Origin of the sequence: Shewanella aquimarina (assembly GCF_023349185.1) — a bacterium.
Taxonomy (GTDB): Bacteria; Pseudomonadota; Gammaproteobacteria; order Enterobacterales; family Shewanellaceae; genus Shewanella; species Shewanella aquimarina.
Genome location: NZ_JAKIKY010000005.1, coordinates 173,015 through 230,685, shown reverse-complemented (window position 1 = coordinate 230,685; position 57,671 = coordinate 173,015). Strand labels below are relative to the sequence as shown.

The 57,671-nt window shown below is 54.0% G+C and carries 53 protein-coding genes (2 of these 53 running past the window's edge); 19 read left to right on the top strand and 34 right to left on the bottom strand.

Annotation, left to right across the window (positions count from 1 at the left end):
• A protein-coding gene (locus L2731_RS08420) for a copper resistance system multicopper oxidase (RefSeq protein WP_249252670.1) crosses the window boundary here: on the bottom strand, positions 1 to 1,657 show its 5' portion. Its footprint begins 170 nt before the window's first position; only the first 1,657 of its 1,827 coding nucleotides appear in the window; the start codon lies at positions 1,655 to 1,657; the stop codon falls past the left edge of the window.
• A gap of 158 nt (positions 1,658 to 1,815) precedes the next feature.
• Here L2731_RS08420 and L2731_RS08415 point away from each other — a divergent pair, with 158 nt between their 5' ends.
• The 3 genes from L2731_RS08415 to L2731_RS08405 all read left to right on the top strand — a co-directional run bounded on the left by L2731_RS08415 (position 1,816) and on the right by L2731_RS08405 (position 5,511).
• On the top strand, positions 1,816 to 2,493 hold the full coding sequence (locus L2731_RS08415; protein WP_249252669.1) for a heavy metal response regulator transcription factor: 678 nt from the start codon (positions 1,816 to 1,818) through the stop codon (positions 2,491 to 2,493).
• A 1-nt stretch (position 2,494) separates the two neighbouring features.
• Entirely contained in the window at positions 2,495 to 3,901 is a 1,407-nt protein-coding gene (locus L2731_RS08410) for a heavy metal sensor histidine kinase (RefSeq protein WP_249252668.1), read from the top strand.
• Between the two features lie 593 nt (positions 3,902 to 4,494).
• Entirely contained in the window at positions 4,495 to 5,511 is a 1,017-nt protein-coding gene (locus L2731_RS08405; protein ID WP_041510065.1) for a porin, read from the top strand.
• Positions 5,512 to 5,596: 85 nt separating this feature from the next.
• Here the strand turns inward: L2731_RS08405 and L2731_RS08400 are convergent, their stop codons facing one another.
• Positions 5,597 to 6,253 carry a thiopurine S-methyltransferase gene (locus L2731_RS08400; protein WP_249252667.1) on the bottom strand — a complete coding sequence of 219 codons (657 nt, stop codon included), beginning with the start codon at positions 6,251 to 6,253 and terminating at the stop codon, positions 5,597 to 5,599.
• A gap of 105 nt (positions 6,254 to 6,358) precedes the next feature.
• Complete coding sequence (locus tag L2731_RS08395) at positions 6,359 to 6,703, bottom strand: hypothetical protein (RefSeq protein WP_041509981.1); 345 nt, start codon at positions 6,701 to 6,703, stop codon at positions 6,359 to 6,361.
• A 211-nt stretch (positions 6,704 to 6,914) separates the two neighbouring features.
• On the opposite strand from L2731_RS08395, the gene L2731_RS08390 reads away from it, so the two are divergent.
• Positions 6,915 to 8,750: a protein kinase domain-containing protein gene (locus L2731_RS08390; protein WP_239849530.1), complete on the top strand. Its 1,836-nt coding sequence runs from the start codon at positions 6,915 to 6,917 to the stop codon at positions 8,748 to 8,750.
• A 33-nt stretch (positions 8,751 to 8,783) separates the two neighbouring features.
• Here the strand turns inward: L2731_RS08390 and L2731_RS08385 are convergent, their stop codons facing one another.
• Complete coding sequence (locus L2731_RS08385; protein ID WP_239849529.1) at positions 8,784 to 9,377, bottom strand: FxsA family protein; 594 nt, start codon at positions 9,375 to 9,377, stop codon at positions 8,784 to 8,786.
• 525 nt (positions 9,378 to 9,902) lie between these two features.
• Between L2731_RS08385 and cutA the strand changes: the two genes are divergently transcribed.
• The 8 genes from cutA to L2731_RS08340 all read left to right on the top strand — a co-directional run bounded on the left by cutA (position 9,903) and on the right by L2731_RS08340 (position 22,169).
• Positions 9,903 to 10,226, top strand: coding sequence for a divalent-cation tolerance protein CutA (cutA, locus tag L2731_RS08375; RefSeq protein WP_249252665.1), 324 nt, complete (start codon positions 9,903 to 9,905; stop codon positions 10,224 to 10,226).
• On the top strand, positions 10,223 to 12,031 hold the full coding sequence (locus L2731_RS08370) for a protein-disulfide reductase DsbD (protein WP_249252664.1): 1,809 nt from the start codon (positions 10,223 to 10,225) through the stop codon (positions 12,029 to 12,031). Before cutA ends, L2731_RS08370 begins: the two co-directional genes overlap by 4 nt.
• Positions 12,032 to 12,173: 142 nt before the next feature.
• The gene (locus L2731_RS08365; RefSeq protein WP_249252663.1) at positions 12,174 to 13,802 is read left to right on the top strand and encodes a cation:proton antiporter family protein; all 1,629 of its coding nucleotides are present in this window, start codon (positions 12,174 to 12,176) and stop codon (positions 13,800 to 13,802) included.
• Between the two features lie 94 nt (positions 13,803 to 13,896).
• Entirely contained in the window at positions 13,897 to 14,856 is a 960-nt protein-coding gene (locus L2731_RS08360) for a TolB family protein (protein ID WP_239849525.1), read from the top strand.
• Positions 14,853 to 18,092, top strand: a complete 3,240-nt coding sequence (locus L2731_RS08355; protein ID WP_249252662.1) for a glycoside hydrolase family 2 TIM barrel-domain containing protein — start codon at positions 14,853 to 14,855, stop codon at positions 18,090 to 18,092. Before L2731_RS08360 ends, L2731_RS08355 begins: the two co-directional genes overlap by 4 nt.
• A gap of 18 nt (positions 18,093 to 18,110) precedes the next feature.
• Entirely contained in the window at positions 18,111 to 19,535 is a 1,425-nt protein-coding gene (locus tag L2731_RS08350) for a solute:sodium symporter family transporter (RefSeq protein ID WP_249252661.1), read from the top strand.
• Between the two features lie 263 nt (positions 19,536 to 19,798).
• On the top strand, positions 19,799 to 20,965 hold the full coding sequence (galK, locus tag L2731_RS08345) for a galactokinase (protein ID WP_249252660.1): 1,167 nt from the start codon (positions 19,799 to 19,801) through the stop codon (positions 20,963 to 20,965).
• 163 nt (positions 20,966 to 21,128) lie between these two features.
• Positions 21,129 to 22,169, top strand: a complete 1,041-nt coding sequence (locus L2731_RS08340; protein ID WP_249252659.1) for an aldose epimerase family protein — start codon at positions 21,129 to 21,131, stop codon at positions 22,167 to 22,169.
• A gap of 105 nt (positions 22,170 to 22,274) precedes the next feature.
• Here L2731_RS08340 and L2731_RS08335 read toward each other — a convergent pair whose 3' ends face one another.
• Positions 22,275 to 22,709 carry a hypothetical protein gene (locus L2731_RS08335; RefSeq protein WP_239849520.1) on the bottom strand — a complete coding sequence of 145 codons (435 nt, stop codon included), beginning with the start codon at positions 22,707 to 22,709 and terminating at the stop codon, positions 22,275 to 22,277.
• Positions 22,710 to 23,011: 302 nt separating this feature from the next.
• Positions 23,012 to 24,043: an NAD(P)H-quinone oxidoreductase gene (locus L2731_RS08330; RefSeq protein ID WP_249252658.1), complete on the bottom strand. Its 1,032-nt coding sequence runs from the start codon at positions 24,041 to 24,043 to the stop codon at positions 23,012 to 23,014.
• Positions 24,044 to 24,324: 281 nt separating this feature from the next.
• Here L2731_RS08330 and L2731_RS08325 point away from each other — a divergent pair, with 281 nt between their 5' ends.
• Positions 24,325 to 24,789, top strand: a complete 465-nt coding sequence (locus tag L2731_RS08325) for a chemotaxis protein CheX (protein WP_239849518.1) — start codon at positions 24,325 to 24,327, stop codon at positions 24,787 to 24,789.
• Between the two features lie 15 nt (positions 24,790 to 24,804).
• Here the strand turns inward: L2731_RS08325 and L2731_RS08320 are convergent, their stop codons facing one another.
• The 3 genes from L2731_RS08320 to dnaB all read right to left on the bottom strand — a co-directional run bounded on the left by L2731_RS08320 (position 24,805) and on the right by dnaB (position 28,690).
• Positions 24,805 to 26,034, bottom strand: a complete 1,230-nt coding sequence (locus tag L2731_RS08320) for a BamA/TamA family outer membrane protein (protein ID WP_249252657.1) — start codon at positions 26,032 to 26,034, stop codon at positions 24,805 to 24,807.
• Positions 26,035 to 26,097: 63 nt separating this feature from the next.
• Positions 26,098 to 27,174, bottom strand: coding sequence for an alanine racemase (gene alr, locus L2731_RS08315; protein WP_249252656.1), 1,077 nt, complete (start codon positions 27,172 to 27,174; stop codon positions 26,098 to 26,100).
• A 109-nt stretch (positions 27,175 to 27,283) separates the two neighbouring features.
• Positions 27,284 to 28,690: a replicative DNA helicase gene (gene dnaB / locus L2731_RS08310; protein ID WP_239849515.1), complete on the bottom strand. Its 1,407-nt coding sequence runs from the start codon at positions 28,688 to 28,690 to the stop codon at positions 27,284 to 27,286.
• Between the two features lie 116 nt (positions 28,691 to 28,806).
• On the opposite strand from dnaB, the gene L2731_RS08305 reads away from it, so the two are divergent.
• On the top strand, positions 28,807 to 31,011 hold the full coding sequence (locus L2731_RS08305; RefSeq protein ID WP_249252654.1) for a S46 family peptidase: 2,205 nt from the start codon (positions 28,807 to 28,809) through the stop codon (positions 31,009 to 31,011).
• A 304-nt stretch (positions 31,012 to 31,315) separates the two neighbouring features.
• On the top strand, positions 31,316 to 31,708 hold the full coding sequence (locus tag L2731_RS08300) for a hypothetical protein (RefSeq protein ID WP_249252653.1): 393 nt from the start codon (positions 31,316 to 31,318) through the stop codon (positions 31,706 to 31,708).
• 107 nt (positions 31,709 to 31,815) lie between these two features.
• On the opposite strand, the gene rplI is transcribed toward L2731_RS08300, so the two are convergent.
• From rplI to rpsF, 4 genes are read right to left on the bottom strand one after another with little or no spacing between them, the layout of a single operon-like run.
• Entirely contained in the window at positions 31,816 to 32,268 is a 453-nt protein-coding gene (rplI, locus tag L2731_RS08295) for a 50S ribosomal protein L9 (RefSeq protein WP_041509966.1), read from the bottom strand.
• A 27-nt stretch (positions 32,269 to 32,295) separates the two neighbouring features.
• Positions 32,296 to 32,523, bottom strand: a complete 228-nt coding sequence (gene rpsR / locus L2731_RS08290; protein ID WP_011867078.1) for a 30S ribosomal protein S18 — start codon at positions 32,521 to 32,523, stop codon at positions 32,296 to 32,298.
• Positions 32,524 to 32,535: 12 nt separating this feature from the next.
• On the bottom strand, positions 32,536 to 32,841 hold the full coding sequence (gene priB / locus L2731_RS08285; protein ID WP_041509965.1) for a primosomal replication protein N: 306 nt from the start codon (positions 32,839 to 32,841) through the stop codon (positions 32,536 to 32,538).
• Between the two features lie 8 nt (positions 32,842 to 32,849).
• Positions 32,850 to 33,263 carry a 30S ribosomal protein S6 gene (rpsF, locus tag L2731_RS08280; RefSeq protein ID WP_239849512.1) on the bottom strand — a complete coding sequence of 138 codons (414 nt, stop codon included), beginning with the start codon at positions 33,261 to 33,263 and terminating at the stop codon, positions 32,850 to 32,852.
• 223 nt (positions 33,264 to 33,486) lie between these two features.
• Here rpsF and L2731_RS08275 point away from each other — a divergent pair, with 223 nt between their 5' ends.
• Positions 33,487 to 34,230, top strand: a complete 744-nt coding sequence (locus tag L2731_RS08275; RefSeq protein ID WP_239849511.1) for a DUF481 domain-containing protein — start codon at positions 33,487 to 33,489, stop codon at positions 34,228 to 34,230.
• A gap of 618 nt (positions 34,231 to 34,848) precedes the next feature.
• On the opposite strand, the gene L2731_RS08270 is transcribed toward L2731_RS08275, so the two are convergent.
• From L2731_RS08270 to zapE, 10 genes are all read right to left on the bottom strand, one after another.
• Positions 34,849 to 35,499, bottom strand: coding sequence for a hypothetical protein (locus L2731_RS08270; protein ID WP_249252652.1), 651 nt, complete (start codon positions 35,497 to 35,499; stop codon positions 34,849 to 34,851).
• A gap of 118 nt (positions 35,500 to 35,617) precedes the next feature.
• On the bottom strand, positions 35,618 to 36,331 hold the full coding sequence (locus L2731_RS08265) for a hypothetical protein (protein ID WP_249252651.1): 714 nt from the start codon (positions 36,329 to 36,331) through the stop codon (positions 35,618 to 35,620).
• A 476-nt stretch (positions 36,332 to 36,807) separates the two neighbouring features.
• Positions 36,808 to 37,548 (bottom strand): 23S rRNA (guanosine(2251)-2'-O)-methyltransferase RlmB, encoded by a 741-nt coding sequence (gene rlmB, locus L2731_RS08260; RefSeq protein WP_249252650.1) that lies wholly within the window; start codon positions 37,546 to 37,548, stop codon positions 36,808 to 36,810.
• Positions 37,549 to 37,562: 14 nt separating this feature from the next.
• Positions 37,563 to 40,037: a ribonuclease R gene (gene rnr / locus L2731_RS08255; RefSeq protein ID WP_249252649.1), complete on the bottom strand. Its 2,475-nt coding sequence runs from the start codon at positions 40,035 to 40,037 to the stop codon at positions 37,563 to 37,565.
• A gap of 57 nt (positions 40,038 to 40,094) precedes the next feature.
• Positions 40,095 to 40,769, bottom strand: coding sequence for a tetratricopeptide repeat protein (locus L2731_RS08250; protein ID WP_249252648.1), 675 nt, complete (start codon positions 40,767 to 40,769; stop codon positions 40,095 to 40,097).
• A gap of 247 nt (positions 40,770 to 41,016) precedes the next feature.
• Positions 41,017 to 42,312: an adenylosuccinate synthase gene (locus tag L2731_RS08245; RefSeq protein ID WP_041509957.1), complete on the bottom strand. Its 1,296-nt coding sequence runs from the start codon at positions 42,310 to 42,312 to the stop codon at positions 41,017 to 41,019.
• Positions 42,313 to 42,378: 66 nt separating this feature from the next.
• Complete coding sequence (locus L2731_RS08240; RefSeq protein ID WP_011867088.1) at positions 42,379 to 42,567, bottom strand: DUF2065 domain-containing protein; 189 nt, start codon at positions 42,565 to 42,567, stop codon at positions 42,379 to 42,381.
• Positions 42,568 to 42,673: 106 nt separating this feature from the next.
• On the bottom strand, positions 42,674 to 43,066 hold the full coding sequence (rpsI, locus tag L2731_RS08235) for a 30S ribosomal protein S9 (protein WP_011867089.1): 393 nt from the start codon (positions 43,064 to 43,066) through the stop codon (positions 42,674 to 42,676).
• Between the two features lie 15 nt (positions 43,067 to 43,081).
• Entirely contained in the window at positions 43,082 to 43,513 is a 432-nt protein-coding gene (rplM, locus tag L2731_RS08230; protein ID WP_011867090.1) for a 50S ribosomal protein L13, read from the bottom strand.
• A gap of 273 nt (positions 43,514 to 43,786) precedes the next feature.
• Entirely contained in the window at positions 43,787 to 44,893 is a 1,107-nt protein-coding gene (zapE, locus tag L2731_RS08225) for a cell division protein ZapE (RefSeq protein ID WP_249252647.1), read from the bottom strand.
• 308 nt (positions 44,894 to 45,201) lie between these two features.
• Between zapE and degQ the strand changes: the two genes are divergently transcribed.
• Positions 45,202 to 46,554: a Do family serine endopeptidase DegQ gene (degQ, locus tag L2731_RS08220; protein ID WP_249252646.1), complete on the top strand. Its 1,353-nt coding sequence runs from the start codon at positions 45,202 to 45,204 to the stop codon at positions 46,552 to 46,554.
• 138 nt (positions 46,555 to 46,692) lie between these two features.
• Entirely contained in the window at positions 46,693 to 47,772 is a 1,080-nt protein-coding gene (gene degS / locus L2731_RS08215; RefSeq protein ID WP_249252644.1) for an outer membrane-stress sensor serine endopeptidase DegS, read from the top strand.
• A 145-nt stretch (positions 47,773 to 47,917) separates the two neighbouring features.
• Here the strand turns inward: degS and L2731_RS08210 are convergent, their stop codons facing one another.
• From L2731_RS08210 to L2731_RS08160, 11 genes are all read right to left on the bottom strand, one after another.
• Entirely contained in the window at positions 47,918 to 48,076 is a 159-nt protein-coding gene (locus tag L2731_RS08210) for a hypothetical protein (protein ID WP_186300622.1), read from the bottom strand.
• 418 nt (positions 48,077 to 48,494) lie between these two features.
• Complete coding sequence (locus L2731_RS08205; RefSeq protein ID WP_249252642.1) at positions 48,495 to 50,162, bottom strand: Ig-like domain-containing protein; 1,668 nt, start codon at positions 50,160 to 50,162, stop codon at positions 48,495 to 48,497.
• 194 nt (positions 50,163 to 50,356) lie between these two features.
• The gene (locus tag L2731_RS08200; protein WP_041509952.1) at positions 50,357 to 50,989 is read right to left on the bottom strand and encodes a response regulator; all 633 of its coding nucleotides are present in this window, start codon (positions 50,987 to 50,989) and stop codon (positions 50,357 to 50,359) included.
• The gene (locus L2731_RS08195) at positions 50,989 to 52,377 is read right to left on the bottom strand and encodes a sensor histidine kinase (RefSeq protein WP_249252640.1); all 1,389 of its coding nucleotides are present in this window, start codon (positions 52,375 to 52,377) and stop codon (positions 50,989 to 50,991) included. Before L2731_RS08195 ends, L2731_RS08200 begins: the two co-directional genes overlap by 1 nt.
• A gap of 120 nt (positions 52,378 to 52,497) precedes the next feature.
• Positions 52,498 to 53,757, bottom strand: a complete 1,260-nt coding sequence (murA, locus tag L2731_RS08190) for a UDP-N-acetylglucosamine 1-carboxyvinyltransferase (RefSeq protein WP_249252638.1) — start codon at positions 53,755 to 53,757, stop codon at positions 52,498 to 52,500.
• Between the two features lie 9 nt (positions 53,758 to 53,766).
• Positions 53,767 to 54,024: a BolA family protein gene (locus L2731_RS08185; protein WP_041509949.1), complete on the bottom strand. Its 258-nt coding sequence runs from the start codon at positions 54,022 to 54,024 to the stop codon at positions 53,767 to 53,769.
• A 15-nt stretch (positions 54,025 to 54,039) separates the two neighbouring features.
• A complete protein-coding gene (locus L2731_RS08180; RefSeq protein ID WP_239849501.1) occupies positions 54,040 to 54,333 on the bottom strand; it encodes an STAS domain-containing protein in 294 nt (97 codons plus the stop codon).
• Positions 54,333 to 54,986 (bottom strand): MlaC/ttg2D family ABC transporter substrate-binding protein, encoded by a 654-nt coding sequence (locus L2731_RS08175; protein ID WP_249252636.1) that lies wholly within the window; start codon positions 54,984 to 54,986, stop codon positions 54,333 to 54,335. Before L2731_RS08175 ends, L2731_RS08180 begins: the two co-directional genes overlap by 1 nt.
• Positions 54,987 to 54,997: 11 nt before the next feature.
• A complete protein-coding gene (gene mlaD, locus L2731_RS08170) occupies positions 54,998 to 55,471 on the bottom strand; it encodes an outer membrane lipid asymmetry maintenance protein MlaD (RefSeq protein ID WP_041509946.1) in 474 nt (157 codons plus the stop codon).
• 71 nt (positions 55,472 to 55,542) lie between these two features.
• Positions 55,543 to 56,328: a lipid asymmetry maintenance ABC transporter permease subunit MlaE gene (gene mlaE, locus L2731_RS08165; protein WP_041509945.1), complete on the bottom strand. Its 786-nt coding sequence runs from the start codon at positions 56,326 to 56,328 to the stop codon at positions 55,543 to 55,545.
• Positions 56,315 to 57,124 carry an ATP-binding cassette domain-containing protein gene (locus L2731_RS08160; protein WP_415837065.1) on the bottom strand — a complete coding sequence of 270 codons (810 nt, stop codon included), beginning with the start codon at positions 57,122 to 57,124 and terminating at the stop codon, positions 56,315 to 56,317. The genes mlaE and L2731_RS08160 overlap by 14 nt, the downstream gene beginning before the upstream one ends.
• Before the next feature lie 234 nt (positions 57,125 to 57,358).
• Between L2731_RS08160 and L2731_RS08155 the strand changes: the two genes are divergently transcribed.
• Positions 57,359 to 57,671, top strand: partial view of a calcium/sodium antiporter gene (locus L2731_RS08155; protein WP_239849500.1) — the 5' end (the start) only. It continues 647 nt past the right edge of the window; 313 of the gene's 960 nt are visible here — the first part of the coding sequence; the start codon lies at positions 57,359 to 57,361; the stop codon falls past the right edge of the window.

Here is a 57,671-nt window from a genome sequence, read left to right as displayed (position 1 = left end):
GATCGCTCCACATGCCGTGCAGGTGCATGGGGTGGGTCATCATGGTGTCGTTTTGTAAGATGATACGAATACGTTCGTTTCGCTTGAGGGCGACCGGCGTACTCTTACCAAACTCCAGCCCGTCGAAGGACCAGGTGTAACGCTCCATATTGCCTGTGAGGTGAAGTTCCAGCTCCCGAACGGGCATGCCGGTGTCGGTCAACACACCTTCGACGGCGCACAGATCGTCTAGCGTCAACACCCTACGACCATTGTTTCTCAGTCCAGCGCCCGGGTCATCCAGGCTGGTTCTTGGCATATCGACGCGCATGTCCACCGACGGGCCATACTCGCTGGCGGCGTGACGCACCTGCTGTGACGGGGTCGCGAGCCCATGCATGCCTTGATGCTGGCTGTGATCCATCGCCATGCCATGGTTCATCGACATGTCATGGTTCATCGACATGCCATGGTTCATCGACATGCTATGCCCTTGATGTTGCATGCCACCATGTTGCATAGAAGATTGGTGGTCCATGGCCCCCATCATGTCGGCCATGGTCAACCATTGGATCTTATCGAGTGTGGGAACGGGAGCCGACAGGCCATCGCGCACCGCGAGCGTCCCCTTGGCATAGCCGCTTCTGTCCATCGACTGGGCAAAAATGGTATAGGCATCGTCCTTGGGATAGACAAGAACATCATAGGTTTCGCCGGGGCCGAAACGAAATTCATCCACAGATACCGGCTCGATATTTTGTCCATCGGCCTGAATAACCGTCATCACGAGTCCGGGAATACGAACATCGAAAAACGAGTTGCTCGCGCCGTTCACAAAGCGCAGACGGACGGTGTCGCCCGGCTTAAAGATGCCGGTCCAATTTCCATTAGGGGGCTGTCCGTTACATAGATAGGTGAGCGTGGACGCCGATAGGTCGGCCAAGTCAGTCGGGTTCATCCGCATCTCGTTCCACATCTCGCGCTTCGCCATTGCGGTGCGCAGATCGTAACGCGATACATCTTCGAAGAAGTCAGCCACTGTTGGCTGGGCATAATTGTAGTAGTCGCTCTGCTGCTTGAGCTTGGCAAACACTTCCATGGGGTTTTCATCTGTCCAGTCCGACAGCTGCACCACAAAGTCCCTGTCGCTCTTCACGCCGTCTCCGCCACGGGGCAGGATAACCAGGCTGCCGTACATGCCCGACATCTCCTGGAAGCCAGTATGTGAGTGATACCAATAGGTGCCCGACTGCTGTACCCGAAATCGATAGGTAAAGGTTTGGCCTGGGGTGATCCCCGCATAGCTCAGGCCGGGAACGCCATCCATCTGATAGGGCAGAATTATGCCGTGCCAGTGCACGGACGTGGGGACCGATAATCGGTTGGTCACCCGCAGCGTAATTGTATCGCCTTCTCGCCAGATCAGAGTCGGCGCGGGAATCGAGCCATTTATCATGATCCCTGTGTTGGCCTGGCCGGTAAAATTCACCGGCCCTTGGTCGATAACCAGGTCAAACTCGGTCCCCGTCAACACATCTGGGCTTCTGGTGCCATAGGCGGTCGGTTGCCCGATGGCAAAACTGGGCATGCTGGTGCCCAATACGCTTGTTCCAGCTATCAGCCCCTGCACAAAACGGCGGCGACTGAGGCTAAACGACTCACTATCTCTCATGTCCATACTCGACTCGCATTTTAGGTGTATAAGTTAAAGATAGTGGCCAGTACCTGACCAAGAAATGACGTGATGATTACAAAGCTGTAATCTTGAACTTATGTGAGTAAATACATGGTTAAATAGGCAAATCAGCTTAACCCTAGTTAAAGGCTTGCGGGCAAATGCGAATATTAGTGATCGAAGACGAGAGCAAGATAGGCGACTATCTCAAAAAGGGATTGGAAGAAGCCGGGTATACCATCAGCCTGTGTCGAAATGGCTTGGACGGCTATCACTGCGCCATCTCTGAGTACTTTGACCTGATAATCTTAGATGTGATGCTGCCCGACATGAACGGATGGCAAATCCTCGAAAAAATCCGCCTCAACAATTCGAATATCCCTGTCATGTTCCTGACGGCAAAGGACAGCCTGGAAGACAAGATCAACGGGCTCGGGTCCGGCGCCGACGATTACCTGGTGAAGCCCTTCGCCTTTGCCGAATTACTGGCGCGGGTAAAAACCCTGCTGCGCAGAGGCACCAAACAGCTGCAGTCTGACATCCTAGCCGTTGATACCCTGAAACTGGATATCGCCAAACGCCGGGCCAGCCGCGAGCAACTGAAACTGCATCTCACCAATAAAGAATTTTCCCTGCTTGAGTTATTGGTCCGTCACCAGGGAGAGGTACTCACTCGCGCCTTTATCGCGTCTCAAGTATGGGACATGAATTTCGACAGCGACACCAATGTGATCGACGTCGCCATCAGGCGCTTAAGGGCCAAGGTTGACGACCCCTTCTCGATGAAACTTATCCATACCGTGCGTGGCATGGGATACAAACTGGACACGGAAGCCTGACATGTTTAGCAGCCATCCGAAGATCTCATTAAAAGCCCGTACGCTCAGTTTAGTGGGGGGCACATTGATCGCCTGCTTCCTATTGCTTGGCTTCATGATCGACGCCCAAGTTAAAGCGCATTTCCTGCATCAGGATGAGGAAGAATTGAATGTAGTCGCTAACTCGGTGAAGGGCATCCTGACTTCCCTATCAATGGCTCAAGATAGCCATCAGCTTGATACCGCCCTATCACAAGCGGTGGTCGGCCATCACGGCATCTTCTATGCACTCTACAGCGATGACAATCAGCTGATTTACAGTAATAAAACATCCGATCTTTCTCAGTTTCTCCAGCAAGGTGCCAAAGAGCGAGTCGAGGCGACAGCGCTAGTCGTCATCGAGGCGCAGCAGCGGCACCTACGGGGCACCTTACTCAAGGTGACGCTTCCCAATGGGGCAACCGCTAAGTTAGTGGTGGCCAGCGAGATCGACTTTCACCTGGCGTTTCTTAGCGAGTTTCACCGCACCCTCTGGTCGACATTACTCCTGGTATGGCTGTTAACCATGCTGGCAGCCTGGCTGGCCATTAGGTTCGGCCTGCGCCCACTGCAACGATTGAGTAAAGACATCAGCGAGATAACAACCGAACGTTTGCATCTGAGATTGAAGCCGGAATTAGCCCCCGTTGAATTATCAGAATTGATCGCCAGCTTCAATCACATGATTGGTGAAGTCGAACTGGGTTTCAAACGCCTTAGTCACTTCTCGGCAGATATCGCCCATGAACTTAGAACGCCACTCACGGCACTGGCGATGCAAAATGAAGTCCTGTTGGGTCAGGGGCGAAGCACAGAGGAATACCAGGAATTACTCTATTCCAATCTGGAAGAATTAGAGCGCCTCACCGTCATGGTCAATGATATGTTGTGGCTGGCCAAGTCGGACAATGGACTGATTGAGCCCAAGAAACAAGAAATTGCCCTAGATATGGAAGCAGACAAGATCATCGATTATATGAGCCTGCTCGGCGATGAAAAAAATGTCTCCATCATAAGAGAAGGTAGCGCTGCGCTTATTGCCGATAAGGGAATGGTGCAGAGGGCGCTGGGCAACCTCATAGGCAATGCCGTGCGTCATGCCGAGCCAGGATCAGAAATCGTCATTGCCATTGAACAAACGCCTCAGGCCACCAGCATTAAGGTGAACAACCAGGGCACGCCTATCCCGAAGCAGCATGTCAATCACCTGTTTGATCGTTTCTATAAGGTTGAAGCCGCGAGGCAAAGAGAGGGGAGCAGTAACGGCCTGGGGCTGGCCATCGTCAAGTCCATCGCGGATATTCACGGCGGAAGCGTCACCGCCGAGAGCCATGACGGCAAGACCTGCTTCACTCTGCTTCTGCCAACAACTAGCTCTACCAACTTCTAGCTCTGCCAACTTCTAGCTCTGCCAACTTCTAGCTCAGCCAAATAAGGTCGGCTCACCAAAGCATAAGGTGTAGACCCGTTCCTATAGGTTTTCAGCTTTCTGCTTTCAGCCCGCCGGGGTCTTGCCTTCCCCGACGAAACGATGCTTTTTGTTCACCTAACACGCAGATGTCAAACCGCCATAAAGACCAAGCTCACAGGCTATTTTTTATCCCAACTTATGTGCGCGAGCGCACACTTTCCAAACATATTTGAGCTTTCCCAAGCAAAATACCTACAATTTTAGCAACCTCTTAATAAGTTACAGTTTGTTTACATCGACAGCAGAGCGCATACCCCTTTAGAAGTATGCTCAATACGTTAAATTTACAAGGATTGGCTGTTTTTTAAACGCCCGAGGCAGATCTGTCACAAATTCCTCGTAAAGCTAACCTAGATAAGCAGAAATTTGATCTGCACCACACTCTTACTGCCATAAAACTGTAAACTTCTGGCCAACTTTGTTACGAGAACGGACCCTCGGAGCAAATTATGGAAACTATGTTAATAACCATTAAAAAATGGAAAAGAACTCAGTTCTTGGGAGCACAAAACATGAAAAAATCTCTAATCTCTGCATCAGTCGCATCTGTTATTGCACTGACCTCATTCGGCGCGCTAGCCGATGGCCCTAACTTCTACGGTCGTTTAGACCTTACTGTGACTAACTCTGACACAGGTCTAACTACTCGTGAAGCTAAAGAAGGTACTGTACTTGAGAACAACTTCTCTCACCTAGGTGTGAAGGGTACAGAAAAGATCGCTGACGGTATCGAAGTGATCTACCAAATGGAATTCCAAGTTGAAAACACTTCAACAAACAGTGACGTATTCAAGGCTCGTAACACTTACCTAGGTCTTAAGAGCGCCGCAGGTACTATCCTTGTTGGCCGTAACGACACTGTATTCAAGCAATCTGAAGGTGGCATCGACCTATTCGGTAACTCAAACGCCGATATCGACCGTCTAGTAGGCGCACAGACTCGTAGCGCAGACGGTATCTGGTACTACTCTCCAAAGATTGCTGACCTATTAACCATCAATGCAACTTACCTGATGGAAGATAACCAAGCTTCTGATGACAGCCAGTACGCAGTTAGCGCGACTCTGGGTGACAAGAAGTTCAAGGCACAAAACTACTATGTAGCTGGTGCATACAACAAAGGCATCTCTGGTATCGACGCATACCGTGGTGTGGCTCAAGTTAAGCTAGGCGACTTCAAGGTTGGCGGTCTATTCCAAAACTCTGAAAGCGTTGCTATGCCAAACCTTGAAGGTAACTCTTACTTCGTAAACGTTGCCTACAACCTGAACGGCGTTAACCTGAAAGCCGAATACGGTAAAGACGAAGCTGGTCTAGGTGTATACGCTAAGCGTTCTGGCATCCAAACTGCTGATACTACTGATGTAAACATCACTTCTATCGTTGTTGGTGCGGACTACAAGGTAGCTAAATCAACTATGGTTTACGGCCACTACGCTATGTACGACGGTGACTTCAAAGCTGCCGGCATCAAGACTGACATGGAAGATGACAACGTATTCACCGTTGGTGTTCGTTACAACTTCTAATTCGATGAGCCTCAGGCTCTGACGAAAAAAGGCGACCATAGGTCGCCTTTTTGTTATCTCGCGCGCGCGATTTAAACGCTTTAGCCTAACGCCTCACCAGACGATAGACGGACTCGGTCAACCAAGGCACCTGCTTCTTCACAAACCTTGGGTTCTGTGCCAGCACATCCTGGGTGCTCAAACACTCGACCTCGAAATAGGGGCTCATATGCGCCTGGATCCAGGCATCGGATACTGCAAACGGCGGGCCATTGAGGGCCTCCTGGGGATAATCTAGGGTGATAAGCAAGCCTATGCTCTTAGGGGGCAATAACTCTGCCAGACGCTCCACATATTGCTGGCGCATCTCGGGAGGCCAGGCGATCAGCGCCGCCCTGTCATAAAATCCGCTCACCGCCTCGAGAGGCTCTTTCGGCAGCCTAAACAGATCTCCCTGGTAGATGCTCACCTGCTCGGTACGATAACACTCATGCTCGCCTTGCGTCTGACACTCGACGGGCAACTCATTATCACTAAAAAACTGCTCGACCGCACTCTGATTGAGCTCGCAGCCGATCACCTCTAGCCCCTGCTCGGCCAGGTAACAGATATCTAGCGTCTTACCGCATAGGGGAACAAAGACCTGACTACCGGCAGCCAACTTGAGCTGCGGCCAATAGTCGATAAGTAGGGAGTTGACCTCATCGAGATGAAAACCTATCTGCTGAGAGGCCCATTTGTCATGCCAAAAACTGGGTTGCATCGGTAGCTCCACATAAGCAAGTGTTTCATTATGCAGGCTACTCTAATCTGTCGCCGCCTAAGATGCCAGCTTACCGAATATATCGGCAAGCTTTTCTCTTGGTCGTTATTGGATATCCAGAACCTTCTGAACCCGCCTTAACCAGACACAGTTTTCACATTCGCAGTTACGGCGCGATAGGTGATGGGGGGTGAGACTGGAGTCGATAAAGTCGACGGCGATCAGCAGTTGTTGTTTCAGCTCTGCCACCGATTTACGCTCGACGGCCACCAGCTCGTCGTTATGATTCATCCAGACGCACTCCATGCCTTGATGGCAATGGATACACTGGGGATCTGTACTATTGAAAAAACCCGCGTGAGGACAAAATTTTAGCTCCATCGACTGTACGATGCGCTTCCTCGGGTATTCTAATAACTCTATCAACAGGGCTTTGTTTAGTTCCGTCATTTCGCCCTCCTCACTCTTCAATGTCGCTCAAAAATGAAGCTTAGTTTTATATTAGCTTCAGGTTACCTGTATGTGTATGTAACAGATTTGATGTAGGTCAACATCTCATCCGAAAATATCGGTTAGGTATCGCACTGCTGAAAAATCTAGCTATTGTGCCTTACGGTCGCTTCTTGCTATAAAAACATATCGATATTCAGTGAAGTGCCCCATGCCCGACAACCAAGCCCCCAGCCCAGAACTGCAACACTTTTACATCTCCGAAGAGCAGTCTATCTACCTGCTCAAGGCCGATGATGCCCGCAAACACAGGGCCTGGATAAGACTCTGTAAACAGCAGCTCAGCAAGCTAGGCTACTCAGACATAGAACTGGTGGGCAAGGGGGCCTACGGCTTCGTCTTCGCCGGCATCAATCGTCATGGCAAGGCCCATGTGTTCAAGTTTTCCCGCATCACCCTGCCCCAGCAGATCCAAGACAGGCTGGAGGAGGAGGCCTATATGCTGTCTCAGGTGATCCACCCCAATGTGCCACCTGTGATCAAGTTTGAGCATGTGGGTAAGCAGGGGATCCTGGTGATGGCCAGGGCACCAGGGGAAGATCTCGACAAGCTCTGCCTCAGGCATGGCGCCCTGCCGGTACGTATCATAGTCAGCATCGCCCGCCAGTTGGCGCAGATCCTCAACTATCTGCACAACGGCCGCCCCCTGGTACATGGCGACATCAAGCCCTCTAACCTGGTGTACGACATGGAGCGGGATCATCTGTCGCTCATCGACTGGGGCTCGGCGGTATTTGCCCAGCGCGATGGCGAGGGGAACCCGGTCAATGGCAATGTGATGGATCTGCTCTCCAGCGATCAGCAGCACACCAATGCCCGCATGGGGGATGTCTACTTCATCGGCGAGGAGCAGCTCAACGGCGCCCTCTCCAGCCCCAGGTTTGACGAACAAGGGGTGGCCGCCACCCTCTACGCCCTGGCCTCGGGTCAGGCTAGCCGTTTCGGCAGCAAGGTGATCCCCGCCAGCAGCATAGGCCTGCCCATAGAGTTGGCCCGCACCTTAGACGGCATGCTCAGCGACGATCCAGTCACCCGCAACCGCGCCGGAGACTATTTCCTCAGGAGCATGGCCCACAGCCACCGTCTGCACCTGCCGGATCTGCCCGCGGCGCCGCTGCAACCCGAGATCCCGGTATGGACGCTCAAGCAGGCCAAAGATGTGGAGACGGTCACCTACAGCTCACGTAAATCCTTCCTGAGAGAACACAACGAGGATGAGCCGATAGAGAAGATGGACGATCTCCAGCTGGAGAAGTACTACCGCAACTTCATGGCAGGCATGGGAGATACCGAGAAGGGCTTTATCGCCGCGGTCAGCCGGGTGGGACAATACTCTCTTGTGGGCGGCCTGGCGATCCACTGGCAGGAGTCCGGGGTGTTTATCGACTCCAACCTGGCCACCTATAACGCCGAGGAGAAGGCGGCGCTCATCTTGGCAGTGAACAACATGGTGACCCTGGCACGGGGCATTCGCCGCATCGGGGTGTTTAAGGCCTGCTTCTTCAACGCCCGCGACACACTGCACCTTGAGCGCGACGACACCAGTCAGCCCTTCAGGCCGAGTCCAGACCAGCAGCTGCCCTTCGAGGTGGGCGATGTGCCCTCGCTGGAAGATAAGTCCAGACTGCACTCCTACTTCGAGGATGGTCGCGACCCGGATGAAAACCTGGAGCTGCCCAAGGAGATCATGACCGAGCTGGGCTGGATCAACCAGATCCACCACACGGGCTGCATCATCTTCGAGGTGCTACCTAACCATATGAAGATTCATAGCTATCTTAGACTGTTAAATCCCCGCAAACAGGCCGCCTTCAGGGCAAGCCTCGACAGGATCCTCAGCCATGTGGATAAGATTCAGGGGAAAGGCGTTTCGGGCTTCATGAAACTTCCCTATAAAAATACCCGTCGCTTTCAACATATCGACAGGAAGGCGGACCACTTCTACCCCAGAAATCCCAAGGAAGTGATGGCCCAACTGGAAGAGTAATGGCTCAACTGTAAGCCTAATGGCTAAGCCGATTTACTTCGGCTCGCGCTTGTCCTCGTCGCTCGCCTTATCATCCTCTGGCTTGTCGCCCAGCTGACGCTCTTCGTCCAGCTTGTCGGAAGGATCCGGCTTGCGCTCATAGTCGCCATCGAAGGTGTTGCCCTGCTCATCGAAGGGTGAGCGGTCGAAGGGTGAGCGGCCACCGGCCGAACCATTTGACCCAAATGGCCCCTGCCCAAACTGGCCGTGAAAACCTCCCTGTTGACTCACCTTGACCTGCATCCGCTTATAGAGGAATGCGGCGATAGGGGCGCGCGTGAGCGGGGTTAATAGCAATAAACCGATAAAGTCGGTCACGAAACCCGGGATCAGCAGCAATAGACCGGCCATGGCCAGCATCATCCCCTCGACGATCTCCTGACCGGGCGCCTCGCCGCGCGCCAGCTTCTGCTGCACCTGCATCAGGGTATGTATCCCCTGGCTGCGCACCAGAGAGACCCCCACCACAGCGGTGAAGATCACCAGACCCACGGTAGTCCAGCTGCCTAAGGTTTCGCCAACGCGGATCAGCACATTGAGCTCAATAACGGGAATGAGAACAAAGATAATCAATAGGATGAAAAACACGCTGACCTCACAAACTGACGAAATTTCTAATGCATTGAAAACTAAATGGGGGCGAACGGGTCTACTTTCAAGTCGGACGGCTTTTTTAGCGAATTTATCCAAGTGACAAACTTGGGATAAGCTCACTATTTTAGCAATAGCTTAATGCAAGTCGCCGACAAAACACGTAAAGTAGCTAGGGTCTGTTGACCTTTCCTGTTTGTTTTTGCAGCATTTTGTAGGGGATTTATACAAGGCAGAGCCTGTGTAGTGTAGTTAATCTACATGAACAGGAGATAACGCCGTAGAAATAGCCTACAAAAGCTGCCCGAAGGGTTCATTTAAACGCGCCTTGCCCTGTGTTGCGTGCTTTTTACATAGAATAACTATGCGACACAGCACGCGCCTTGAGCAAAACGCGTTTAGATTGAACAAAAATTAAACCTGAAAGATAAACAGACCCTGGCGCTCACGATACCCTCGAGAGCCAGTATAACCCGGTTACCTTAACACCCAATTAATGACCATACAGGGTAATAGCAACAGATGCAGGAAAAATGTCTACTCGTCACCACCAGCTGCCCGGACAATGAGACGGCCAGCACCCTGGCCCGCGCCTTAGTGGAAGCCAAGCTGGCGGCCTGTATTCAGATCTCCGCCCCCGTCACCTCACTCTACACCTGGGAGGGTGAAGTGTGTCAGGAGACAGAGGTGTGCCTGCAGATAAAATGTCTCGCCCGTCATTACGACAAGCTGGAGCAGACCCTCTTGTCGCTGCACCCCTACCAAGTTCCCGAGCTGATCGCCACAGAGATCCACACAGGTTCGGCGGCTTATTTAGCATGGATAAAAGAAACCTCACTATCATGAAGAAAATACTGTTCCTCTTCCTCTCGACTCTGCTGTTGATCGCCCCCGGGGCGCAAAGTGAAAGCCTGTTCAGCAAGAGTAAGTTTGATTTTCTGAAAGACGAACCTCAGCTGATGCCTGTGGATCAGGCCTTCGTCTTCGATGCCCAGCAAGAGGGCAATCTGGTCAAGATCAGCTATGTGATCGCCGACGGCTACTACCTGTATCGCGACAAACTCAAGTTCGCCGCCGACGGCGCCACCTTGGGTGAGATCCAACTGCCCAAGGGCAAGGCCCATAGCGACGAGTATTTCGGCGAGCAGCAGGTCTACTACTCCTATGTCGAGATCCCTGTGGCACTCAAGGAGGCCGGCAAGGATTCCAGCATCGAGGTGACCTTCATGGGTTGCGCCGAGGGTAAACTCTGCTTCCCGCCCACCACGCGCAGCGCGCCCCTCACTCAGGTGAGCGCCAACGCAGGCCTACTCCCCGAGGTTTTGAAAGAGGCTTCAGCGGCCAGTGAAACCGCCGACCAGCAGGCGCCCATTACTCAGCAGGACTCTCTGAGCCAGATGCTCTCGGGCGACAACCTGCTGTGGACCCTGGTGATCTTCTTCGGCCTGGGTATCGGCCTGGCGCTTACCCCCTGCGTCTTCCCCATGTACCCCATCCTATCTGGCATCATAGTGGGCCAGGGTGAGAAGCTCTCAACCGGTAAGGCGTTTAGTCTCTCCATGGTCTATGTACAGGGGATGGCGATCACCTACTCGCTGTTGGGGCTCATCGTCGCCTCGGCGGGCATGAAGTATCAGGCCGCGCTGCAACACCCGGCAGTATTGGTGGTGCTAGCGATCCTCTTCTTCGTGCTCAGCCTCTCCATGTTCGGCCTGTACGATCTCAAGCTGCCATCGAGCTGGCAGGAGAAGATGAACCGTTTCTCTAACAACCAGAAAGGCGGCAACGTCGCCGGTGTGTTTGTCATGGGGATCATCTCGGGTCTGGTGGCATCTCCCTGCACCACGGCGCCGCTGTCGGGCGCGCTGGTCTATGTGGCACAAACCGGCGATCTGCTGCAAGGCTTCCTGGCACTCTATGTGCTCAGCATGGGCATGGGGCTACCGCTGCTCATCATAGGCTCGTCGGGCGGTAAACTGCTGCCACGTGCCGGCGCCTGGATGGATGTGATCAAGACTGTGTTCGGCTTCCTGCTGATCGCCGTCTCTATCCTGATGATAGGCCGTATCTGGACAGGTCTAGTATCTGACCTCCTCTGGGCGTTGTGGGGTATCAGCCTGACCGCCTACCTGATGCATCAGAACAAGCTCACCGAATTTAACTGGAAGCAGACGGTGCGCTCCGTACTACTGTTACTTACCCTGCTGGCTAGCTTCTCCTATGGCTTCCAGGCTGTCATGAACAGCCTGGGCTATGAGACCCAAACCGGTGCGGTAAGCCACAAGGTGAGCCATAAGACCATCAAGAGCCTGGAAGATCTGCAGGCCGAGGTGGCCGCCGCCAGTGCCCAGGGTAAGCCTGTGATGCTGGATCTCTACGCCGACTGGTGTGTCGCCTGTAAGGAGTTTGAGAAGATCACCTTCGTCGATCCGGCCGTGCAGTCTCGTCTGTCGCAGATGGTGTTCCTCCAGGCCGATGTGACCCGAAACGACACCCTAGACATAGAGCTGCTGGAACACTACGACGTACTGGGCTTGCCCACACTCTTGATGTTCGATGCCAATGGCGAGATCCGCGACGACCTGAGAGTCACTGGCTTCATGAAGCCTGAGGCCTTCGCCGCCCATCTGGATCACTTGCTAGCCAAGTAATCCCGAACCGACTAATAAAAAACCTCCTACGGGAGGTTTTTTATTAAGAGCTAAAAGATAGCTCGCTCATCAAAGTTTTCATTTATAGTTAACCCAATTCCTATACAATCAGGGGTATACCTCACGGAACACAAGGAGCAACATGGAACCCGCCATTCTCATCATCACCTTAGCCTGTGGCATGCTTGTCAGTCGTATCGGCCTACCGCCACTCATAGGTTATCTGGTCGCGGGCTTTGTGTTATTCCTCTTTGGCATAGACGAGAGCAGCCTACCGTTGCTTGAGCAGCTGGCCGAGCTGGGTGTCACCCTGCTGCTGTTCGCCATCGGCCTCAAACTGGATATTCGCAGCCTGTTTAAGGCCGAAGTCTGGGCCGGCTCCAGCCTGCATCTGCTGGGCTCCATCATCTTCTTGGTGCCCCTACTCAAGCTCCTCGGCCTATTAGGGCTGGAACAACTGAGCGGCCTCGCCTTCAACCAGCTGACCCTGCTAGCCTTCGCGCTGAGCTTCTCCAGCACCATCTTCGCCGTTAAGGTGCTCGAAGATAAGGGCGACATGCAGTCCCTCTATGGCCGTGTCGCCATAGGTATTCTGATCATGCAGGATATCTTCGCCGTCGCCTTCCTCACCATCTCCAAGGGGGACATTCCCTCTGTCTGGGCCCTGGGACTACTGCTGCTGCCCTTCGCCAGGCCGCTTATCTACAAGGCCTTTGATAAAGTCGGTCACGGTGAACTCCTGGTCCTCTTCGGCCTGGTGATGGCCTTAGTCGTGGGTGCCGGCCTGTTCGAGCTGGTCGGCCTCAAGCCGGATCTCGGCGCCTTGATCATCGGCATACTACTGGCGGGACACGCCAAGTCTTCGGAGCTGGCCAAGTCGCTCTTCTACTTCAAAGAACTGTTCCTGGTGGCCTTCTTCCTCACGGTTGGTCTCAACGGCCTGCCGAGTTTCGGCGACATCGGTCTGGCGGCCCTCTTGGTGCTTATCGTACCGGTGAAGATAGTGCTCTTCCTCTATCTGCTGACCCACTTCAGGCTGCGTTCGCGCACCTCGCTGATGACATCGCTCAACCTGGGCAACTACAGCGAGTTTGGCCTGATCGTCGCAGCCGTGGCCACCAGCAAGGGCTGGCTACCGGGGCAATGGATGGTGATCCTGGCCGTGGCCCTCAGCCTCAGCTTCCTGTTTGCCGCGCCGCTTAACGCCGCATCGGCCCGTCTGTATCAGAAATTTCAGAGCCGGCTGCAGAAACTGGAGAAACACCCGCTGCATCCCGAAGATAGACAGATCCCCGTGGGCAACCCCCGCTTCCTCATCCTGGGGATGGGACGTATCGGTAGCGGTGCCTACGACGAGCTTGCCAACCAGTTTGACGGTGAGATCCTGGGGATAGAACACAAGCAAGAGTTGGTGGACTTTCACCGACAGCAGGGGCGTAACGTGGTACAAGGCGACGCCTCGGATACCGACTTCTGGGAGAAGCTGGACAGGGCGCCAAATCTTGAGCTGGTGCTGCTGGCCATGCCCCACCACGCGGGAAATCAGTTTGCGGTGGAGCAGCTAAAACGCCTGGATTACCAGGGTAAGCTCAGCGCGATCGTGCAATACAGTGAGGATGCCCAGTCACTCAAGGCATCCGGAGTGCACAGCGTCTTTAACCTCTACGAGGCCGCCGGTGCCGGTTTTGTCGAGCATGTGATTTGCGAGCTGAAATCCGGTAAGCAGCACGAGGCCGATATCGCCGTCGAGCCCCAGGAGGCCACAGGCTAATCCTGTGTCATCTCTAGATCACGGATTGTATACATTATTCTAAATATCTTGTATTGTACTTGCCATCCTGCGATAAGATGGGAAGTACAATACTGTGCCGACAAAAAAACTAAAATCTAATCAATACCATTACTTCGGAAACATACTCAGGGCAGGTGTCTGGCTCTTAGCTGGCATGGCCGCACAGGTCGGTGCCGCTGGCTACGACATCTGGCTCTATCCCCTGGCAAAGCTGGAAAAGGCACCTCATTGGCGACTGGGCGAGCCTATCAAGGTGAGCGACCGTGCGGGCTATGACAATCAGGCGGCCTTCAGCTTTGATGGCAAACAGCTGGTATTCGCCTCCGACCGCGCTGGCAGCCACAACGACATCTACCGCTTCGACATCGCCACGGGCCGCATCGATGCGCTGACCCACACCCCGGAAATCAGCGAATATTCGCCTCAGCTGACAGCCCATGCCCTCACCTATGTAGCCGAACAAGGCGTGCCCCATCAGAGTATCTGGCAGCAGTCACCGAGCGAGCAGGCAAGCCCCCAGCGTGCCGTCGCTAGCCTGATCCCCGCCGGTTACTACGCCAAACTGGAGGGGCTCGGCACCCTGATCTGGGCGAGATATGCCTACAGCCTCTACTATGAGCCCGAGGGCGAACAGGCCGATGAACGCCACTTCGTGATCAATAATGCCGGGCGTAGCCTGCACGCCCTGCCAAGCCTCAAGCAATTCAGCTACCTTCATAAACGCATCGATGGCGAACGAGTCATCAGCCTGTTCGATCCCCATACCGGCAGCCACACGCCCCTTATCGACGTCGGACAAGGCAGCGAAGATTACGCCTGGAGCAGTGATGGCTGGTTGTTCAACCTGGACGGTCTTAACCTGCGCACCTGGCCCTATGGCCCCATCACCAAAGGCACTCCCCTGGCGTCCTGGCAAGGGGTGAGCACACTCACACCGCCAAGCTCCCATCACCACCAGCCCTCGCGAATCGCCATCAGCCCCAAAGGGAATTTTATCGCCATCACCTGGCAACGTAAGGACACAGACCAATGATCAAGCGTTCATTTTTCTCGCTGGCGCTCGGCCTAGCCTCAGGTCTAGTCTCATGCCTGACGTTAACCGCTAACACGGCATTCGCCAGCGATCGCTGGCAGGACCACACACTATTTGAGGTCAACAAGTTGGCGCCCCATGCCAGCTTCTTCGGCTATGAATCTGAGCCGCTGGCGCTGCTAGATGAGATGTCTCGCAGCCAGAACTACTTAGATCTCAACGGCCGCTGGGTGTTTCATCTGGCAAAGAATCCCGCCGCCACACCCAAAGAGTTCGCCGCGGCCGATTTTGATGCCAGCCATTGGGGCAGCATACAGGTGCCGGGCAATTTCGAGACTCAGGGCTATGGCCACGCCATCTACCTGGATGAGCGCTATCCCTTCGACACCGAGTGGCCCGATGCGCCTGATGATCACAACCCCACCGGCCTCTATCGCAAGACCTTTACCCAGCCCCTGCAGTGGCAAGACAAGCAGGTGTTCATCCACATAGGCGCGGCGCGCTCGGCACTGACTCTATATGTGAACGGTCAGGAGGTCGGCTACAGCCAGGGAGCCAAGACCCCGGCGGAGTTCGACATCACCCCCTATCTGCAGACAGGCGAGAACCTGATCGCCATGCAGCTGATCCGTTGGAGCGACGCCAGTTATCTGGAAAGCCAGGATATGCTGCGCATGACGGGCATAGAGCGTGAGGTCTACCTCTACGCCACGCCGAAACAGCGCCTGCAAGATATCGAGGTGGTCAGCGAGTTAAGTGCCGATCTCGGCCGCGCAGAGGTGAGTGTAAAGGTAGATCTTGTCAGCCACTCGACTAACAAGAACAAACTAAACCTTAGTTATCGTCTGCTCGATCCACAGGGTATGACTGTGGCCCAGGGTGACCAGGCCGTCTCCCTTGGCGATAAGGCCAGAGTCTCCTTCGATGCCAAGCTAATACGCCCTTTGCTGTGGAGCGCCGAGATACCGAAACTGTATCGGCTGCTATTAAACCTCAAGACGCCTGAGGGAGAGACGCTCCAGGTGACCAGCCAGCAGATAGGCCTGCGCAAGATTGCCATCGAGAAGGGCCAGCTTAAGGTGAACAACAAGGCGATCATCATACGCGGCGTGGATCGTCACGAGACAGATCCCCAAACCGGCCATGTGGTCAGCCGCGAGACCATGGCGCTGGATATCCGCCTGATGAAGCAGAACAATATCAATGCGGTGCGCTCCAGCCACTATCCAAACCATCCCTACTGGCTCAGCCTAGCAGACCGTTATGGCCTGTATGTGATCGATGAGGCCAACATAGAATCCCACCCACTGGCGATAGACGAAAAGACCCAGCTGGGTAACGAGATGAGCTGGCTGCCGGCCCATCAGGCACGTATCGAGCGCATGGTCGAGCGCGACAAGAACCATGCCTCGGTGATCATCTGGTCCCTGGGTAACGAGGCGGGCGAAGGCAAGCTGTTCGAGCGGCTCTATCAGTGGATAAAACGGCGCGACCCCAGCCGTCCCGTGCAGTACGAGCCCGCGGGCGAGGCCGCCTACACGGATATCGTCGCCCCCATGTACCCCTCCATCGAGCGGATACGCGAATATGCCGAGCGCGCCAGCGACAGGCCGCTGATCATGATCGAATACGCCCACGCCATGGGTAATTCGGTCGGCAACCTGCAAGACGACTGGGATGTCATAGAGGCCTACCCTCATCTTCAGGGCGGCTTCATCTGGGACTGGGTGGATCAGGCGCTAGCCTTCACTAACCCGCTGGGTCAGAGATACTGGGCCTATGGTAAAGACTATCACCCAAACATGCCCACCGACGGCAACTTCCTTAACAACGGTCTGGTGGATCCCGACCGCAATCCCCATCCGCACCTAAGCGAGGTGAAGAAGGTCTATCAGCCCATCAAGCTGAAAGAGTTTCACATTGAGGGCAAGCAGGCCTTCGTCAATCTCATCAACGGCTTCGACTTCGTCTCAACCCAAGGACTGAGCCTCAAGTGGACGCTACAGCAAGATGGTCAGGCGATAATGAGTCGCCGCCAAGCCATGCCGCTACTCCCCCCAGGCGAGCAGGCCCGCGTGACCTTCAGCCTGGCAAACGAACAAACCTTGGTCGAGCCCTTCGAGTATCATCTGCTAATCGAGGTGCTCGTCGATACCCCAAGGCCACTGCTGCCGAGCGATCACCGCATCGCCTTCGAGCAGTTTGCCCTGCCGCGCCCACACAGCAAATCAGTAGAGAGAAGCAAGCGAACAGGGAGCAGCGAGCAGAGCGTCAATCAAGCAAGCATCACAGAAGATAACAAGGGCTATCGTCTCACTGCAGGAGAGCTGAGCTATGAATTTGATAAACGCAGCGGCTGGCTGACCCAGATAAACCTGGGCGGCGAGCCCCAGCTTAAGGCGCCGTTGATGGCCAACTTCTGGCGCGCCCCCACCGACAACGATCTGGGTAATCAGATGCCCGAGTGGGCCGGCGCCTGGCAAGACGCGGCAAAACAACTTAAGGTCAGTAAGATAGCGAGCGACCCCGCACTCGGTCTAACCATCAGCCAGACCCATCCCGAGATGCATTTTAGCCAGCGTCCCCGCTATAGCCTGGATAATGCGGGGCGCCTGGCTATCGACAGCCAATTTATCCCTGGGAATAAGCCGCTCGCCGATCTGCCCCGCTTCGGTTTCAGCACCAGGCTAAGCTTTCAGCACAGATACCTGAGTTACTTTGGCCGTGGCCCGGAGGAGACCTACGCCGATCGCCAGTCAGGCAATCCCCTGGGTTGGTATGCCCTGCCGATAGCACAAACCTATCACAGCTACCCAAGACCTCAGGAGACGGGCCAGCGCACTCAGGTGCGTTACGCCGCGGTGACAGATAGTGCTGGCCGAGGTTGGTTGGCGATTGCCAACCTAGCAAAGCCAGAAAACCAGGCGAATAGGCTCGCCACCCTACAGACCAGCCTCTGGCCGTTCGCCCAGGCCGACATCGATTTTCGACGCGGCGATGCCCAGGACTCGGCCTCGGGTCTGGTAGCGGTCACCCGTAACCACAGCGCCGAAGTCCCGCAACGTGAGTTCGTTACCTGGAATATCGACTACCACCAGATGGGCGTCGGCGGCGATACCTCCTGGGGACGTCCGGTACACGAGGCCTATCGCATCAAGGCAGAGCCAATCCATTTCGGCTTCAGCCTGATGCCAATCACCACAGATGACGATATCCGTACCCTGGCAAGACAATAACAACAAGGAAGCATGCAGATGGAACAGACAATACAGGTGGCAATTTTTGTTGCCCTGACGACCCTGGTCGCCCTGATCACCTACCTCAAGTGCCGCAAGGTGACGCGAGACGCCAACGACAGCCGCGACTACTTTCTCGCCGGTGGCGGCCTGAGCTGGATAGTGGTAGCAGGCTCCTTGATGATGACCAACATCAGCGCCGAGCAGATCGTCGGCATGAACGGCGCCCAGACCCTGCTAGTTGCCTGGTGGGAAATTGCCGCCGCAATCGGGCTTATCATCCTCGCCAAATGGCTGATCCCCATCTACTACCGCTACAACTGCACCACCACAACCGAGCTGCTGGAGCGCAAGTACCAGGACAAGGGGATCCGCGCCATGGTTTCTGTGCTCTTCATGCTGGGCTACGCCTTCATCCTGTTGCCCGTGGTGCTCTACACTGGCTCGCTGTTCATGAAGTCCATGTTTGGCCTGTCGATTTCTGTCACTGTGCTGGCGATCATCTTCGCCGTGATGGGCGCCATCTATGCCATCTTCGGCGGCCTGAGGGCGATCGCCATCTCGGACACCCTCAATGGCCTGGGGCTGATCCTCATGGGGCTGGCGGTCTCTTACCTGGCGATGCACGCCGTGGACTGGGATCTCTCCGGCGTGCCGCTGGAGCGCCTTACCCTTATCGGCGACAGCCAGTCGGACATTCCTTGGTCGACCCTGCTCACCGGCATGATTTTCATTCAGATCTTCTACTGGGGCACCAACATGGTGATCACCCAGCGCGCCCTGGCGGCCAAGTCGGTAAAAGAGGCGCAGAAAGGCCTGTATGCCGCCGTGGTGATGAAGCTGGTTATTCCTGTGATCGTGGTGCTGCCCGGTATCGTCGCCTTTAAGCTCTATGGCGATGTCGGCGATGTGGCCTATGGCAAATTGGTGGGCGACCTGCTGCCCAGCTGGTTATCCGGCGCCTTCGCCGCGGTGATCGCCGGTGCCGTACTCAGCTCATTCAACTCTTGCCTCAATTCGGCCGCCGCCCTCTACACCTGCGACATCCACCAGAACTATATCAATGCCGATGCCGACGTGCGCAAGATAGGCACCCGCATCGCCCTGTTGTTTACCCTGATCTCGGTCGCCCTGGTGCCCCTGTTTGCCCGCTCCGAGAGCATCATCGCCCTGCTGCAACAGCTGAACGGTCTCTACTCCATGCCGGTACTGGCTGCCTTTATTTGTGCCCTCGCCTTCAAGAATGTCAGCGCCAGGGCGATAAAATGGGGGCTGGTCTTCGGAGTATTGCTATACGCCTTGTTTACCTTCGTCTGGAGCCCACTGCACTTCATTCATCTGATGGCCATCACCCTGCTGGCGACCATACTGGTTACCCTGGTCTTGAGTCGCCTGATTGCCCAGCCTGTCGTCGCCCCCGTCGCCGAGCCGACCCTAGACTAAGCTATTTGGCGAGGCCAAACAGATCCGTTCCAGGTTATCCCTGCCGAGCCCATGATGGCTCGGCAAGTGGCCAAGATAAAACATCTGGTTAACACTAGAGGCAGTCGGCAATATTTTCCCAATCCAAGCGGTCAAATCCCAGTTACATCAATGACTGAGACGTGATATAAAAATGACAAGGATGACTCATGGTTGTTGCCACCATGAACAAGACTGCCCACCGGGGCAGAGAACGCTAACATTTTCTGAGAAGTTCAACACCAATGTCGAATACCGCACAGCGCGCCAATAAACTATTTGTGCAGACCTTTGGCACCACGGCCGACGACCTGTATCGGGCGCCCGGCCGGGTTAACCTGATTGGCGAGCATACCGACTATAACGATGGGTTCGTCCTGCCTGCTGCCATCAACTTTCATACTATCATCGCCGTCAAACAGCGCGATGACGACAAGTTCCGCGCCGTATCCGACGCCTTTCCCGGCAAGATCCACACCTGGCATTTCGGTCATGAGGGAACAACCGATCCCGATGACACCTGGGTTAAGTACCTCAAGGGCTTTACCGCGGCGGTTTGCGCCAGCGGCCTACCCGCCAAGGGGATGGATCTGGCCGTGGTGAGCAATGTCCCTCTGGGGGCCGGCCTCTCCTCATCGGCGGCCCTGGAGCTCGCCTTCGGGACGGCACTTAACGATGCTAGCCAGCTCAGACTCTCTCCACTGGCGGTGGCCCAGATGGCCCAGCGAGGTGAAAACCAATATGTCGGCTGTGCCTGCGGCATCATGGATCAGATGATCAGTGCCATGGGCGAGGAGGAACATGCCCTGCTGATCGATTGTGAAGATCTCGACAGCGAACCTGTACCGATTCCCGAAAGCCTGAGCCTGATCATAGTCAACTCCAACGTGCCCCGCGGCCTAGTAGACAGCGAATATAACCTGCGCCGCGAGCAGTGCGAGCAGGTCGCCGAACATTTCGGCGTCGAGAGCCTGCGTCACCTGGACCTGCGCACCCTGGAGAATGCCAAAGAGGAGCTGCCGGAAGTCTGTTACCGCAGGGCGCGCCACGTGCTCAGCGAAAATCGCCGCACTCAGAACGCCGCCCATGCGCTGGAGGCAGGCAACATCGCCAGGCTGAGTGAACTCATGGCTCAGTCACATCAGTCGATGCGCGATGACTTTGAGATCACCGTACCCGAGATAGACAAGCTGGTCGAGATCATCGACGCCGTGGTGGGCGATCGCGGCGGCGTACGCATGACAGGTGGCGGCTTCGGCGGCTGTGTGGTGGCGCTCGTGGATCACGATCTCACCGATGCCGTGGTCGAGGCGGTCGAACGCCAATATCATACAGCCACAGGTCTGGAAGCCAGCGTCTACCTCTGCTCGGCCAGCCAAGGCGCCTCCAGGTTGGACGAGGAGCTCTACTAATAGACAATTACTGGTAGAGAGTTATTAGTAGAGAGATGCTAGCCACAAGCCTGCAATCGCTGTTTAGAATACGTATTCATGCCTTCGACCGGGAGCAAGGTTATACAATAGGCAACAACCGATTTAATACGATGTAAATTAACCGCTTAAGGAAAAGATTATCATGGTACGTTTTCGCCCGCTCGACGCCTGGGACGATCCACGTGGTGGCCAGATTGAACGCATCATCATAGACAACGGCATACTGGCCATGGAGGTCCTCAGCCTCGGCGGCATCATCCGCTCCCTCTGGGTACCGGACAACAAGGGCGAGCGAGGTAACGTTGTGCTGGGCTGCGACAGCGCCCAGGACTACCTCGCCCAGCAAGCCCACCTTGGCGCCATCGCCGGGCGCTACGCCAACCGCATCGCCGGTGCACGCCTGAGCCGGGACGGTCAGCAATTCACCTTAGACAATAATCATCAGGCCAACTGCCTACACGGTGGCCGCGAGGGCTTCAACCGTAAGCAGTGGCATATCGGCCAACTCAACGATGGCGTACGCCTCAGCCTGTTTAGCCCGGATGGCGACATGGGCTTTCCCGGCAACGCCAATATCCAGCTCGATTACCGCCTGGTGGGCAATAACCTCTATGTAGAGATCCTCGCCAGCACAGATGCCTCCTGCCCCATCGGCCTGACCCAGCACAGCTATTTCAATCTCGACGGGGCCAGCGAGACCAGCAGCCTAGGCCATCTGATTCAGAGCGACTGCCAAGACTACCTGAGCACAGATGAGCAGGGGATCCCGACCCAGGTGAGTAAGGTAGCCGATACGCCGCTGGACCTTAGACAAGGCAAGTCACTCGACAGCCTCAAGACGGCACTGGCAGATAGTCCGACGAAAGGCATAGATCACTGCTATCTGATGCCGGGCCATGATGGTAAGGCCCTGAACCGCTTCGGCGCCATCAGCGCGCCGAATTCGGGACGTTGTCTGACTCTTTACACCAATCAACCTGGGGTCCAGGTTTACGGCAGCAACTTCCTCGAAGGCACCATAGGCAAACAGGGACAGACTCTGGAATCTTATCAGGCGGTCTGTATCGAGCCGCAGCAGCTCCCCGACGCTCCCAATCAGCCAGACTTACCGGGCACGCCATGGCTCATGCCGGGCGAGGTGTATCACCACATGAGTCGCTATCAGTTCGATCTGATTAAATAACAGGTTTAACGGGGAAGAGAGATAGAGTAGGGAAAGGGTTTAGGTAGGGGTTCCAGATAAACCGGAACCTCATACCTAAAGATGGCAACTAACTAAACTGGGGTTCTAGTTGCGGTCGTCATCGTCAGACCAATCATCATAACCGTCGTCCAGGCTATCGACTTCGAGCTCGACATCGTCGTCATCATCGTCACTGGCGACTTCTTCGGCTTCCACCTTCACCTTCTTAGGGGCCGGGGCAGGTTTAGCATGAATCGCTTCAACCCAGCCTGCGTGCTGCTGCATGAAGGCAGTTCGGGTAGCTAACCAGTTCGCGTCATATTCGGCTTTGGCAGCCTTAAGTTCCTCTTCCGTAAGGTCATGCAAGTTCACCTTAACGATGTCCTCGGCATATTCAATCACGGCATCTCTTACCGTGTTATAGAGATAAACTCGTCCCGCACTGGCTTCGGGAAAATCTTTGTCGTGAATGAGGATAGTATTGCCTCGAGCCGTACGAAGTTCACCATACCAAACAGGTTCTTTAGACGTGTCATACATATATGCTAATACCCTTAAATCAACACATACCAATATAAAATTATAAAGCTGACAACTGTTAGCTTAGTCGCTGCCATCGTCAGAAACGCCTCTGGACAATAGCCCACACATTTTTAATAAATACCGCCAGAAATCAATAGCCAAATAGATCTATTTTATTTAATTGCTATCAAAATGCTCACTCGGTAGTTACTAGTAACGAATTTAGCCGATCAAATCAGTTATTCAAGTTTTTTCTAACCGACTTTATACCAAAGTTAAAAAAGCCCTCTACCCCTTTAGAGCAGTAGCTGGCGCCATACTTAGCCCTCAGCTTTAGGCGAGTTACCGGCCACCTTGAGCACCAGCTTTCCCCTGTGTTGCCCCGATTCCATCAAGGCGTGGGCCTTGGCCGCATCACCCAGGGCAAACTCGGCAAACAGGTGAGGCACCAGGCTGCTGCCCTCCTGTGTGTCGAACTTAGGCCACACCTGCTCACGCAGGCCATCGGCAATCGCCTGCTTGGCCTCAACCGATTGCGGCCTCAATGTCGCCCCAGTCCACCAGATACGCTTAGCCATCAGCAGCGCCACATCCACCTCGGCGCGCCTGCCTCGCTGCAGCGCGATGGTCACCAGGCGGCCCTCGAGCGCCAGCGCTTTGAGATTGAGATCGATAAGGTCACCCGAGGCCATATCCAGCACCAAGTCCACCCCTTGAGGCGCCACCGCCTTTATCTGGGCCAGCAGATCCCCGTCATGATAGTTAAAACCGTGATCGGCCCCCAGGGCGAGGCAGTAATCTATCTTCTCCTGATTGCCGCAGGTGACCAGCACCTTAACAGCGAATTGTTTCGCTAAAGTGACCGCCGCCGAGCCTATTCCCCCCGAGCCACCATGGATCAATACCGTCTCCCCCGCCTTGAGGCCGCCGCGCATAAACATATGGCCCCAAACGGTGAAGAAGGTCTCGGGCAGGGCCGCTGCCTGAGCCATGCTGAGCCCTTGTGGAATAGGCAAACAGTGTACGCCCCAGGTCGCCACATATTCGCCATAGCCACCGCCGGGCACCAGGGCGCAGACCTTGTCTCCCAGCTGCCAGCCTGTCACCTGCTCACCCAGGGCGACCACAGTGCCTGACACCTCCAGTCCCAGGATCTCGCTGGCACCGGCCGGCGGGGGATAGACGCCACGGCGCTGGGCAACGTCCGGGCCATTCACCCCGGCGTACGCCACCTTGATCAGCAGCTGATCCGGCGCGATGGCGGGCAAGGTGCTCTGCGTCAGCTCGAGCACCTCTGGCCCGCCCGGGGCGTTAAATTGCACATGGGTATAGCTTGTGGGAAGCGAAGACATATTGGCTCCTGGCTTAAAGGGAGTTGTTGATGCCGAGGCTAGCGCGAAAATGGTTAGCGGGGCAAGCCTTAGCCACAATCCTTGCGCTCAGAGTATGGATAAAACAAACAACAGCTCACAAATATCTTTACCATTAGTAAGTTAGCTATAAAAGATTTGTCGCACCGCTTAGGCTTTATGTTATTGTGTTTCTGAGCAAGCAGGCTTTAAGCCCAATTATCACCTAAGCTTAAAGACCTATATGCTGCGATCTGTTATCACCAGAAGGGGCTGCACCTGCGATGAATGTTGACTTTATCAATCCTTTTCTCGACTCCCTGCTCAATGTGCTCAAGACCATGGCCAACCTGGAGCTTAAACCCGGCAAACCCAACCTGAAAAAAGATAATCTGGCCAAGGGCGATGTGTCGGGTCTCATCGGCATGGTCGGTCCGCAGACCAAGGGATCTTTATCGATCACCTTCGAAGAGTCGCTGATCTTAGAGATCATGAACAAGATGCTGGGCGAGAAGCCCGAAAGTATAGATGAAGAGGTGACAGACTTGGTGGGCGAACTCACCAACATGGTGACCGGTGGCGCCAAGAATCTCCTCAGTGACAAGGGCTACGAATTCGACATGGCCACCCCAATCGTGGTGTCGGGTAAGAATCACACCATAGCCCACAAGTCCGACGGGCAGAAGATCATCATGCCTTTCAGCAGCATCTACGGCACCGCCTATATCGAGATCTGCTTCGAGAGCTAACCGATACCTAACTCATCAGAAAGGCTGGTTCACCATGATCCAGAACTGGCCTTCCTCCTCGCCCACGGCAAAGTCCGTGCGCACCACCACTCCTTCGACCTCAAAGCGAATCCCCGCGCCCACAGTGGTCTTCATCTGGCTGTGAAGGCTATCTAGACTGAACTCGTCGCTGACCTTGCCCGCCTCGGCAAACGCCGTCCACTGCCACCAGGGAATGTCAAACCAGCGAAATACGGGTAGTGTCTGCAATGGATTCCACTTGGGAGTCAAACGATATTCGGCGGCGTACAACACAGCGCTGCGGCCGGTAAATTGATTGCCGCTGTAGCCGCGAAGACGCTTGAAGCCCCCCAGGCTCACCCCGGCAAAGCTCGGCGGGCGCTGGTAGGCTTGGCTGGCCTCATCATAGCTATTCCAGGTGGGGGTATCGGCCAGATACACATCGAATGCCAGCACCCGACTGTCGAACCAATCGCTCTGCCCCAAATACAGATAGAGACTCTGCTCAAACTCCCAGGTGGTCCAGCTCTGACGCTGACTGCTACCCCAGTCTCGCGTAAAGGTCAGGCTGGTGCGCCCACCCTGCTGGCCGTTCTCGCGGTTATCACGATTGTCCCAGGCCAGCTCCAGCTCGAGCCCGCGTGCCGATTGTGGCAGCGACTCATATCCCTCCAGGCGTTGCTCGGTATAGAAGGGAGTCAGCTCGATACTGCTCACCCCAGAGGTGAGTGGGTTCCATTCGTGGCTGCCTAAGGGTGCGCTGCGCAGACTGGCAACCGCCCCCTTGGCGCCCCGCCCCCAGGGCAGCACGTATTTAAGATGCAGCCTGGCAAAGGACTCATCCCCCTGGGTCACCACCCGCGTAGGCTGAGCAGCCATACTCGCAGGCGCCTGCCCGGGCACATAGAAGATCCCTTCGGTGTAGCGGGCACGGTAATACTCGCCGGAAAACAGCCAGCTATCGACGCCAGAGATCTGATAGTCATAAGCCCCAAGATAACTCACCCAGGAATCGTTGGCCGAGCCTAGCCCCAGGGCAAATAGAGAAGCCTGACGCTGCCCGGCGTGTTTCACCACACCGGCGGCGCCCACAGAGGTGCTAAGGGTCTCGGTGGCGAAGATAAAGGGTACGGCTACATACTCGGCGCGCGCTCCATCACCGCTATTGATCTGTACCTGAGGCGCCAGATCATCACTGGCCAGCGCCTGACCAGCAAGTAGGGCGAGCGTTGCGGCAAAAAACAAACGGCTAGCCTGAGAAGCTAGCCGCGTGAGCGATGCTCTAGGGGTGAACAGATCCGGCATCGATTACTCGAGACAGACGGCGACGCGCGGGGTCAACTTAGTCACCAGCTCGTAGGCGATGGTTCCTATATGCTCGGCCACCTCTTCGACCGGCAGCGCCTTGCCCCAGAGCACGGCGGTATCACCCACCTTGTCTGTGGCATCTATGCCCAGATCCACGGTCAACATGTCCATGGAGACTCTTCCCACCACAGGCACCAGGCGGCCATTGACCCAGACCGGCGTGCCTTCGGGGGCGTTGCGGGGATAACCGTCACCATAGCCGATAGCCACCACGCCAAGCTTGGTATCTTGCTTGGCCTGCCAGTAACTGCCGTAGCCAACGGGATCGCCCGCCTTATGGTCGCGCACGGCGATCAGCTGGGAAACCAGCTCCATGGCGGGCTCCAGGCCATGATTGCGGCCAAGATCGCCAACGACAGGCGACACGCCGTACAGGGCGATCCCCGGACGGATCCAGTCGGCCTGGGTCGCGGGCCAGTAGAGGGTGGCGGCCGAGTTGGCCAGGGTGCGGTCGCCCGGTAGCTTGGCAGTCATCTGCTCGAAGCGCCTCGCCTGCTCGGCGGTAGCGGGATTCTCCGGCTCGTCGGCACAGGCAAAATGGGTCATCAGATGAATAGGCTTGGCCACCTGTGGGCAGGCAAGCAGACGCTGATAGATGGCCTCAAACTGATCTAAGGTGAACCCCAGACGGTGCATGCCTGTGTCTATCTTCATCCACACCGTCACCGGCTTGGCAAGGCTGGCGGCCTCGAGCATCTCGATCTGCGACTCATGGTGCACCACGGTATCGATGTCGTGCGCCACCAGGGTGGGCAGATCGCTCTGACGGAAGAAGCCTTCTAGCAATAGTAGCTTAGAAGAGACGCCGCCGGCTCTCAGTTCCAGCGCCTCTTCCAGACGCGCCAGGCCGAAGCCGTCGGCGGTGGCCAGACAATGGGCCACATTCAGCAGGCCATGGCCATAGCCGTTGGCCTTCACCACGGCCATCACCTTACTCTGGGGGGCCAGCTGGCGTAATCGCTTTAGGTTAGCTTTCAGCGCATCGCCGCTGATCTCTGCTCGGGGAAAGGGTTTCAAACAATAACCTTAATGTTAATGGCGTCGAGACTCGATGAGGGTAACGCAAAATAACGACCCATAGGGCTAATTAAACCAAGTTTAATCTCACCCTATGAGCTTAGTCGGATTAATCTTCTTCGAACTGCGGACCGGCGTAGTTATCGAAACGGGAGAACTGGCCCTGGAAGGTCAAACGTACCCGGCCGATGGGGCCGTTACGCTGCTTACCTATGATGATCTCCGCGGTGCCCTTATCTTCGGAGTCGTCGTTATACACCTCATCACGATAAATAAACATGATCAGATCCGCATCCTGCTCAATAGAGCCAGATTCACGCAAGTCCGAGTTCACCGGGCGCTTGTCGGCGCGTTGCTCCAATGAGCGGTTAAGCTGCGACAGGGCGATCACCGGGATCTCGAGTTCTTTCGCCAGTGCCTTGAGCGAGCGGGAGATCTCGGCGATCTCCAGGGTACGGTTGTCTGACAGAGCGGGTACCTGCATCAGCTGAAGGTAATCGATCATGATCATCGACAGACCGCCATATTCGCGGGCGATACGTCTGGCGCGGCTGCGCACCTCGGTCGGTGTCAGGCCCGAGCCATCGTCGATATACATCTTGCCCTGTTCGAGCATGATCCCCATGGTCGAGGAGACGCGCGCCCAATCGTCATCGTCGAGCTGACCCGTACGTATCTTGGTCTGATCCACCCGGCCCAGTGAGGCCAGCATACGCATCATGATCTGCTCCGAGGGCATCTCGAGACTGAAGATAAGCACTGGCTTGTCTTCATGCAGCGCCGCCTGTTCACACAGGTTCATGGCGAAGGTGGTCTTACCCATAGAGGGACGCGCCGCGACGATGATCAAATCGCCCGACTGGAAGCCCGCCGTCATGCGGTCGAGATCGTTGAAGCCACTGGACACCCCGGTAACACCGTTGTGCGGGTTGTTATACAGCTCCTCGATCTTATCCACCGTCTTTTCGAGGATGGTCTTGATCCCCTCAGGGCCCTCGTTGGCGTTGGCGCGCTGCTCGGCGATCTTAAATACCTTGCTTTCGGCCAGATCCAGCAGCTCACCTGAATTACGCCCCTCGGGGTTAAAACCGGCGTCGGCGATCTCGTTAGCGACCTTGATCATCTCGCGCACCACGGCGCGCTCACGCACGATGGCGGCGTAGGAGAGAATGTTGCCCGCGCTCGGGGTGTTCTTGGCGATCTCGCCCAAATAGGCGAAGCCACCGGCATCTTCTAAGTGATCTTCAAGCTCCAGCTGTTCGGAGACGGTGATCAGATCGATAGGCTGACCCGCAGCGACCAGGGCCTCCATGGCGGTAAAGATCATCTTGTGGGAGCGGGAGTAGAAGTCATCCTTCACCACGGCCTCGGCCACCTTATCCCAGGCATCTGAATCCAACATCAAGCCACCGAGCACAGACTGCTCGGCCTCAATCGAGTGGGGCGGCATCTTCAATGCGTCGATCTGTATATCTCTAGGCTTTTTCTTAGCCTGAAATCCACCTTGCTGTGACATTAACTCTCCAAATTTCCAACGATTAGGCAAAATATGATATAAAACCCGGGTCAAGCAGAAACAGGCCTCTGACCTGTTCGTCCTACAAACTTACACATAATAATTAAGGAATAAACATGCGCAAAGCATTGGTTGCAGCCTTAATGCTGTCATCTGGCGTTGTCATTGCCGATGAAGGGCAATGGCAACCGTATCAAATGCCATCGATCGCCGACAAGCTGAGCGAACGCGGTATCCAAATTCCAGCAAAACAACTCGCCGATCTGACCCAATATCCGATGAATGCAGTTGTCGGACTGGGGTATTGTACCGCCAGTTTCGTGTCCCCCCAAGGGTTAGTTGTAACGAATCACCACTGTGCCTACCGCGCGATTCAATACAACAGCAAGAAAGAGCACAACTACATCGCCGATGGCTTCCTGGCGCGCAAACAAGCGGACGAACCTTCTGCCGGCCCTAACGAACGTCTCTACATCACAGAGGCGGTCACCAACGTGAGCGAGCAGGTCACCAAAGATCTCAGCGACGACCCGCTGAAACGCTACGAAGAGATCCAGGCTAACCGCAAGGCACTGATAAAAGAGTGTGAGAGCGACGACAACTATCGCTGCTCGGTGCGCAGCTTCCACAACGGCCTGGAATACTACCTGATCAAGCAGCTCATCATTCGCGACGTGCGTCTGGTATACGCGCCACCTAAGAGCGTCGGCTCCTTCGGCGGTGACATAGACAACTATGAATACCCACGCCACTCGGGCGACTTCACCTTCCTGCGTGCCTACGTAGGCAAAGACGGTAAACCGGCCGCCTACTCGCCAGACAACGTCCCCTTCAAGCCTAAGAGCTACCTGAAGATCAATGCCGATGGCGTCAAGGCGGGCGACGGCGTATTCGTAGCCGGTTACCCAGGCTCGACCAGCCGCTACCGCCTCACCAGTGAGCTAAAATTTGCCAGCGACTGGCTCTACCCCACCCTGGCCAAGCGCTATCAGCAGCGCATCGACACCATAGAAGCCATGGGTGCACAGGACGCAAGCGTTAAGATCAAGTACGCGGGCACCCTGGCCTCGATGGCCAACCGCATGAAGAAGTACAACGGCCTGCTTGATGGCTTTAAGGCCACCGACATCGCCGGTATCAAGCAGGCCCGCGAAGACGATTTCCGTCAGTGGCTAACCACAGACAGCCAGTACCAGAGCTATCAGGCTAAGTTTGACCAGCTTGAGACCCTGTTGGTTGAGCAGCGTCAGGCACTGCAGACCCGCTACTTCTTCGAAAACGCTCAGTCCAGCGATCTGCTGGCCACCGCCAATCGCCTCTATCGTCTGGCCAAGGAGAAGACCAAGCCGGACGCCGAGCGTGAGGAAGGCTATCAAGAGCGCGACATGAAGATGTTTAAGGCGCGCCTCAAGCGTATCGATTCAAGCTTCGCCATCAGCGTCGACAAGACCTTGTGGATGCAAGATCTAAACGCCTACCTGGCCCAGGACAACCGCGTACCTGAGCTCGATGCCATGCTCAAATCAGACGATCCTGAGGTAAGCCTGAGCGACAAGCTCGACGGCCTCTACTCGCTGACCGGCCTGACCAATCAGGCAGAGCGCCTTGCCTGGATGGACGCCGATGTGAAGGCATTTGAGACCAGCGCCGATCCTTTCATCCGCATCGCCGTTGCCCTGTACGACACCAACCTGGCTCAGGAAAAAGCCCAGAAGACCCTGGCCGGTAAGCTGTCTAAGGCTCGTCCTGGTTACATGGAAGCCGTTATCGCCTACTACAAGGCCAACAACTGGCCGGTATACCCAGATGCCAACGGCACCCTGCGTATCACCTACGGCATGGTGGATGGTTATCAGTCGAAAGACGCCCTCTACAAGCAGCCCTTCACCCGCCTGGAGGGCATAGTCGCCAAGCACACGGGCGTCGAGCCGTTTGATGCGCCCAAGAAGGTACTGGATGCCATCAAGGCCAAGCGCTACGGCAGCCACAAGGTGGAGTCTGTCTATCAAGACCCAGCCTCTTGGTTATGCCGCCTGTTCTCTTGCCTGGACAAGCCTGAAAGCTTTGGCTCAGTGCCGGTGAACTTCCTCTCCAGCGTCGATACCACAGGCGGCAACTCTGGCTCGCCCGTGTTTAACGGCAAGGGCGAACTGGTTGGCCTGAACTTCGACTCTACCTATGAGGCGATCACCAAAGACTGGTTCTTCAACCCGACCATCACCCGCGCCGTGCATGTGGATTTCCGCTACATTCTGTGGATGATGGATGAGGTAGATCACGCCGACAACCTGATCGGCGAGCTGGACCTAGTCAGAAACTAGTCAGAAACTAGTCAGAAACTAGTCTTACAGCTGTCCGTTTACACCATAGACAAATACCCGGCATTGCCGGGTATTTTTTTACTTGTCGCTAACTCGTCAGTAGCATAGCGTAGTAATACCAATCACAGTAAGTATGTGATCAGAAATAGCGCAGGAAAAACGCTTGAGAACAAAGCAGAATTTTTAGATAAGTAGTTATTCTACAATTAAAAATACTAATACAGTTATCGAGCGTTTTAACAAGCTAGAATGATCAATTATTTATTACGATTGGTATAAGATGCCAACCGAAATGAGATACAAGATGAGCAGCCCATTAGGCGGATTCTATCTCTCTGCCCAACAACGAAAAATGCATGCCGAACAGCGCGAGCGCAACACATTTAAGTTCCGCCTCAACTTTAGCCTCACCTGCGACCATCAAGTGCTTATCGAGCGGTTGCTCACACTCGAGCCTGGGACAAGTGAACTTGCCAATCGAGCAGTGAGTATCAAGCTTTGCTCAAGCTTCACCCCTACAGGTCTGCTCAAGGTCGTCAGTGACATCTATCTATGCGCTACTACTGAACCTCGCCACATAGGCAGGCAAGAACTCTACCTAAGCTATGACGACCCCGTAACCAGCCTGGTAGCGGGCAGCACTCACTATCGGCTCTCCTTACTGGCGACACAGATAGAACCCGGCGAATCGCGCTAGGCAAAATAGCATTAAGAGTACGCCGCTTCTTCGTCTATTTCAGGCATAAAAAAACACCGCACTAATCAGATTAGCGCGGTGTTTCTTTAATCTTTTAAAACTGTGTATTAGTCTTCTGCAACAACAGAAAGCTTAACAACAGCCTTAACTTCAGCGTGAAGCTGAACGTCGATTTCGAATTCACCAGTAGTGCGGATAGCACCTAGTGGCAGACGAACTTCGCTCTTAGCCAGTTCAACGCCAGCAGCAGTTACTGCATCAGCGATGTCACGGTTACCGATTGAACCGAACAGCTTGCCTTCGTCGCCCGCTTTAGAAGCGATAACAACAGCTTCAAGAGCAGCCAGCTTCTCAGCGCGCTCAGTAGCAGTTGCTAGTTCAGCAGCTAGCTTAGCTTCTAGTTCAGCACGACGTGCTTCGAATACTTCAGTGTTAGCAGCGTTAGCAACTACCGCTTTACCTTGAGGTAAAAGGAAGTTACGAGCATAACCAGCCTTAACTGACACTTGGTCACCCAGGTTGCCCAGGTTAGCGATTTTATCAAGTAGAATAACGTTCATTATTAATTCCTCTAAATTGATGCGCTATTACTGATGTAGATCAGTGTAAGGCAGTAGAGAAAGATAACGAGCACGCTTGATAGCGCGAGCCAGTTGACGTTGGTATTTAGCGTTTGTACCAGTGATACGGCTAGGAACAATTTTACCACTTTCAGTGATGTAGTTCTTTAGAGTAGCGATATCTTTGTAATCGATCTCAGTAACGCCTTCTGCAGTGAAACGGCAGAACTTGCGACGACGGAAATAACGTGCCATTTTGACAGTCTCCTAAGTTTTCAATTCGACATTTTCAGCGTGTAATACCAGGCGGTTTTGACCATTGCGTCCTCTCTGGAGGGCGATGAAACCTTTGACCTCGATATCCACACCGGTTTTCAGTTTGTCTGTGATGCTGTTAAAGCGTTCGCCACTGAATATCACTTGCATCTGGCAGTATACGTTTCTCAGCATCTCTGCTTCATAAACCTGCGATTTGTGTTCCAGCATGATCACACAATGTGGGATGCCTGCCGGGCTACTAAAGCTTCTGGACCGAGTGATGGTTCCAGATAACACCAAGTGATTGGTGGCCACAAATAAACTTACTCTGCTGCGTTTTCAGCGGCTTCTTCAGATGCTTCAGCTTCGGCAGCTGGAGCTGGGCGCTCTTCGCTAGAACGACGCGCTTCGCGCTCGTCTTTCGCTTTAGCCATTGGAGAAGCTTCGGTGATGGCACCCTTGGTACGCATAACCATGCTACGAAGAACAGCGTCGTTGAAACGGAAAGCTGTTTCTAGCTCTTCAACCGATTCTGCAGTCGCTTCTACGTTCATCAGAACATAGTGAGCCTTATGCAGTTCGATGATTGGGTAAGCCAGTTGACGACGGCCCCAGTCTTCTAAACGGTGGATTTGACCGCCAGCTTGGGTAAGGATACCCGTGTAACGTTCGATCATACCTGGCACTTGTTCACTCTGATCAGGGTGAACTAAAAATACGATTTCATAATGACGCATTTTTTTGCTCCTTACGGTTATCTAGCCTCGTTGTTGGCTCAGTCAGACCAAATGGAGGCAAGGAACTAAATAAAGTGACTGAATTAAGCCGCGGAATAGTACATGGTCACACCTCAAAACTCAAGCAATATCTTTCCTTAATCACTTTGCCCATCGCCCGGTGAAACGGTATGATAGTCCGCTGTCATTTTTGTGTTCCAGACGCGTGCAAAAAATAAAAATAATGTTAAGAGCAACAAGTTTATTTATCACACTCGGCCTCAGCCACAGCGCCTGGGCCTTGGTGCCTCCGGACTATCAGGAACCCCCTAGCGACTTCTCTGCCGAGATAGAAGCCGGCCTGCAGATCAACACGGGTAACACAGAGTCCAGCAGCTTCAACGGTCGCACCAAACTGGTCTACGACACAGACAAGTTTCGTCAGGAAGGGGTATTCAAGGCCTACTTCGCCTCCGACTCGGAAAAAACCACCTCGGAGAAGTACGATGTCCAGCTCCAGTCGAGCTACAAGATCTACTCGGGTTATATCTTCGCCCGCGGTGACTTCACCGAAGACAGATTCGGTAGTTATACCCGCATCTCAATCGTATCGACCGGTTATGGTTTCGATGCCATCAGCGACAGCAGCACTAAGCTGAGTCTCGAAATCGGTCCTGGTTATCGTTACAACCTGCCCCAGGTGAGCGAGTCGGTGCCCGACCCCGAGGCCGATCGCGAGGCGATTCTGCGTACCGCCGCCAAGTTCGAACAGAAGATCCACGAATACACCAGCTTCAACGCCGACCTCACCGCCGAAACCGGCGAGTCCAACAGCACAGTCACCCTGGACATGAGTTACAAGAACACCCTGTTCCAGGACTGGGCGTTTAAGATTGGCATGAACGTCAAGTACACGGAAGTGGTACCCGAAGGGTCGAAGCAGACAGATACCGTCACTACTTTTAATCTGCTGTACACCTTTAAGTAAGGTTTGCGAACCTTGATGGGCACAAGGATTCAATGCTGCTCTGGTAGATTAAGCGCTGCTTCCAATGGTTTTGGCTTTAAGCCGGATTGAAATTTGAAAGGGTGCTTTGAACCATACCTTCATGGTGTATCAATTGCCTGCCGCAGGCTTTATGTGCAAACACGTTTTTGGCACGCCACTAGCACTTCCCTGTGGGCTCTGCGAAATCATCCCTGATTTCGAAGGCCAAAAACGTGTTTACACCGTTATCTATCGTCTCTTCGATTTGACGTTACCTATGTCAATTAGATGCAAAAAAGAATCTCTAACGATTGCTTGATCAGGGGTTTATATTCTGCTGCCGCTTTCACGTATAGATACATTCGTGATCACCACCAGTAAACTCCCAGTAGGCTATACAATGACCTCCACATAACGGAAAGGCAAAGCTATACCGAGTTATTCCCTCTCCTATTTGACCTTTTGTGAAGCTTCTAGACAAGAATGCGTGCGGCCTAAAACTCCATACATGACTATTTGAATTAAAGAAAATCTTGCAATAGTAAACTGCAATTACACTGCAAGCAGGATGCGACGAAAAAGAAATCCACATCGGAAGGGCTTACCTGACGCATATTATTAACTACTGCTCACACAAAACTCGCTTATAGCTACAGCCTTAGTGATTTTTGGCACTGTAGCATCTTTAGGCACCTCGACTATCCAAACACCCGTAAAAGCTTTCGATTGAATGAATGCAGCGTGTAACTCCAAAAGTAACCTCACGTCTCTAATTGCAACCTCTATATCCTTGGCTAAATTTTGGAGATTTTTATTTGTTCCCCAAGGGTTGTCGGCATGCAGAAACTTACCCAACCTATCGTAAATATTTTGAAATCTTTTCTCAGTTAAAAACCCACTACTTTTTCGTTCAAAATGCCACTGGTGTTCCGCAATTTTTCGTGCAGGAATTAATGGCATAGGATAAAAGCTTTTATTGATACTACGAAGATTATGGAAGATCTTAGTTGCATTAAAATCCTTAGTGAAATCCTTGCTTGTATCAGCTTTGCTTCTAAAAGCTTGATACTTTTCCTTGTTTGGGGCGATAGAAGCATATGCGACAGCCTCTAAGGCCTTTCTAAACTGTAATACACCCGAATCAAACTCTGATTCATCCTTACTTTTAAAATACTGCTGTATATAGCTCGAAGCTGAATTCAGTCTACTTACAACCTCAACCATCTGCTTTGTATAAACTTGCCGAAGCTTTAACTCAGAATGTTTCATATTCATTTAACGCCTAAAAACCAGCTAACAGTTACCAAACCACTCTTTTGAACTGCCTTCCTTTGTATGCGCGTTGTAATTTGGCTCGTTAAGTGGCTAAACTCTACTCTCAACTAACCTAACCTTTTTTCCTCAATTTCATTCTACGAATCTCTGCTTCATTCACATAGTATCCCTGTTTAAATTGCTCCTCAAAAACCTGCTCCATGCCCCTCGGATACCTGATATAAAGATTAATTTGAGCCAATTCGGAGTAAAATTTCTGTAGTTGCCCCTCCTCAAACACTGCAGATATAATCTCTTTCCCACGACCCCTCAAAGTAGATATTACTTCTGGAGTATTTCGGTCAAATATCCACATCCCGTGAATTAAAGAGTTTCGATAATCCTGATAACACCGAATCTTCTCATATTGCTTTTTTAAAACCACTTTATCAGCTTCAGGTGCTCCAGCAATCACCCTTTCCTTCCATACCTCTAGCACTTTAGAGAAGCTTAAATTATTCATTTCTTTAGGCAGTTCTGACAACTCGAAATCGACACCATAACTCTCCAAGGCCTGCTGGAATACCTCGCCTTCAATTGCTCCCCAATGGGCAACAATCAGGCCGAGAAGTTTGCTCTCGGATGGTGACAACCCAACATCCCATACTTGCTTTATTTCTTGATCTGACATATTCGCATGTCCTTTATAGCCAGCAAAGCCATTGATTAATAAGTACTCTATCAAAGTCGGGCCGCATAAACGAGCGGAAAACATTGACAGTAAAATGAGATATTGTGCCTTCTCAGAAGCCTTGACTACCTGTAACTCACAAAGGGCTATAAACACCTTTTCGCTTTAACTCCCTACTCTCACCAAACGACGGCAAATCGAAGAGACGATTAGATACAGGTGTAAGCACGCTTTTGGCTCTCGGCGGCATGGCCAAAAATGTTCCCTACATTTTTTGGCATTCCCTACATCCATGTAAGTCAGTACCGCCGTGAAGCGTATAGGGATATATTCAAACAACATCCCTGTTTAACAGCCAGTTCGGCATCCATGCCTCTCGCTCGTGAGCACGAAGCTGCGCTTCACTCACCGTGCCAAAAGAGTGCTTGCACATCCCTCGCCGGGCAGGCGATAGATTGCAATGAAGATGCGACTTTCAAACTCTCTCGATAAGTACGCATGCAACAAGACGCTACACACAGAGGAAAACTATCCGATTCCATATCGGATACAAAAATGCCGATGAAGTCTCCCTCATCGGCATTCATCAACTCTGAGTCAGCAACTCAAAAATTGAAAGATCGAATTCCCGATCACCCCAACCTTTGACGAACCGCCTCGAACAAACAGATCCCTGTGGCTACTGAGACGTTGAGGCTAGAGACGCTACCCGCCATCGGGATAGAGGCCAGCGAATCACAGCTCTCGCGAGTCAGGCGACGCAGGCCCTTGTCTTCGGCGCCCATCGCGATGGCGATAGGGCCCTTAAGGTCGGCCTTGTAGAGGTCGTGCTCGGCTTCGCCGGCGGCGCCGACGATCCACACGCCCTTCTCTTGCAGGGCCTTCATGGTGCGCGCCAGGTTAGTCACCTGAAACAGGGGCACCACTTCGGCGGCGCCGCAGGCAACCTTGCTAACGGTTGGCGTGAGGCCAACCGAATTGTCGCGCGGCACGATCACCCCATGTACCCCGGCGGCGTCAGCGTTACGCAGACAGGCGCCCAGGTTGTGGGGATCGGTCACGCCATCGAGGATCAACAGAAACGGCGTCTCTGTCTTGTCCAGCAGGGCCTGCAGATCGTTGTCATTGAGTTGCTTGGCAGGCTTGGCGCGTACCAGCACCCCCTGGTGCTGACTGCTGCTGGCCTTGTCGTCCAGCGCCTTGCGTGACGCCTGCTGCACCGAGACGCCATACTCGGCGGCCATAGCCAGCAGCGGCATCAGACGTTGATCGTCGCGCCCCTGCAATACCCACATCTCGATCACCCGCTCAGGGCTGTTCTTTAGCAAGGCCTCGACGGCATGGATGCCGAAGGTGAAATCTTGTTTCTTCATCTGGTTTGAGTCTCTTATTTCTTACTGCTGCGTTTCTTCACGCTCTTACGTTTCTTGGCACCCGGCTTGGCTGATGACTTCTTGGCCCCAGTCTTAGACTTACTCGCGCCAGCCTTACCCGCACCGGACTTACCGGCTGCGGGCTTGCCAGCTCCAGATTTGCCTTCGCTGCGTCGGGCGGAGCGGCGTTTACCGCTGGGCTTGTCATCCTCTTTACCCTTGCGGGACATCTTGGCCCCTTCCAGGTTGACCCGCTCGCGCGCGGTCAGCGGCTTCTTGGCGCGGCGCGGACGTGATGTCTTACCATCGTCGCCCACCATCATGAGATCGATCTGGCGATCGTCCAGGTTAACCGCGGCCACCTTGACGGTAACGGCATCGCCTATCTGATACACCTGACCCGAGGCCTCGCCCACCAGGCGCTGACGCATATTATCATAGTGATAATAGTCACCGCCCAGGGTGGAGATATGCACCAGGCCGTCGATGAAGAGGTCGCTCAGGCGGACGAACATGCCGAAGTGGGTCACAGAGGCCACCACAGCCTCGAAGGTGTCACCCACATGGTCACGCATAAACTCGCACTTGAGCCAGTCGCTGACGTCGCGGGTCGCCTCGTCGGCGCGGCGCTCTGTGTTGGAACACTCTTCGCCCAGCAGGTCCAGCTCTTCTATCTGGTAGTGATAGCCACCATCAGGCGTCCACTTGTCGCTGGCCTCGCCACGCTCCTTGGCCAGCAGGTAACGGATCACCCTGTGCAGGATCAAATCCGGATAGCGACGAATCGGCGAGGTAAAGTGCGAGTACTCCTCCAGCGCCAGGCCGAAGTGGCCCTCGTTGTCCGGGTTATAGGTTGCCTGACGCATGGAGCGCAGCAACATCACCTGAATCAGCTCGGCATCGGGCCTGTCGATCACCTGCTCCATCAGGGCCTGATAATCGGCAGGCTCCGGCTCCAGGCCGCCGCCCATGGCAAGGCCGCGCTCCTTGAGGAAGTCCTTGAAGTTAGTCAGCTTCTGCTCCGACGGCGCCTCATGCACCCTATAGAGCACCTCGCCCTTATGCTTCTTCACAAACTTGGCCGCCGCCACGTTGGCCAGGATCATGCACTCTTCGATGATCTTATGGGCCTGGTTACGGGTGCGCGGCTCGATACGCTCGATCTTGCGATCGGCGTTGAAGATAAACTGAGTTTCCGTAGTCTCGAAGGCTATGGCACCGCGCTGGGCGCGGGTATCATCCAAGGTCAGGTAGAGCGACTGCAGGGTCTGCAAATGCGGGAAGATTGGCTTGAGCTCATCGCTCACCTCGCCGCCCTCGAGCATATCCGCCACCTGGGTATAGGTGAGGCGCGCGTGGGAGTGCATCACCGCCGGGTAGAACTTATAACCCGACAGCTTACCCGCCGCCGAGATGGTCATCTCGGCCACCATACAGAGGCGATCGACACCCGGGTTGAGGGAGCAGAGGCCGTTAGACAGCTTCTCCGGCAACATGGGGATCACCTGAGACGGGAAGTAGACTGAGTTACCGCGAGCACGGGCTTCTTTATCCAGCGCCGATTCGGTGCGCACATAGTGACTCACGTCGGCGATGGCTACCCACAGGCGCCAGCCGCCACTCTTCTTGGTCTCGGCGTACACGGCATCGTCGAAGTCACGGGCATCTTCACCGTCTATGGTGACCAGCGGCAGCTTACGCAGATCGACTCTGCCCAGCTTGTCCTCTTCGGTCACTTCGTCGGGGATCTTGCGCAGCTTCTTCTCGATCAGGCTCGACCAGGTATGGGGCAGATCATAGTTACGCAGGGCGATCTCTATCTCCATGCCCGGCGCCATCTCTTTGCCCAGCACCTCGGTGACCTTACCTGCCGCCTTCATGTAGCGACCGGGACGGCGAGTCAGCTCGACCACCACCACGTCACCCTGACGGGCACCGTTGCGATCGCCATCGGGGATCAGGATCTCCTGGGTGATACGCTTGTCATCGGCGATCACGAAGGCCATGCCGGAATCCAGGTGGAAACGCCCCACCAGTGGCGCGGTGCGCTCATGGGTGAGACGGACGATGCGCGCCTCGCGGCGTCCCTTACGGTCGACACCGGCCTTCTGGGCCAGCACCTTATCGCCGTGGAAATACATCAACATGTCACGGTTATTGATGAAGAGGTCGTCGCCACCTTCATCGAGTTTAAGGAAGCCGAAGCCATCCTTATGCCCCAGAACGGTACCGCTGAGCAGATCCATACGCTCGGGCAGGCCATAGGCCTGGCCACGGGTAAAGACCAGCTCGCCGTCACGCTCCATGGCCCGTAGGCGACGGCGCAGGGCTTCGAGCTGCTCTTCGTCGGTTATCTTGAGCGCCTGAGCGATCTTCTCGCGATTGAGGGGTGATTGCTGTGAGCGTAAGTAATCTAAAATATACTCACGACTAGGAATGGGGTTGTCGTACTTCTCTTGTTCACGCTTTAAATGCGGATCTTTGATCATTCATTATCCATAAATTTTGCCCAGGCTCTCCTGCTGTTGCTAAGGGGCTTAGGGCGTTTACCGGGATCTCAGGTGCGCCTGCTTAGCCCTCTCAACTGCACTTGCGGGCATCTTTGCTTCCAGCACCATCAATAATTTCAGGGCTTCCTGTTTGGTCGCCTCATCACTAAATACATCGTTGTATAGCCAGTGGTAACCCATCTCATAGTCTCTGGGGCTACCATAGCCTTCGCCAAACAATCTGACCAGCATCATGCGCGCAGGCAGATCGCCACTGGCGGCAGCGGGCAGTGTGTATTGCACCGCACGCTCCTTATCTTGGATCACGAACTTACCGTCATGGTAATACTCGGCAATCCTGACCATGGCCTCGGCGCTCCCCTGCTCTGCGGCGTCGCGTAGCATGGAGATCCCCCGTGGCGGGTTGGCCTTGACGCAGATGCCATAGTTAAGCATCTCCGCCCATAAATATTGGTACAGCGGCTGCTTCAATACCTCGGCACGCGCCTCGATATCTTGCACCAGCTGACAATCATCTCCCGTGACGCGGGTCAGGTAAGACTTGTCACGGATCATCTTGATAAGCTGCTCTTGGCTGTAGATATTGACCGCCTTCAACCCTTCCGACCTGTTTTCGGTGGGCTTATTATCAACCGCCTTAGCGGTTTCGGGCTCGGCATGGGCCAGGGTTGATAGCCAGGCCAGCAACATAACACACACTAATCTTGCCATAAGAAAGCTCTCTTGGTTGATCTCACGCCTTATCTCTCAAATAGACTCAGGCAGTATACCTTATCTTATCGGCCGCTGCGGCATTAGCTTAAAAAGTGATCGTATGCTTATCGCTAATAGATCTCAATTTACCCACAGATATTCGAGCCTGGTGCGCTCAAAGTATCTGCGACAAAGTCATTTGCGGTAAAAGCATTTGCAATAAAATCGCTTGCAATAAAAAGGCCGCTTAACGCGGCCCTTATGATTAACTGAACGGATTCACTAGAATCATGGTCTCGTTTCTGTCGGGACCCGTTGAGATAATATCGACTGGCGTTTCCAGTAGCTCTTCTACACGCTTAATGTAGTTGATCGCTGCCTGTGGCAGTTGATCGATAGAGGTCGCACCAAAGGTGTTCTCGCTCCAACCAGGCATAGTCTCGAGCACAGGAGTAACCTGCTCGTAGCCTTCGGCTGCCAACGGCGTAACCGTTGCGATGCTGCCATCTGGGTACTGGTAACCCACACAGATCTTAACTTCTTCAAGGCCGTCGAGTACGTCAAGCTTAGTCAGACAGAAACCGCTGATGCTGTTGATCTGTACCGCGCGCTTCATGGCAACGATATCTAACCAACCTGGACGACGCTTACGACCAGTGGTCGCACCGAATTCGTGACCCTTAGTACCTAAGTGATCGCCGATCTCGTCTTGCAGCTCAGTTGGGAAAGGACCCGCACCCACACGTGTGGTGTATGCCTTCATGATACCGAGCACATAGTCAAGGTGACGTGGACCGAAACCTGAACCTGTCGCCACACCACCTGCAGTAGTGTTTGAAGAGGTTACGAATGGATAAGTACCGTGGTCGATATCCAGTAGGGTACCCTGTGCGCCTTCAAACAGAATAGGCTCACCGGCCTTACGTGCTTGATCCAGCAGCTCAGTCACATCGGTACACATGCTCTTCAGATAGTCGGCGATGGCCAACGCATCTTTTAGCGTGGTCTCGTAATCAACCGCTTCGCAATCATAGTATTCGGTCAGCATGAAGTTGTGATATGCCATCACTTCCTTCAGCTTCTCGGCGAATAGTTCTGCATTAAACAGATCGCCAACGCGAAGACCGCGACGAGAGATCTTATCTTCATAAGCAGGACCGATACCACGACCCGTTGTACCAATAGCTTTATTACCGCGTGCTTTTTCACGTGCGATATCTAAGGCACAGTGGAAGGGAAGGATCAACGGACACGCCTCGGAGATAAGCAGACGCTCCTCTACAGGGACGCCACGCTCTTTAAGCATGTTGATCTCTTTCATCAGGGCGTCGGGCGCAAGCACAACACCATTACCGATAATGCATTTTACATTATCGCGTAAGATTCCTGATGGAATAAGATGAAGAACGGTTTTGTCACCATCGATAACAAGAGTATGACCAGCATTGTGGCCACCTTGATAACGAACGACATATTTGGCCTGTTCGGTAAGTAGATCGACTATCTTACCCTTTCCTTCGTCACCCCATTGGGTGCCGAGAACTACAACGTTTTTGCCCATTATTTGCTGCAAGGTAGTGGTTAAAACGGGATTTTAGCAGATCTTGGGGGGGAAGTGGCAAGTAATTTATGAAAAAATAATCAATATGACCACGCCCGCGGTCACTAAAGCACCGCCTAACCTTTGCAAAACTCTTTGATTTTGGCTGGAAATTTCTTGCAAATATGCCCGCCAACGATTCGGAAATAAAAGCGGACCTATCCCCTCGATAATCAGCACTATCGCCAAAACCAGCATCAGGAGTTGGAATGTCATCTAGGTGTGTTTCCTATAGCGAACAATTGAGCCTTAAAAATAGCAGAAAACGGCCATAAAAAAACCCAGCACAAGGCTGGGTTTTTCCAATCTTCGCGGCGTAATATTAACGCTTTGAGAATTGTGGCTTACGACGTGCTTTACGTAGACCGACTTTCTTACGCTCAACTTTACGAGCATCACGGGTAACGAAACCAGCGGCACGTAGAGAAGGACGTAGAGCTTCATCAAGCTCCATCAGGGCACGAGTGATACCGTGACGGATTGCACCTGCCTGGCCAGTGATACCACCGCCCTTAACAGTTACATAGATGTCTAGCTTTTCAGTCATTTCAACTAGCTCTAGAGGTTGACGAACAACCATACGAGCAGTTTCACGACCAAAATATTCGTCAAGTGGACGTTGGTTCACGACGATGTTACCACTACCTACTTTAGCGAATACGCGAGCAGTAGATGTTTTGCGACGGCCAGTGCCGTAGTACTGAGTTGCAGACATTAGCTTACTCCCGGATTAGATATCAAGAACTTGTGGTTGTTGTGCAGCATGGTTGTGCTCTGCGCCAGCGTAAACTTTCAGTTTACGGTACATGGCACGTCCCAGAGGACCCTTTGGCAACATACCTTTTACTGCTTTCTCGATAATCATTTCTGGCTTATGATCTTGCAGCTTATCAAAAGTAATCTGCTTGATACCACCTGGGAAACCAGAATGAGAGTAGTAAGTCTTAGCTGCTGCTTTGTTACCAGTTACAGTTACTTTCTCAGCATTGATAACGATGATGTAATCGCCAGTATCAACGTGAGGAGTGTATTCTGCCTTATGCTTGCCACGTAGACGACGAGCGATCTCAGTAGCGATACGACCTAAAGTTTTACCTTCAGCGTCAACAACGAACCATTCGCGCGTCACTGTTTCTGGTGTAGCAGTATATGTAGTCTTCATTTACAAAAACCCAATGTTTAAATTCTGTCTCAAATGCCATTATCTTTTAATAAATAACAACACAAAAAATGCCATTCTCCGCCCCTTCGAGCAAAGAATAAGGCTTTACAACTTCCGCCGTTTTGGCGGAGTAACGAGGGCAGGTCGCGAATTATAGACAAAGCTGAGTTAAAAATCACCTAATTTTTTCAGCTAATTTAAATGATTTACTCAGCTTGGCATCGATTAGATGGCGAAAGGGCAAAAAGCGCCATTTATCGGTTGAATCTCGCCCTATGGCAGGTGTTCCAGCGCCAGATAGTCGTGCGATTGCATCTCGGTCAGGCGCGAACGACAGCGTCTGAATTCGAAACTCAACAGCCCCTGGGTATAGATCTCCTCCAGTGCTACCTCGGCCGAGATGATCAGCTTAACGTGGCGCTCATAGAACTCGTCCACCATGGCCAGGAAGCGTCTGGCGATATCATCGCCCGTGCTCTGGCTTCCCATCTGCTCGACACCGCTGAGCAGCACTGTGTGATAGAGACAAGCCAGCTCCATATAGTCGCGCTGGCTACGGGGACCGTCGCACAAATCGCGAAAATCGATCAACAGCACCCCTTGGGCCTGCTGGCGGATGGCGATCTCACGGCCATCGATATCAATCGCCTCGCGGGAGACCTCCGACTCCGGCGCCAGCTGCTGGAAATACCCCAGCAGGTTCTTATCGGCCTGAGGGTCTAGTGGATAATGGTAGATCTCGGCCTGCTCCAGGGTGCGCAGGCGATAGTCGATGCCGCTGTCCACATTCAACACCTGACAGTGCTTGTTGATCAGCGCAATCGCCGGCAGGAAACGCGCCCTTTGCAGGCCGTTACGATAGAGCTCATCGGGAATGATGTTCGAGGTAGCGACCAGGGCCACCCCTTCGGCAAATAGCGCCTGAAATAGTGTGCCCAGCAGCATGGCATCTGTAATGTCTGAGACGAAGAACTCGTCGAAACAGATCACCTGATAGCTCTCGGCCATCCGCTTGGCGATCACCAGCAGGGGATCACGCTGCCCCTTGAGGTTGTCGAGATCCAGATGGATCTGATGCATGAAGCGATGAAAGTGCGCCCTGAGTTTACGCTCGCCCGGCAGGGCATCATAGAAGGTGTCCATCAGATAGGTCTTGCCGCGCCCGACTCCGCCCCAGAGGTAGAGGCCTTGCACCGAAGGCGCTGGCTTAGCCAGGAACCCCAGCAGTTTCGCCATCCCCGTCGGCTTTTGCTGCGCCGCAATCAACTCATCATAGACACGCTGCAGGGCCTTAACCGCCTGCTCCTGAGCGGGGTCATAGGAAAAGTCATCACGTTGTAGATCGGCTTGATAATGCTGCCAGGGGGTGAGATGCGACACTGAAATTATTCTCTTCTATCCTTAATCCAATCGCTAAATGGTATCACGACACGCAATCTCAAGGTATATGTGGGCCAAGCTAAAACCTTGGCAGGTACAGACAAACGTAAAAGGGACGACCAGGGCTGTATCGCTCGCTAGTCGATGAAGACTAACGAAAAATTAACCTTTGTTAATCACCTGAACTTTATCGAGAAGGCGAGAGTCGGATTGAATAACACAGTCTTTTAATCACTTGATTTACGTCCGAGTAGCCTTATATCTACAGAGTCATAAGTTCATAATTGCAACATTGGAGTCATGAATAGATGAAAACGAAATTATCACTACTTTCCGCCGCACTGCTCGGCACGAGCCTGATGGTTATGCCTGCCGTTTCTCAAGCCGCCATTCCACTGGCCGTAGACGGACAGGAGCTACCTAGCCTGGCGCCCATGCTGGAGAAAACCACCCCTGCCGTGGTGGCCGTCGCCGTATCTGGCACCCATGTCTCTAAGCAGCGTCTGCCCGACGCCTTCCGCTACTTCTTCGGCCCTAACGCCCCGAGAGAGCAGGTGCAGGAACGTCCCTTCAAGGGACTAGGTTCTGGGGTCATCATAGATGCGAAGAAAGGCTATATCGTCACCAACAACCATGTGATCGACGGCGCCGACGAGATCTTGATTGGCCTGCACGATGGCCGTGAGATAGAGGCCAAGCTTATCGGCACAGATGCCGAGTCTGACGTGGCCCTGTTACAGATCGAAGCCAAGAACCTGGTCGCCCTCAAGCGCGCCGACTCAGATGAACTCAAGGTAGGTGACTTCGCCGTGGCAATTGGTAACCCCTTTGGTCTTGGCCAGACAGTTACCTCGGGTATCGTCAGCGCCATGGGCCGCAGCGGCCTAGGTATCGAGATGCTGGAGAACTTCATTCAGACAGACGCTGCCATCAACAGCGGTAACTCGGGCGGCGCCCTGGTAAACCTCAACGGTGAGCTGATCGGCATCAACACCGCCATCGTCGCCCCGGGCGGCGGTAACGTAGGCATCGGCTTTGCTATTCCGGCCAACATGGTCAACAACCTGGTGGATCAGCTGATCGAACACGGCGAGGTACGCCGCGGCGTGCTGGGTGTCAGCGGTCGAGACCTAGATAGCGAGCTGGCCCAAGGCTTTGGTCTGGATTCGCAGCACGGCGGCTTCGTCAATGAGGTAATGCCAGACAGTGCGGCGGATAAGGCGGGCATCAAGGCCGGCGACATCATAATCAGCGTCAACGGCAAGCCGATCAAGTCCTTCCAGGAGCTGAGAGCCAAGATAGGTACCATGGGGGCCGGTGCCAAGGTGAAGCTCGGCCTGATCCGCGACGGCGATGAGAAGACGGTCACCGCTGTGTTAGGCGAGGCTAACCAGCAGACAGAAACCGCGGCCGGTGCCGTACATCCTATGCTGGCGGGTGCAACGCTAGAGAACAATAAGAAAGGGGTCGAGATCACAGAGATCGCCCAGGGTTCTCCGGCGGCGGCTAGCGGCCTGCTCAAGGGCGATATCATAGTCGGGGTCAACCGCACCCGTATCGAAGATCTTAAAGAGCTTAAGGCGGAACTTAAGGAGCAACACGGCGCCGTAGCCCTGAAACTGCTGCGCGGTAACAACAGTCTCTATCTGGTGCTCAGATAGGACGCCTTGGAGGCCATGGCCAGGCTTAACCGCCTGCACCATGGCCTCTTTTATTTCTCGCATTATGCACTTAGGCCAATAGTGCCCTATAAATAAACATGTTAATCTAACGCTACTTTCCCCATAACACCTTAAATCATGACGCTTAAAGACACGGTAATTTACATCGCGAAAGCTGTTTTTTTCGGCCTCATCATGGCCGCCGTCTTTCTGGTCATCACCCCATGGATCACAGGCACGGCTAACCACGGCAACTTCTTCCAGAGCCGCGGACAGAACGGAATAGAACTCTCCTTCTCCCAGGCAGTACGCCGCGCCGCACCGGCGGTAGTTAACATCTATAGTCTGAGCATAGATCAGAGCCGTCCGCTCAATTCGGGCTCGCTGCAGGGGCTGGGATCTGGCGTGATCATGAGTAAAGAGGGTTACATACTCACCAACTATCACGTGGTCAAGAAGGCCGACGAGATAGTGGTCGCCCTGCAAGATGGTCGCAAGTTTACCTCAGAGGTGGTGGGTTCAGATTCTGTCACCGACTTGGCGGTGCTCAAGATAGAGGGCGATGCCCTGCCCGTCGTCCCCATTAACTTAGATGTGCCGGCCCAGGTCGGCGACGTGGTACTGGCCATAGGCAACCCCTATAACCTGGGGCAAACCATCACCCAGGGAATCATCAGCGCCACCGGCCGTAACGGCCTGAGTTCGGGCTATCTGGACTTCCTGCAGACAGACGCCGCCATCAACGCGGGTAACTCGGGCGGCGCACTCATCGACACCAGCGGCCGACTGATCGGCATCAACACCGCCGCCTTCCAGATTGGCGGCGAGGGTGGTGGCCATGGCATTAACTTCGCCATCCCCATCAAGCTGGCTCACAGCATCATGGGCAAACTGATTAAAGATGGCCGGGTGATCCGTGGTGCGTTAGGCATAACTGGCGAAGCGATCAACCCTGTGATGGCGCAGATCCTCAACCTGCCGGATCTGACCGGTGTCATGGTGACGGGTATCGATCATCAAGGGCCGGCCGCCCAGGCCAAGCTCAGACCCAGAGACGTGATCACTAAGTTTAACGACGAAACCGTTCCCGGTGTCGAGATGCTGATGGACAGAATTGCCGAGACGCCACCTGGCACTCAGGTCACCATGACCATCATACGCAGCGGCAAGTACTATGAGGTACCTGTCACCATAGGGGAAAACCTGGGCTCTGAGTAACGGGTTCTGAAGAATAGCGACTCAAGTCCGCAGACAAAAAAGCCAGCAATCGCTGGCTTTTTTGTCTTTTCATTATCACGCTAATCTCATGATATCGAGCGGCTGACTTGCTCAGGCTCCGAGCATTAGCGCTTAGCTTAAGCCCTTAACTTGGGCTCTTAAATAGTCGCAACCAGAAACCACACTCTAGCAGCGCGCCGACGACCAGCAGGCTCAAAGCCCCCAGGTGCATGCCCACGCCGTAACAGATCAGGGCACCGATCAGCAGCCCCACTAATAACGCCATCCTTTTGCCATGTGCCATATACTCTCCTTAGCATAATTAAATTGGCCGATCTTTTTATACTACAAGTATCAGCAGATCTGTACCGCCTAGATGAGATTAAATATGTTTCATCCCTGCAGAGGAAGCTCTTGCGAAGGACTAGGGCCATTCGCTGCAAACTGTGCCTTGCATCTATCCACTTTTAGCACACGCAGAGCAAGCACGGGACTTATTCGCACCTTTCCTAAGCCTTACTAAACCTGGCATGGCGATTATCGCCAATTTCACTGTTTAGACCATAGGCGAGTCTATACCGGCATAGCGGTGACTCATCCCCCCCCAAAAAAAAGACCACCTTAGCGCAGTGGCTGAGATGGTCTTCACCTATGGGGAAGGGCAATGAATCACTTTTTCACTTCATTATCGTGGGCACAACCCACACTTATTATCTAACCTGTTATTTATGGATCTTAGTCAGGGCCGCCGCCTTCTCTGTGTAGTCGCCATGACAGTTACCACAGGTAAACTTGGCAGTACCCCAAGGCATTTGATACTTACCATCGTCGGTAAACTGTTTTGCATCGGGTGACAGATCCAGGGTAAACAGGTGAGACTTGATATCACCAAACACCACATCGGCACTGCCTAACTTAGGCCCAGTAGTTACCGCACTCTTAGCAAGTTTCGGCATATGGCAGTCGGTACATTCGGCAATGGAGCTATGACCGTAGGATCCGCCACCATCGGCAAACGCCATGGTATGACAATCGCTACAGGCCTTCACCGCGCCCGCATGTAGACCGTCGCTGCTATCCTGATTCTTGGTTGACTTGTGCGCATCATGACAGCTGGTACAGCTCATGCCTTTCTTGGCACCAATCTCTTCGCCGGCTTTATAGGCTCCATGATCTTGCGGTACGACACCCAGGAGTTCGTCGGCGGTTTGGTGATGCTGAGCCAGGCCTCCCTTAGCAATGATACGTCCCCCTACCTGACTGCCCGCAGGGAAAGCACCGTTGTACTTGCTGACGAAGCTTGGATAGTCCTTCTCACCGTCACGGGTATGACATTCGGCGCAGGTAACGGCCTTGCCATATGCCATATCCTCGGCGAGGAAATCATCCGTGGTGCGCGCCGTTGCTATCTTGGTGATGTTGTCTTTCGAAGGCGCCTTGACGTGAAGACTACCGGCACCATGGCACGATTCACACTGAATACCCTGCTCGGCAAAGGTTCCGTTCATGCCGGGTAGATCGCCTTGACGATCCGGATTACGGCTGTCGCCACCGGCCACGTCTGTGGTGCGCTTCCAGCCCGTGGTGTGACAGTTACCACAGCTGTACTGCACATCAAATTCGGTATCTTTGTAGTTACCCATGACGTCCGGGTCGGCGGGGTGATTGTCGGGAATGTTCAACTCGCCTTTACTGTTATGTATGTTGTACTGGACATTCTTACCCGTCACTATGTAACCGTCTTTATCCAACCAACGCATCTTCCAGTGATAACCGCCCACCACATAGCTCACCTCATCATAGCTAGTCGGCGCCCCCAGGGTATTGTTTGGCGTCGAGTCGACCAGCAGATCTATGGCTCCGGTAATGGTGCTCTCTGGCGTATAAGGAAAACTCGGCTGCTCGCCAGCGGTGATCTTCTGAATCTTGAAGTTATGGCCCGTCTTGGCGAATGAGGCATGCTGATCCCCATGACAGCCAGCACAGGCGGCAGAGCCGACATAGGCTAAGGCTTCAGGCTCAGGCAGCGCCTCGACGGTCACGGTAACCTCACCAACCGCCTCATCTGTGCCATCTGTGATGGTATAGGTAAACTTAACCTCTCCCGCCGCGTCACCCGCGGTATATTCAACCTTACCCTCCTTGATGACCGCACTATCTGAGCTGACAGAGACGATTGACAGGGTATCGCCATCGGCGTCGGTATCGTTTGCCAGCACATCTATGCTGACCATTTCTGACACGGTAACGGTTGCGCTATCGGCAACAGCAACGGGCGGGGTGTTGCTTTCAACTGGTGGAGGGGTGTCGTCATTATCACTACCACACGCCACCAACATAGAGATCATGCTAGCAAGCAATAGCTTTTTACATGGAATTTGGCTGCTCATATATTCATCCTCTCGTGGCTTATGACAATCACCAACTTGCAGGAAGGGTGACTGATATGTCTCTTCGGACATGGTCACAGTATTTGCGACTTACCACTTAAGGGATAGATTAGGCGATTTCACAATAGCCTGACTATTGTGAAGTTTCCTTATCAGAACAAGATTAACCTACTGATTATTAGGATTTTATGACGTCATGAAAGATTGTGATTTTGTAAAACAAATTGCCCAGTTGTTGTCAAAATATAGACCTTACTCTCATTTTGTTGCACCAGACCGGCCTTCTTTAATTGGCGCAGATGAAAGTTAAACCTGGTGTGATCCTCGACGCCCACCAGGCGGCAAAGATCCATAAATTTAAGTTGCTTATGAGTCCCCAGCTGTTTCAGGGTCGAGCGCCGCAACGGATTGGCCAGGGCGGCATAGACGCTATCGGCGTCGATATTGACGGCCGACTTCAACAACTGCTTCTCCGCGATACTGCGTTTAATCCCCATCAATAGCTCACCGGCATTGAAGGGTTTGGTCATCACGCTATCGGCGCCCTTCTTCATGGCATCGACGGCGGTATCGACCGTGGCGTAGGCGGTGACTATGATAATGGCGATGAAAGGATTCAATTGGCGTAGGTTAGAGATCGCCTCGACCCCTGTCATACCCGGCATGAGCAAATCCATCAGCGCGATGTCGAAGGTGTGCTGCTGGCAGGCCGAGATCGCCGCCTCGGCGCAATCGACCGCAACAACCTGATGGCCTTCCAACTCTAAGATATCCACCATATTGGTGCGTAAGTCGGCGTCATCTTCGGCAATTAAAATGCTGGCCATCAGGCCTCCTCAAATAAAATCGACACCTGGGTTCCCTGCCCCAGCTGGCTGTGAATATCCATGCTTCCCCTGTGGGCCCTGACTATCGACTCGCAGATGGCCAGCCCAAGTCCGGTACCCTTACCTATCGCCTTGGTGGAGTAAAAAGGCTCTAGCGCCCTAGCAAGACTCGCATCGTCCATCCCCTGCCCCTGGTCCGTGACCGACAGAGAAATGCCACCCGCTTCGCTTGCCACATCGACGCAGATAATGCCGCCCTGTTCACTGGCATCCATGGCATTGTTGAGCAGATTGATCAGCAGCTCTTCAAGCTTAATCTTCTGCCCCAACATCGACAGCGATTCGGGACAATTGACCCGGATCTCGAAATTACGTTGCTTATGTGACAGCAGCTTAATCGACGAGCGAATCACCTCAGCCAGGCACACCGGCATCGCCTCCTCCGAGGTCGGTCTGGCATAAGCCAGTAACTCCTTGCTGATCTCGGCGGCGCGGCTGATCCCGAGTCGAATGCGGTTGATGTACTCTTTGTACGCGTCATCTTGTGGCGGATGCTTTCGCTCTAGCAGATCCAGCGCCAGGGTCGAGGATGCCAGCGGATTGTTGATCTCATGGGCCACCCCCATGGCCAGCTGACCGATCGCCTTATACTTATCGGCCTCGATCGCGCGCTTTAACTTCACCTCAGTTTGCTGCTCCCGCTCGATGTCGAAGATCTTGAGCGCCTTAAACAGGGTGATCAACACCAGGCCACTGGCCAGGGTACGCAGCACGGGAATGGTCATATGCAAGTCGGTCGGCACCAGACCCGCAAGCACGCCGTAAATCCACAGGCCCACACCGGTTGCCACAAAATACTGGCCATAGTCATGCCGCGCCTGTAGCAAGCCATGGCCATAGATAGCCATGCCGGAGCCGGCCAGAAACGCGCTGCCAAACCCCAGCAACAAACGCGTACAGTGGGCCGCCTGTGAAAACATCTCATCGGAGAGATCCAAGGAGCCAGATAGACGCGCCACTGAGATACTGTAGGCCAGCAGAACCAGCAGGATCGCCCCATGACCTATGCGGGCTATGCGCCGCGACAAGATAGCGAAGAGCAGCCAGGCAAACACCATCAGGCTGGCAAACGAGAGTGCCAATTTAAGTAGCCTAAGCCACTGCACCAATACCTGATATTGCTGACTGATGTCGTCGGCAAACAGGATGACGTATAACTCAGACCACTCGTGGAAGGCGTGGGTAAAGCCAAACAGGGCCAGGGCCCAGAGCGTTGGCGAGATAGAGAGCTGACTGTACTTAAAATTGCGAAAAACGACTACGCAGCCAATGGAAAAAAACACTAGGCCATAGAAGAGGTAGATGTTAAACACGATAAACGTCAGCATAGGAAGACTTTAACACTGGCTCAACATAGGCCGCCGTGACAGTCTCGACAATATCAACGCAAATTTATCTCGGCCACAAAAAAGCCACCCTAAGGTGGCTTTTTCATGATAAAGAAAAGGTTAGCTGACCCGCACGACTTCGCCGCCTAGGCCCTTAAACTTCTCTTCGATATGCTCATAGCCTCTGTCGAGGTGGTAGATACGATCCACCGTAGTCACACCATCGGCCACCAGACCGGCAATCACCAGGCTCGCCGAGGCGCGCAAATCAGTCGCCATCACCTGAGCGCCGTTGAGCCGCTCACAACCCTTGATGATACAGGTATTGCCTTCCAGCTCCATGTTGGCGCCCATACGGATAAGCTCAGGCACATGCATGAAACGGTTCTCAAAGATGGTCTCGGTAATGGTCGCCGTACCTTCCGCCAGGACGTTTAACACACAGAACTGCGCCTGCATGTCCGTAGGGAATCCCGGATAAGGCATGGTCTTGATATTGACCGCTTTAGGGCGTTTGCCCTGCATATCCAGTTCGATCCAATCTTCACCGGTTGTGATGCTGGCGCCGGCGTCTTCGAGCTTAGCGAGTACGGCCTCCAGGGTCTTAGGATCGGCATCGACACAGCGTATCTTGCCTCGGGTTACCGCAGCGGCCACCAGGAAGCTACCCGTCTCGATGCGATCTGGCATCACGCGATATTCACAGCCACTTAGCGACTCGACACCCTGGATACGAATGGTATCACTACCTGCACCGCTGATCTTAGCGCCCATGGCGTTGAGACAATTAGCCAGATCGATCACCTCAGGTTCGCGGGCAGCGTTTTCGATCACGCTCTCGCCATCGGCCAGGGCCGCCGCCATCAGCAGGTTCTCTGTGGCACCGACGCTAATCATATCCATGAAGATATGGGCGCCCTTGAGGCGACCATCGACACGTGCCTTGATATAACCCTCTTTCACCTCAATCTTGGCGCCCATCTGCTCCAAGCCATGCAGGTGCAGGTTAACCGGACGGGCACCGATGGCGCAGCCACCAGGCAGGGATACGTCGGCGGTGCCGTAACGGGCCAGCAAGGGGCCCAGGATCAGGATAGAGGCGCGCATGGTCTTCACCAGTTCATAGGGCGCGCAAAACTCCTTTAGGTGAGTCGTCGAGATGGTGATCTTGCCGTCATCGCCACGGCTCACGTCGGCACCGAGGCAGCGCAACAGCTCACAGCTGGTGTTGACATCGCGCAGGTTCGGCACATTGCTGACCACAAAGTCGGTCTCGGCGAGCACACCGGCCATCAGAATAGGCAGGGCGGCATTCTTGGCGCCTGAAATCACCACGTCACCGGCCAATGCACCACTGGCCTGAATTGTTAATTTATCCACTGTGAGTCTCTAACCTGGCATGTTGAAGATTTTTTCACGCTTCCACTGCGTCGGGGTAAAGGCATTGATAGTGATGGCATGTAGCGCCCCACTGGTCACATGTTCCATCAAGGGGGCATAGATCATCTGCTGCTGCTTGACGCGGCTCACACCGTCGAAACACTCGCCGACGGCGACAATCTTATAGTGTGTCCCATCCTGACTCACGTGTACTTCATCTAGTGCCAGCGCTTGAGTAAGCAGCTGTTCAATCTCATTACATTCCATAAACGGATAACCCTTTTATTTGGCTTCTTCGGTGAAGAAGTCTTGTAAATCATATAAATCTATTAGCTTTTGCAGTTGCAATGGTGGGTTGCAAAGCGCCAGTGATTTTCCCTTCGCCTGCTGCTCTGCCACCAGATGCAACAAGAGAGCGACACCTGCGCTATCGCTATAGGCGACCCCAGAGAGATCCAATCGCTCACATGGCCCGCTCAGCAGTGTCTCCAGTTTAGGCCAGAGCTGTACCACGGCCGCCTGTGACAGCTGGCCGCTCACCTTGCACTGGCCAGCGTCCTGCTCAAAGGCCAGCATTATAGCTTAGTCTCCTTACTCGCCAAGCTGATACGACCTGCCGTGTGCGTCTCTAGCTCCTTGATCACCGCATCTATGCCATTCTGGCGGATGAGGTTAGTGATCTCGGCGCTCTTTGAGGAGAGCAGGCTGACCCCTTCGGCCACCAAGTCGAACGCCTTCCAGGTGTCGTCTTTGAGGCGGCGAACCCTGAAGATCAGCTTGATAGGCGGACGTCCCTGCTCGATGATCTGCACGTTAACATCCACCATCTTCTCATCGTCGAAACGCTTGGCAGGGGCAAACTCTACCTGCTGATCCGTATACTCGGTAAAGGCCTGAGCATAGGTGGCAATCAGATAGGCCCTAAACGCCTCGGCGAAACGCTCACGCTGATCCGGCGTACTCTGGCGTAGGTAAGGCCCCATCACCTTGTAAGAGGCATACTTGTAATCGATATAAGGCATCAGCTCGTCAGAGACTATCACCTTAAGATGGTCAGGATTGGCCTGAATTGTGGCAATATCCTGATGAAATCGGGCAAAAGTCTTGTTGGCGACCGATTCCACCATGGCATAGGGGTCCTTGGTATTGACCGAGATCTCCTCGGCGCTAACCGCACCGCCGATCAGCAATAACATGGAGGAGAAGAGTACTTGCAACAACTGTTTCATATTCGTCCCTATTAATTTTCTTTAGACTTCATACTGTATAAGAACTGGCCGATCAGATCTTCGAGCACTAACGCCGAGTGAGTATCGTCGATACGATCGCCATCTTTGAGCATGCCGATATCGTCCATCACGAAACCCGGGGTCAGGCCTAGGAACTGCTCACCCAAGAGGCCAGAGGTCAAGATAGACAGGCTACTGGTCTCGGGGAACTGATCGTACTCTTTATCCATCGCCAACTCGACCACGGCCACCAGTTCGTCGGGATCCAGGCCTATCTTGGTCACCCGACCGACCACCACGCCACCCACTTTGACCGGCGAGCGCACCTTGAGACCACCCACATTGGTAAACTTGGCATACAAGGTGTAGTGGCTCTGCCCAGGCTTCACCTCGACGTTGGCGACATTGAACACCAAGACCAGGAAGGCCATCAGGCCCGACAGAATAAACAAACCAACTAAAAGTTCAATTTTGCGAGTCAACATACCCAATTACCACTCAGTTCTATACATACCACGAAGGCTGGCATATAGGTTTATCCATAAACAAAAATTCATCAGCGGCCAAACATCATGGCCGTCAACAGGAAGTCCAGCGCTAACACCGCCAGGCTGGACTGCACCACGGTCTGTGTGGTCGCCCTGCTAATCCCCTCGGGATTGGGGATCACATGATAGCCACGATACAGGGCTATCCAGGTGACCACTACGGCGAACACCAGGCTCTTGATCAAACAGTTCACTATGTCCTGACGCCACTCTACCGAGGCCTGCAGTATCGACCAGAAGCTGCCGCTGTCGATCCCCTTCCACTCAACCCCCACCAGATGACCGCCATAGATGCCCACGGCGGTAAACATCAGCGCCAACAGCGGCAGGCTGATCACCCCGGCCCAGAAGCGCGGCGCGATCACCTGACGCAGAGGATCGATAGCCATCATCTCCAGGCTGGAGAGCTGTTCGGTACTCTTCATCAGGCCTATCTCTGCGGTGAGCGCCGAGCCTGCTCGTCCGGCAAACAGCAGCGCGGTCACCACGGGGCCAAGTTCACGCAGCAGACTGAGCGCCACCATGGGCCCCAGGCTGTCTTCGGTACCAAAACCCACCAAAATATTATAGCCCTGCAGCGCCAGCACCATACCGATGAAGAGGCCAGAGACCAAAATGATCACCATGGACTGCACGCCGATCACATACAGCTGCTTGATCAGTAGCGGCGTGCCCTTACGTACCCTCGGCACCTTGGCGATGGCGCCCCACAACATGAGCCCGGCGCGTCCCAGGCCGGTGACACTGTCGATCGCACCACGACCTAAGCGGGCGATTTGATCAATCACGCTCACCTAACATCTCCTTCTGGTAATCCTGGGCGGGAAAATGAAACGGCACGGGCCCGTCGGGCTCGCCGCCGATAAACTGTTTCAATTTCGGATTGTCTGCGGCCCTTAATTCGGCTGGCGTGCCGTGGGCGATCACCTTCTTATCGGCCAGCACATAGACGTAGTCGGCGATCCCCAGCACCTCTTGCACATCGTGAGACACCACCACAGAGGTGAGGCTCAGCGCGTCGCTCAGCTCGCGGATCAGTTTAACCAGGACGCCCATGGAGATAGGGTCCTGACCGGCGAATGGCTCATCGTAGAGTACCAACTCGGGCTCCAAGGCGATGGCGCGGGCCAGGGCCGCACGTCTCTGCATGCCGCCAGAGAGTTCGCTCGGCATCATCTGAGCCGCGCCGCGAAGACCGACCGCCTCGAGCTTCATCAACACGATGCGGCGAATGATCGCCTCGGGCAGCTCGGAGTGTTCCCTAAGGGCAAAGGCCACGTTGTCGAACACATTCATGTCGGTAAACAGGGCGCCGCTCTGAAACAGCATGCTCATGCGCTTACGCAGGGCAAACAGCTCGCCCCGATTGCATTGATGCACATCTATGCCATCGACCTTGATGACCCCTTTGTCTGGGCGCAGCTGGCCACCGATGAGCTTGAGCAGTGTGGTCTTGCCTATGCCGCTGGGTCCCATGATGGCGGTCACCTTCCCCCTGGGGATGGTGAGGCTGACATCATCATAGATAACATGGGTGCCACGACTGAAGCCCAGATGACTGATCTCGACCAATGGCTTCGCTTGTTCCATCGGCGCTTGTTCCATCGGCTTAGTCTCACCCTCTGCTTGGTTGTCATGACTTAACGATTGATGACTCATAACGGGACCTAGTGCGTTCCATGGTTAGGCGGCAGGAAAAGAGGCAAATTGTACGAAATTGACGGATTGTGCACAACTGAATCGACACTATCTTTGCGCAATACTTTCAATTTTGTTCAAATCCAGCGAAAATGCGCGGCAGACTCTTAAATAAAAAGATTTTCAATGCTATTTAATATTTTCTTACTGATTGCTGGTTTGGGTGCACTGGTTTGGAGTGCCGACAAATTTGTCTTCGGCGCCGCGGCATTCGCCCGTAATCTCGGCCTGCCGCCTATGTTGATTGGCCTCACTATCGTCGCTATGGGCAGCTCGGCCCCGGAAATGTTTGTGGCAGCCACCGCCTCCCTCGAGGGAATGACAGACACGGCCATAGGTAATGTGCTGGGCTCCAACGTCGCCAACATCACACTGATCTTAGGGATCACCGCGCTGTTAGGCGCAATCTCGGTAAGCTCACAGACACTCAAGCGGGAAA

Bases quoted from the DNA above. Each gene is read 5' to 3' on its own strand.
- L2731_RS08415 (WP_249252669.1), top strand. From the start codon at position 1,816: ATGCGAATATTAGTGATCGAAGACGAGAGCAAGATAGGCGACTATCTC.
- L2731_RS08410 (WP_249252668.1), top strand. From the start codon at position 2,495: ATGTTTAGCAGCCATCCGAAGATCTCATTAAAAGCCCGTACGCTCAGT.
- L2731_RS08405 (WP_041510065.1), top strand. From the start codon at position 4,495: ATGAAAAAATCTCTAATCTCTGCATCAGTCGCATCTGTTATTGCACTG.
- L2731_RS08400 (WP_249252667.1), bottom strand. From the start codon at position 6,253: ATGCAACCCAGTTTTTGGCATGACAAATGGGCCTCTCAGCAGATAGGT.
- L2731_RS08395 (WP_041509981.1), bottom strand. From the start codon at position 6,703: ATGACGGAACTAAACAAAGCCCTGTTGATAGAGTTATTAGAATACCCG.
- L2731_RS08390 (WP_239849530.1), top strand. From the start codon at position 6,915: ATGCCCGACAACCAAGCCCCCAGCCCAGAACTGCAACACTTTTACATC.
- cutA (WP_249252665.1), top strand. From the start codon at position 9,903: ATGCAGGAAAAATGTCTACTCGTCACCACCAGCTGCCCGGACAATGAG.
- L2731_RS08370 (WP_249252664.1), top strand. From the start codon at position 10,223: ATGAAGAAAATACTGTTCCTCTTCCTCTCGACTCTGCTGTTGATCGCC.
- L2731_RS08365 (WP_249252663.1), top strand. From the start codon at position 12,174: ATGGAACCCGCCATTCTCATCATCACCTTAGCCTGTGGCATGCTTGTC.
- L2731_RS08355 (WP_249252662.1), top strand. From the start codon at position 14,853: ATGATCAAGCGTTCATTTTTCTCGCTGGCGCTCGGCCTAGCCTCAGGT.
- L2731_RS08350 (WP_249252661.1), top strand. From the start codon at position 18,111: ATGGAACAGACAATACAGGTGGCAATTTTTGTTGCCCTGACGACCCTG.
- galK (WP_249252660.1), top strand. From the start codon at position 19,799: ATGTCGAATACCGCACAGCGCGCCAATAAACTATTTGTGCAGACCTTT.
- L2731_RS08340 (WP_249252659.1), top strand. From the start codon at position 21,129: ATGGTACGTTTTCGCCCGCTCGACGCCTGGGACGATCCACGTGGTGGC.
- L2731_RS08335 (WP_239849520.1), bottom strand. From the start codon at position 22,709: ATGTATGACACGTCTAAAGAACCTGTTTGGTATGGTGAACTTCGTACG.
- L2731_RS08330 (WP_249252658.1), bottom strand. From the start codon at position 24,043: ATGTCTTCGCTTCCCACAAGCTATACCCATGTGCAATTTAACGCCCCG.
- L2731_RS08325 (WP_239849518.1), top strand. From the start codon at position 24,325: ATGAATGTTGACTTTATCAATCCTTTTCTCGACTCCCTGCTCAATGTG.
- dnaB (WP_239849515.1), bottom strand. From the start codon at position 28,690: ATGTCACAGCAAGGTGGATTTCAGGCTAAGAAAAAGCCTAGAGATATA.
- L2731_RS08305 (WP_249252654.1), top strand. From the start codon at position 28,807: ATGCGCAAAGCATTGGTTGCAGCCTTAATGCTGTCATCTGGCGTTGTC.
- L2731_RS08300 (WP_249252653.1), top strand. From the start codon at position 31,316: ATGAGCAGCCCATTAGGCGGATTCTATCTCTCTGCCCAACAACGAAAA.
- rplI (WP_041509966.1), bottom strand. From the start codon at position 32,268: ATGAACGTTATTCTACTTGATAAAATCGCTAACCTGGGCAACCTGGGT.
- rpsR (WP_011867078.1), bottom strand. From the start codon at position 32,523: ATGGCACGTTATTTCCGTCGTCGCAAGTTCTGCCGTTTCACTGCAGAA.
- rpsF (WP_239849512.1), bottom strand. From the start codon at position 33,263: ATGCGTCATTATGAAATCGTATTTTTAGTTCACCCTGATCAGAGTGAA.
- L2731_RS08275 (WP_239849511.1), top strand. From the start codon at position 33,487: ATGTTAAGAGCAACAAGTTTATTTATCACACTCGGCCTCAGCCACAGC.
- L2731_RS08270 (WP_249252652.1), bottom strand. From the start codon at position 35,499: ATGAAACATTCTGAGTTAAAGCTTCGGCAAGTTTATACAAAGCAGATG.
- rlmB (WP_249252650.1), bottom strand. From the start codon at position 37,548: ATGAAGAAACAAGATTTCACCTTCGGCATCCATGCCGTCGAGGCCTTG.
- rnr (WP_249252649.1), bottom strand. From the start codon at position 40,037: ATGATCAAAGATCCGCATTTAAAGCGTGAACAAGAGAAGTACGACAAC.
- L2731_RS08250 (WP_249252648.1), bottom strand. From the start codon at position 40,769: ATGGCAAGATTAGTGTGTGTTATGTTGCTGGCCTGGCTATCAACCCTG.
- L2731_RS08245 (WP_041509957.1), bottom strand. From the start codon at position 42,312: ATGGGCAAAAACGTTGTAGTTCTCGGCACCCAATGGGGTGACGAAGGA.
- L2731_RS08240 (WP_011867088.1), bottom strand. From the start codon at position 42,567: ATGACATTCCAACTCCTGATGCTGGTTTTGGCGATAGTGCTGATTATC.
- rpsI (WP_011867089.1), bottom strand. From the start codon at position 43,066: ATGTCTGCAACTCAGTACTACGGCACTGGCCGTCGCAAAACATCTACT.
- rplM (WP_011867090.1), bottom strand. From the start codon at position 43,513: ATGAAGACTACATATACTGCTACACCAGAAACAGTGACGCGCGAATGG.
- degQ (WP_249252646.1), top strand. From the start codon at position 45,202: ATGAAAACGAAATTATCACTACTTTCCGCCGCACTGCTCGGCACGAGC.
- degS (WP_249252644.1), top strand. From the start codon at position 46,693: ATGACGCTTAAAGACACGGTAATTTACATCGCGAAAGCTGTTTTTTTC.
- L2731_RS08210 (WP_186300622.1), bottom strand. From the start codon at position 48,076: ATGGCACATGGCAAAAGGATGGCGTTATTAGTGGGGCTGCTGATCGGT.
- L2731_RS08205 (WP_249252642.1), bottom strand. From the start codon at position 50,162: ATGAGCAGCCAAATTCCATGTAAAAAGCTATTGCTTGCTAGCATGATC.
- L2731_RS08200 (WP_041509952.1), bottom strand. From the start codon at position 50,989: ATGGCCAGCATTTTAATTGCCGAAGATGACGCCGACTTACGCACCAAT.
- L2731_RS08195 (WP_249252640.1), bottom strand. From the start codon at position 52,377: ATGCTGACGTTTATCGTGTTTAACATCTACCTCTTCTATGGCCTAGTG.
- L2731_RS08185 (WP_041509949.1), bottom strand. From the start codon at position 54,024: ATGGAATGTAATGAGATTGAACAGCTGCTTACTCAAGCGCTGGCACTA.
- L2731_RS08180 (WP_239849501.1), bottom strand. From the start codon at position 54,333: ATGCTGGCCTTTGAGCAGGACGCTGGCCAGTGCAAGGTGAGCGGCCAG.
- L2731_RS08175 (WP_249252636.1), bottom strand. From the start codon at position 54,986: ATGAAACAGTTGTTGCAAGTACTCTTCTCCTCCATGTTATTGCTGATC.
- mlaD (WP_041509946.1), bottom strand. From the start codon at position 55,471: ATGTTGACTCGCAAAATTGAACTTTTAGTTGGTTTGTTTATTCTGTCG.
- L2731_RS08160 (WP_415837065.1), bottom strand. From the start codon at position 57,124: ATGGAACAAGCGAAGCCATTGGTCGAGATCAGTCATCTGGGCTTCAGT.